Here is a 57,671-nt window from a genome sequence, read left to right as displayed (position 1 = left end):
TCGTAAATTTGGGGGCAAGCCGCGAGCAATATTATAAAGGACTTCATCTCGTCTTTGCCATCTGGGCAGCAGCCATCGCCCTGTTCAATTCTGTATGGCATGTCCTTGAAGGATATGTGTTTCAAAATCACTCGAACATCATTAGCCTTATAGGAGCGTTTCATTGGGATGACTTTGGCGCGGCTGGCTCTTTCCTTTACCAAACCGCCTTTTATTTGATGGCGATGGCGCTTCTAAGCATTCTCGTCTCCGGTTACTATCATCCTGTCGGTTGGTTGCTGTGGGCGCTTCTGATTGCGGCGATTCCGGTCGGAACGGCGATTCCTTCGCTGCGCGTTCATGTCGCCGATTTTTTCAAAACACTGTTATTCAATGAATCGCTGCTGATAGGCGTCGGATTTAATCTTCTCCTTTATCTCGTTTTCTTGGGTGGCGGCTGGCTGTTCACGAAGAGAAGGACGCATTGAAGAAAAATGAATAGATAAAGAAAGACCCCTAGGAAGGCGCTTTTGATGAAAGCGTCCATCTAGGGGTCTTAGTCGTTTCATTACTTTTTGAATATTTTGAAAGGAGCGCCTACGGGCAGAAATACACGTCCAAAGTGTGTATTCAACACGGCAGCGCCGCATCCGTAGAAAGAAGCAATGGCAATTGCCAGCTCGGCATAAGCCGCCAAGGAGTGAAAAGCACCATTCCCAACGCCAAAAGAGTCAAGGCATAATCCAATAAACAAGAGATCAATCAATATAAAAATGATGAATAGTACCTTATTGGTTTCCATTGCGCCAAGAGTCATGAAAAGCGTAAAGATCAGATAGCCAAGAAATACAAAGCCCAGCTGCTTCACGTCGAGTGCAGATGCAAGTTCTGGACCAAAAACACCCAATTTAATTAACCAGCTTGATGCCATACCGAACCAGAAGAAAGCATAAGCACCGAACGCTGTCATTCCAAATGTGTTGTTATGCTTAGCGTCTTGAATGCAGGCAAATAGCTGAGCGAATGCGCCAAGAAAAATAGCCCAAGGAATGACATAGCCCAATCCAGAAGTAATGTCCAGCTTTTGCGATGAAGCAACCAGCGTGACGATGGCCAGACCGAATAATCCAATTGCGCTAGGGTCTGCTGTTACAATTTTTACATTTTGTTGCGACGATGATGTCATAAACTAAGAAGCCTCCGATTTGAATAGAAACAATTTGAACGCCTATTCTATCACATATCTTACGGCCTGTCACATTGGTAAACATATTGTCACATTTGATGATAGTTTATGGAGAGGAAGCGCTTCGGGTCAGAGGGTTCTTCCGATCGCCATTAAAGCCTGATTCCTTTATTTTATAGATTTTTGCTGTCCGTCAACGTCTACCGCTGAACCGTTTGATCGCTTCCTCGGTCACCGGCTTGAAGAGGTTAACGAGGTTGCCGTCAGGATCGCGGAAAAGCATAGAACGGTTTCCCCACGGCATCGTGGTCGGTTCCTGTACCCAATCATCGACAATTGGCTTCAAGCGCGCGTATTCGGCTTCGACATCGTCAACGTGAAACTCAATGATGACGGAGTGATTGTTAGCCGCCACTACGGAACCAGCGCCAAATAGTTGCGCTGTCTGGGAATGGCCGATTGCCAGGGTGCATGATGGCACAACGAGTTCGGCAAAAACGGGCGCAGGGCGCTCCGCCGAAACACCCAAGACTTTCTCATAGAACTCGACGAGACGATCCATGTCGTCGGTAATGATGCGTACAGAAGCGAAATTCACAAGATATCATCCTTCCTATAATAAAAATAGATTTGCCACTCCTTTACGTTTACATACCTGATTATAAAAAAACGCTACTGACAACGTTATGTCAGTAGCGTTTTAATATTTTTTGCGCTTCTTCACGAATCGAATTTCGGAATGATTCAGGCTCCAATACGATCACACCCGCTCCCCAGCCAAGCACCCATTGCAGCAATTCATCCAGTTGACGAACTCGTAAGACCACATGCAGTCCATCTTGGTGCTCTTCCATTTCCTCGATGTAATGATAGTTCGATTCCTTCACCTTATCTGCGATGTCATGGTTAAATCGAAGGCAAACTCGCATGTGGCGATCATCCGGAGGGGTATACTCCCTTAAGTTAAAATGCGCCGGCAGTTCGAATCGTTCTTCCAGATCGGTAAGTTCGGTCATTCGGGATAAACGGAAATGGCGAATGTCTTGGCGTAGATCGCAACGGGCCACGAGCATCCAAGAGCCTTCAACGAGTACCAGGCCATAGGGAGCGACAGTACGATCACTATGGTGATTGCCTTTAGAATCCCCAATCCCTTTCGAATAATGAAATCTGATCTTTCGTTCATCTAATATCGCTCGACGGATCTTTTCGAAGTATTCCCTTTCTTGTGACAACGCGGCCCGCTTACCGGGAGTGAGCAAGCGCAGCGTCTTGCGCACACGAGAGGTCTCATTGCGAACGCTCTCCGGTAGAGTGGCCTCGATTTTCTTCCGAGCGGCCTGAGCCCTGACACGATACTCATCATCAAATCGTTGCTCGATAAAGTCCGTTCCGATAAGCAAGGTCACGGCTTCTTCTACCGTGAAACTGATCGGCGGCAGGAAATAGCCTTTCATTAAAGAATACCCTGTGCCTGGGGCACCTATAATCGGCACGCCCGCTTCACTAAGTGCTTGAATGTCACGATAGATGGTCCGCACGCTAGTTTCAAATAGGTCCGCCAAATCTTCGCCCCGTACCACTTCTTTGCTTTGCAGTTCCAGCACAATGGCTAATAAACGGTCTGTTTTGTTCATTGGCTGCCCCCTTGAAACGTTAATGCTGTTCATCAAAACCTTGCCAATCAAAGGGTTGTCATTTAAAGCAACTTAATCAGCGCTTCTAGCTCATCAACTAATCCTTTTGCCAGTTCGAAATTAGTATCTTTTAAAGCCAATTCAATTTCCGTTTCAACTGATTTTTTCTTTTGTTCCGTTTCTAAATAGTCTTTATCGAAATGGCTGGCATAAATCATCTTTCTGAACTTACGCATACTCATTTTTCTAATCGTCTTATCTTCAATGATTAGAACATAATCCATACCATTTACAACAGAATAAAAATCATGAGAAATCATGATAATTGCACCTTTATATTCTTGAATGGCTTTTTCCAATGCTATTTGTGTATAGGTATCTAAATGGCTTGTTGGTTCATCAAGAAGCAAGAGGTTAGCTTTACTGGCAGAAACTTTAGCCAATTGAAGTATATTTTTTTCTCCGCCAGATAAAGATCCTATCTTCTGATTTACGATTTCTCCTTCAAAACCATAGTTCGAAAGATACGCTCTAATCTCATCATAAGTTTCAAACCCAGCATCGATGAATTCTTCTAGTATGGTATTAGAATCATTGAGCACTTCGCCTTGAAGCTGAGATAAATAAGCCACTTTAACATCAGCATTTATTTCAATGGAATCATGCTTATTTTTAAAAATTTCTCGGAGTAACGTCGTTTTCCCAGTACCATTTGAACCGATAATAGCTACTTTATCTGTCGATTGTATCTCAAAGTTAACATTTTCTAAAAGCAGCTCACCAAAGGCAACACTATAATGATTAACATTTAAAATATTGCCTTCAATCTCATTATCAATACCGAAACGGATATCTGGTTGCTTAATATTTACAAATGGCGCTTTAATTCTACGTGCTTCCAATCGCTCTTGAAATCTAACTCTAGCCTTTAACGCTCTTCCTCTTGATGCTTCTGAATTATAAGTTGCGATTGCTCGAAGGTTATTGATGATTTCATCGTATCTCTCAATTTCTTCTTGTTCAGCGACTGCGATTTCTTGCAACTCAATTTTTGTCTGAAGTAATGAGAAGTTATACTCAATATATCGCCCATCAAACTCTTGGATCTCCATGTTTTCAAGATGTAGAATTTTGTTGAAACAATGATTCAATAGATATCGGTTGTGCGTAACGACTAGCAGCATTCCTTTGTGAGAATTAATAAGATTCTTAAGTGCATTTAGATTTTCAAAGTCTAAAAATACATCCGGTTCGTCCATAATCATGAAGTCTGGACCACTAAGCATTTCCTTCATCACTTGAATAAGTTTGAATTCCCCGCCACTCAGATCGGATACCCTAACGTCTTTTAACTTCATGAGGTTTGCTAAATTTAGTTTCTTATTAATGATGCTTTCAAAATCATCCCCGCCAATGGAGTCAAATGCATCTAAAGCTAATTGATACTTTTCTAGTAATGTATCAATGTCTGATGATGTTTCCATTTCAGCACAAATAGCTGTTATTTCATTTTGCAGCTTAATAAATGGTTCCCCGATATATTCAAAAACCGTTGTTTCTTTCGTTTTGTCTAGTTGTGAGAATTGACTCACATATCCAATTTTGCAAGTCGGGTCGACCTCTAACTTGCCCTCGAACGTATATTTTTCTGGATCCATCAATATATCTATCAATGTACTTTTACCACTGCCGCTTGTTCCTATAAAAGCGCAATGTTGTGCCTCTTCAAACGTAAATGAAATGTTGTTATAAAGCTCTTTTTGCGGAAATGAGAAGGATAAGTTATCAACTTTTATCATAGTACGACCTTTCTTTATAACTAAAATAGTGACTATTTTTTAGATGTATTCCCCATCATAAGGCTTGCTGCCAAATTCATCGAGCAACGCACGCACTTCATTTGTTGACTTTGCGTTCATTAAGTTATTTCGCAATTCGCTTGCCCCTCGGAATCCACGGACATAAATTTTAAAGAAACGAGGGATGTGCTTGAACGGACGTGGTTCCAGTGTTGAATAATGATCGTGGAGATCCAGATGCAGCCGCAGCAGAGCAAGTAATTCCTCACTGCTATGATCCCTTGGCTCATTCTCAAAGGCAAATGGATTATTAAAAATACCGCGTCCGATCATAATTCCATCTACACCGTATTGTTGTGCGAGCTTTAAGCCGACTTGACGGTCAGGTATATCTCCGTTAATGGTCAACAGCGTATCTGGTGCCACCTCATCACGAAGCTTCTTAATTTCCGGTATTAGATCCCAATGAGCGTCTACTTTACTCATTTCTTCTCTAGTCCGCAGATGAATGGATAGATTAACGATATCTTGTTTCAAAATATGTGTTAGCCAATCGCGCCATTCGTCAATAGCACTGTAACCAAGCCTTGTTTTTACACTTACAGGCAGTCCTCCGGCTTTTGCTGCTTGAATGATTTCTGCTGCAACCTCGGGACGACAGATCAGGCCGCTTCCTTTCCCATTCTCTGCAACGTTGGATACAGGACAGCCCATATTGATATCTATGCCTCTAAACCCTTGTTCCGCCATCCCTATACTCATCTGACGAAAGTATTCCGGCTTATCTCCCCATATGTGGGCTACAATGGGTTGTTCATCCTCTGTAAAAGTCAAACGCCCGCGCACGCTTTGGTACCCGTCTGGGTGGCAATAGCTCTCTGTGTTCGTAAACTCTGTAAAAAACACATCGGGTCTTGCCGCTTCACTCACGACATGGCGAAAAACAACATCCGTCACATCTTCCATAGGAGCCAGCACAAAAAAAGGGCGTGGTAAATCACGCCAAAAATTATTTATCATATCAAAAACCCCACTACGGATATCAGGACTACTCCTCATCCCAAAACTAGAAGAAATCCTGTTCATGTTCCTGCTTCCTCTACACTTATAACATGTTCAATAACCTTTAATCAAACGATATCCACAATAATCATCGATCCATCAATATTATCGACTCTACATGGGATGAGTGCTGACGGTAGATAAGTCTATTTTACATTAAGATGTGGCTGTTATTCACCTAAAATTACAAGATCCACCTTGCATTAAGCTTGGTAGATCTTGTTTGTCATTTGCTAAGTCTTGCTCTCGAAATCCCCGTCTCTTATACGGGTACTCATATCGGACCTTTCAATAACCCAAAAAAAAAAAAAGCAGATGGAGTTATCTCCACCTGCCTTTACTTTTTGTTACCTATTACAACAGATACTAACTATCATTAAGTATCCTGCTAATGGGGTATTTCAGAGCTATACAGGTCAAAAGATCAGGGATTAATTTGCTTCTTTAAAACTGTTGGTCAAATTCGTATATTCGTCTTTATATTCATCCCATTTGCTCTTAGTCGTCCAAGCCATCAATTGACCATAATGTGTAGGTGTTTCGATAACGGTGATTAAATAAACAGCATTCAAATTGTCTACCGTAGCTTCAAGCGTATATTGTAGCGCCTTATTGCCATTAACCGTAACTTCTTTTACTTCACCTTGTTTTGGATTGACTAATGAAGAATTGAATATTTCGGTAACTACATCATAATACTTTTGTAGTGTAAAATCGCTAAAATCCTCTTTAGGTTCTAGTAGTGTCATGAAATATTTTTCTTTTCGAAGATTATAGATTTGCAGGTCACTATCTGGATGAAGCTCGCCGTTCGCATCTTTCCAACTACTGGAGGCGCTTACCTCAAACTTGTTGTCTTTACTCTTAAAAACGGTTAAATTGTCTTTTCCGCCATTTCCGCCATTCCCAGCACATGCCCCAAGAATAGCAACCATAGAAATAGTTAATACAAATATGAATATCTTTTTCATTGTTAAATTAAGTCTCCCCTTTGATGTATTAAGTAAACCCATCCGCTGCTAATACCTAATATTCCCCCTGTAAATGAAAATTTCCCCAAAAATAGCCCCCTACTATATTACGGTATTTACTACTGAATTAGTTAGCTATTTGGATGAATATTTACAAATGGTTACAAAATAGCGTGCGATAGGGGGACTGTACTGTACTTTCTATATTCTCATAAGAAAGCCCCCTCCAAATGAGGGGGCTAGACGCCTTTGCATCTTGCAATGGCCTACTCGTCCCATTAGCCTGCGGGACTCCGGCTGATTGCTATTCAGGAGCGCGTGTTAATTGCGACGAGCCGTTCGCTCTATGCCATCAACGGTTACTTTGTACAGCTGGTGCGGCAAGTCGTGTCCCATGCCGTCAACCAACATTAGCTCGGCGCCCGGAATGGCAGAAGCCGTGTCCTCGCCACACGCCGGAACGAACAGAGGATCGTCCATCCCATGTATGACAAGTGCTGGTACTTTTATGGTAGCCAGCCGCGGACGACGGTCGCCGGAGACAGCAATCGCAGCAATTTGTCGTCCGACACTGCCTGGATCATAGGCTCGCTGCACTTCCTTCAGAATGAGCGCCCGATAAGCGTCCTCTTCAAATGGATAACCAGTGCCGGCGATACGTTTGGCAAAAGAGAGGCTGTGCGCCAAAAATTCTACTTCATCCTCAAAGGGATTCGGCGCCGGTCTAGTCATCATCCCCATGACCTCCGGGGAAGCTTGCGGAAGAGTAGGATTACCCGAACTAGACATAATAGAGGTGAGTGATAAAATCCGTTCAGGGTACTCACTGGCTGCAATCTGGGCGATCATTCCGCCCATCGATCTGCCAACGACATGTGCCCGGTCAATTGAAAGGGCGTCGAGCAGTCCAATAACGTCATTGGACATGTCATCGAGCGTGTAAGGGATGTCCGGTCGCTTTCCTGACATAAGAGCAGTCGCCAGTGCGTCAAAATCAAGCGTCGGATAATGGCTAAAGTGTGTCGAGCAACCTACGTCGCGATTGTCAAAGCGGATCACCCGAAAGCCCCGCTCCGCCAATAATTCACAAAACGGAACCGTCCAACGGATCATCTGGGTTCCAAGCCCGGCGATTAGGATAATAGCCTCGTCATTTTCGTTACCGAAACTATCATAGGCCAACTCAACACCGTTGACTTTCAGAATATTCATGATGATGTTCTCCTTTAATTCATTTGGTTTCACGTAATGCTCTCATTTATAAGTTCCCTTCAGGGAATGCATTAGCGGCTAATTTTTTGACATAGTTTTTGACATCAGGCGCCCAGTCATTAATGAAATGGTGGAACCGATCCAAATCACCAGCATACAGTGCCCGCAGAGCTTCTTCGTATTGATGGAAGTTCCCGGCCATAGCTGTCATAAAGTTATAGGTTGCTTCTTGCGACCCTCGGATATGGCTCTGTTCGTCTCCAGCACGGCGAGCCTCATCAATGAGTTTTCGTAAAGTTACCGACGCCCCTCCAGGTTGACTCTTGAGCCATTCCCATTGCCGTGGCAATAACGTAACCTCACCGGATACTACCCCCAGCTTGGGTCGGCCGACCCGCCGTGTAGGCTGGTGGTTCACTTCCGTACAGGGCAAGTCGCCAAACTGTTCTCCTAATCGTTGTAGCACATCATCTGTCTTCCCACGAAAATCAACATCTACTGGCTTCCCCGTGGAATCGTCAAATACAAGCAACTGTGCAAGGTCTCTGTCATCCAGAGCATCCTTCACTGTAGTAACAACGTGCTGTAACGAGCCGCTGGCGACGACTCCCACATCCAAAAATGCCGTGCAGTAAAAGCGCGTTAGTGCGTTACTCATGCTGGCCTCCTCTCTGACTGCATCACTAATTATACCCGGGTAAAAATAAAAAATCAATATTACCCGGGTATAATACATTTTCCATCGTTGGCTTAGAATAACGATCTTAATTTTGCCGATATCATCAGAGGATTTCCCGCATTTTGGAGCCGACTCATCCCGGTGTTGTCAACTATTTCACCCTACTTTGATTCGGCTCTTCGTGGTGTATGTAAATGAGATATAGGCTAAGATTTTTAATCTTTATGTGAAATACTCAATAGTTGATTGAGGGAAGAAATCGTTGATATATTTGCCAAGCGTTGCTTTAATAGCCTCCTGCTCTTGGTCTGTATAAACATATTTTCCAATTCCATATCTTCCCCATTTCCATTTCCTCTTATTTTCATCAAGTTCCAGCTTTGTCATGGGATAATTTTTTTCAATAACGTGCTTCGCTGGTTTAGTAAATCGATGTTGAATTAATTCGAAGGTCAGATCTTTCTTTGCGGAATCGGAAAGGACAGATTCTAATCTCTCGAACATTACCTTATAATCCTCTTTCCATCCTTCGTGCAAATAGATTGGAGCAATAATGAAACCTAATGGATATCCTGCCTCTCCGACTCTCCTAGCCGCTTCCATCCTCTCCGTTTGTCTGGATGTCCCCGGCTCAAAATTTTTTATTATATAGTCATCATTCATACTGAAGCGAAATCGAGTCCGACCATTATGTTTGGCATCAAGTAAATGATCCACATGAGCAAATTTGGTTACAAAACGTAATCTCCCCCATTGGGATTGGCCAAAAAATTCAATAGTCCTTTTTAGAGAATGTGTTAAGTGATCAATACCTACTATATCGGATGTACAAGATGCTTCAAACCTCGTTATCTCAGGAGCTCTTTCCTTCATATATTGATTGGCAGCATCAAAGATTTCATCAAGATTAACATATGTACGAATATACGGCTTACTGCCCATCGTAGTTTGTAAATAACAATAATGACAATGACCCATACACCCAGTCGCTAAAGGAATTGCATATTCTGCCGATGGTTTTGAAGTATCAAACTTGATAGTTTTCCTAACCCCAACGACTAGAGTTGACTTAGCATTTCTATATTTTTGAAAATCATTGTCTCCAGGCAGGTTACGTATTTGATTATGTGAAGTCGTCTCCCTAATTTCAACGCCCATATTCTCAAATTTGGCCATTAATTCTCTTCCTAGAGGATATTCCAGTGCTCTTGGTTCTACATAAACAAGTTGAGGTACGAAAGGCTTAACCATAAAAATCCTCCACATCCGAAAACCCAAAAGCTTCTCTGTATGCATCTTCAGCCTCACTTGCTGTTCCGTATATGGCAAATTCATCATTTAATGGATAATATGTTTCGTAAATAAATAGTGAAAGATTACCTTGAGAATTAGGATCCATCACAACTGCAGCCTCTTGAACATTAGCTACTCCTTGAACATGAGGGTTGCGAATAATCACATAAACGACTTGCCCCGGCTGAATTCCATCTAACATTTTACCCACTCCATCCTTATGTTTTCGTTAGTATTCGATGAAATCGCGTGGAATATCCTAACAGTTAAGGATAAATTCAAGGCAATAAAATGTAATAAGGAACAGCCATAATATTGCAATCCAATAACGTATTCAATGGCTACGCAGAGCCTGATCCGTCTTCAATATGAATGGCAGCGCCTGCCATTGAATAATTACGGAAGTCAAACCATGGATATTTATTTAAGATAATGTAACGGCAGGCAAAGATACTGGCGAGCGAAAGGAACAGAACCGCTGTACTTAAGGACAGGAAGGCACTATGAGCTCCCCAGTATGCAGCGAGATTCCGAAGCAGCATAACTGCTAGAAAGAGGACGATACCGAATTCGCGGCGATGCTTTAAATTATACTGCAGCCCGGTGAGCCTGAAGTCCATCCGTTGGTGGATGATCCGCCTCTACCTACGGATGGATATGAGCCGTTCGGCGAAGTTTCCATTCATGCGGCTATTGATCAGAATTGTCCACGCAGATAGTCAGCAATACTGCCTAAAGATGTAGTAAAAAAAGGGCTACCCTCGAGCAGTCGGTTTGAACTGCATTTGGATAACCCCGTTCAATATTCTACTTGTCCTTTTGCCCCAGTGATGATCTGCACCCCAATAGTTAGTCATCATCTAATGATTGGACTTAAGGTGGAGCGAGCCCCTTGACCACATCGCTGCAATGTGTTTCCTTAACTATGCTTCAAATAATAAATCGCCAGCTGAGTACGATCCCGTAGTTCGAGCTTCTCCAGCAAGCCGGTAACGTAGTTCCGAGTTGTGCCCTCGCTCAAGAAGATCTGCTGTGCGATTTCCTTGTTGGACAGCCCGTCAGCAACAAGCTTCATGATCTCAAGCTCCCTTTCAGTCAGATCAGCCGCCATCGGCATCCGCTTCTCTTCCTTCAGCATCGCCGTTAGCGAATTTGCAACCTCCCGCTCAAAAACCGCGTTGCCTTTGCCCACCGCCCGCAAGCTTTCAATAATGCTGTCGGATGATTGATTTTTTAAAATATAGCCTTCCGCTCCGCATTTCAACGCTTCTTTTATATACTCATCATCTTTGAAGGTTGTCAGTATGACAATCTTTATATGGCTAAAATGCTGCTTGATTAATCGGGTGCTTAATACACCGTCCATGACCGGCATCCGAATATCCATCAGCACCAAATCGGGCATGAGCTGTTTACAGTACTCAAACGCCTCCTCTCCATTAGAAGCGGTGCCGGCAATTTCAAAATCCTCTTCCATTCCTATGATGATGCTCAAGCCTTCTTGAATCAAAACGTCATCATCTACGAGCAGCACCCTCAAGCCAGCTCCTCCTTTTCTTCTCTCGGTATGACACAGACGATCAGAAACCCATTGTCTGAAAGGATAGATACCGTCCCTCCGAGATTCCTAACCCGCTCCTTCATTCCGCTCAGACCAAGCCCTTCCTTCATTACCGCACAACCTACACCGTTATCCTTCACATACAGCCTGGAGTACCGCTCATTGATGTCAATCGCAATGTCCATGCCCGTAGCGGCAGAATAACGTGAGGCGTTCGTCAGCGATTCCTTCAAATTGGCGATGAGCACCTCTAAATGGTTGACAGGAATCGCATTAAAATCACCGTTCAGCTTTAATTGCACCGGACAAAAACTGAAATTGTCGACAATATTTTTTACATATTCGATCCCGATATTTTCTCGCGGTTTGATGTTGTGGACCGTATCTCGCAGCAGCTCGATTGAACCCGACAAACGGACTATCGATTTGCTTACCATCTCCATCGACTTGGACTCATCTTTGGCATGAAGCTTATAGGCCGCTTGAAGCTGGATCAGAATGCCCGCAATGCTGTGTCCTACGCTATCATGAATGTCTCTCGCAATTCGGTTCCTTTCTTTCACTTCTGTTATACTGGCGATCTCTTTGGACGAGCGCAGCAGCTTCAGCTTGGTTTGCTCCAGCTCATACCTTAATCTACGCTCATTATCAAGCGAATTCATCAGCTGTTGCTGCTCCTTATGAGACGATTGCTGCGTAAACGCTAATATCCCGCATAATACAATTAACGCGAGCGAGTGGACTGCTTCATATTCGCCAATTGAAAAAAAGACGATAACCGCGCCTGCAACGATTAGCCCCCAATAAGAGCGCTTAATCATATAATCATAAACAGGCAGTCCAAATAAAGCTAGAAACTGCAAATCCATCGCAGCACCCGCTCCTAGGAGCAAAAGTACTGCGATGGTCAAATAGTTGGAGTCTATAAATTTTTCTTTTAAAATCGTTAACGCTATAACAGCCAGTAAAAGAATGAACGGCTCATACGCCAGCATCTGATCCATGATGATCTTGACGATAAAATAGATGATCAGGACTGATTTTACAATATAGTTCATCTCGATCCCCTATCGCTATGATTCTCTACATTATACAAATAGAGGAAACTATTTGGCTATATCCGCTTTCCGCATGATCCCAATTAGGAAGAAAATAGTTGCAAATAATAAGAGCACAATGCCCTCTTTTCCCAAATCAGCAAGCGTCGCACCGAGCAGCAGCTTCTCCGTCCCCTTTAGCACCCAAGATACAGGTGTGAAGTAGCTAAAGGTTATGAAAATATCCGGGGCAAAATCAAGCGGAAAATACGCTCCTCCAAGCACGGCCAGCGGTGAAATGAGACAAATGCCGATCAAGCAAGCTTGAATCATATTTTGAGAAATCGAGCTGACCGCAACTCCAAAGGAAACCGTCACGAGCGAGAACAGTATAAATAATAAATAGATACCGATCGCCGAGCCAGCCATATAAATGCCAAAAACCCATTTTAGCATCAGCATAACAAACGTAATCTGAACTATTGAAACAAACAGAAAGCCAACGATTGTCTGCAGCATATATCCGCGAATGGAGATAGGTGCAGTTAACGTGCGGTGGAAGGTGAAATTGCTTTTGTTCAGCAAAATATAGAGCCCTGCGATTAGCGATGTATACAGCATAGCGATAATGAAATAACCAAACACCGACAAGGAGCGAGCAACGCCTTCATTCACAACGCTGTGCTGCTCGATTTGAAACAGGCCTTGCTGATCATAGCGCATAAATGGTTCATAAAAGGCTTCCTCGTCATTATTCACCGCATCCGCGATGGTTCGAGCATGCTGCAGCCATTGCTCAAGAAACGTCCCGACAGGCTCTGAGAAATTGGATTCTTGGACGGTATACGCGGTGATGCCGCCTTCCTCGCCAGCTATCAGCCGATTCGTGAAGCCTTTATCAATGACCAGCACATAATCAACCTCGAGTGACATCAGCTTGCGCTCAATTTCGTCCTCCTCGAACGGGACGATGCTTGCATCATCCATCACATGTCTCTTCAACGTCTCGGTCAGAGCAGTTTGATCATGATCGAACACGACCGCTTTAATAACCGGCTTTTCTTCAATGTAACCGAGCATCATGAACGCTACCGGAAAGATGACGATAAAAAACAACTGGATTTTATTGCGAAAAATCCGTTTGACCGTGTTTAGAAAAATGGTCATGCCATCTTCCTCCTTCCAGCAACGATAGCGAGGCACACGGCTGCTCCTGTTAAGAGTACCAAGTTTATGAGCGATGAGAGCATCAGCTTGTCATCATAAATGTTGGAGAACAAGACATCCTGTGCATAGGTATTAGGAGAAATTTTGCTAAGCTGCTCGATTAGATTGCCCTTCATCGGAGAGTATCCACCCGCTACAAGGGTGAACAAGGTTGATAAAATAAACATAACGAGAGAGGAGAGCATCGTGCTTTGGGTCAAAAAGGCTAATAGCATCCCCATCGATGCCGCAAAAAAGCTGAACAAGAGCAATACTGCAATTATCAGCCACAGACTTCCATCCCAGTTCGTCTTAAATCCAAACCTCGTCACCATGAAAATAAAAACAGCGATGATAAACACTGTAAGCGTACTGCCAAGCAGCTTGCCAATCACAAATTCCGAGACTCGGACTGGTGTCGTTAATAGACGCCCATGCGTATGGTTTCCAAGATCCTTCGTAACGGCAAATACGCCGAACAAAGCACCAAAAAGCAAACATTGAAACATCGTCGTGACCGCATAATAATCGATGCCTCGCGGTATTTTACCTTCGGTTACGATCTTTACCTGCTTAATGATTGGCTGATCTGATCCAGGGTTTACCGTCTCTGCTCTTAGCGACAGCAAGCTGGAATTCAGATTATAGGTTCGAACGAAGCTCTCTAGCAGCGGCCCGGCAAAGGTGTTCCCCGAATGGTCATAGACGACAAGGGATGCTTTTTCACCTAGCCTCAGCGCTTCAGACGTTTGAGCTTCCATATAGACAAACGCATCCCATTCGTTGGATTTAACGCTAGCTATTCCTGCCTCAAGCGATGGTGCTTGCACTGTTTTGAGCTGTGCGGATAGCGCTTCAGAAGCGAAAAATTGATTAAGCGAATCATTTACAAAGCCTTGATCCTCACTATAAATCCCGACTTCCAGAGGATCGATCGTTTTTGGCGTATAAAGATTATCCAGCGCCGTACCGAGTACCAAAATCAACAGAACCGGTAAGATCATGAAGGCAGCCATCGCCTTATAGTCTCGAATTTGACGTAAAAAGGTGTAGGCTCCAATCGTCCCTATTTTCATTCTCTATGCCCCTCTCTCCGGCTTAATCGCGCAGCGATCTCCCGGTTAAGGTTAGAAACACGGATTCAAGGCTCGGCTTTTTGACGTTCAAGGAGATTATCTCGCAATCCTGCTCCGACAGTATTTGCACAATTTTATTTACATTGCGCTCGCCCTTTGTGCCGATGATCTCAAGCCTGCTCCCTGTAACGATGCAATCTCTTACCGTCTGAATCTCTTTAATTCGCTCCACAATCGTAAAGTTAACCGATGACAGCTCGATATCCAGCATTTCTTCTGCTGACACCAGGGAGGTAAGCTCCTCCTTCGTTCCATTTGCGATGACCCTGCCTCGGTCCACAATCGCTATTTTCGTACAAACCTCTTCTACCTCTTCCATATAATGCGACGTATAGATGATAGTAGAGCCCAAACGATTAAGCTCCTTGATCGACTGTAAAATATGATTGCGAGACTGGGGATCGATACCGACCGTAGGCTCATCCATAATAATGAGCTTTGGCCGGTGTACAATAGCGCAAGCGATGTTGAGTCGCCGCTTCATGCCGCCCGAGAAGCCCTTTGGCTTACTCTTCTGGCGATCGGTGAGGCCCGTAAAGGCCAGCGCTTCCTCAATCCGTTCTTTAAGAAACTTGCCCTTCAAACCGTACAATCTTCCGAAATAGTCCAGGTTTTCATATGCGCTTAAATCCTCAAACAGCGCAATCTCCTGAGGCACAACGCCTAACTGCCTTTTTATGTCCATCTCATTTCGTTTCAGCTCTTTGCCCTGGAACTTCACTTCACCGCCGTCATACGATCTCAGACCCGATAAAATGCTGATTGTCGTCGTCTTCCCTGCTCCGTTCGGTCCGAGAAGTCCGAACACCTCTCCTTCCTGTATACCGAAGCTAATATGATCTAGCGCCAAATCATCCCCATATCGTTTAATGACATTTTTCACTTCCAAAAGCATGGCCTTTCCTCCCCGCGCTTCCAAATTGTTTCTGATAATGTAAGTTTATACGGTTCGCTCCCATGCTCCAAGTGAACAAAAGAATAATCGAATGTGACATTTGTCATAAGAGGTCATGAATCATACAGGCAAACACATGACGCTGTTATATCAAATTTATGTTATATAAGATCACACACAAATCTGACATATCGCTGATTCACTTAAATTTTTATTGACCTTCTTAATTTTAATGTAATATTATATAACATAAAGTAAGGGACATCATGAGGGGGCACTTCTATGAACACATCCACACCATCCCGGCACCGGCGCGCGACGCGCCACATTCGAGCTGTTATTCAGATACTGTCGACTGCAATGCTCGGCATCTTGCTATTGCTTAACATTACTCCGCTACTGGCCTATGCACAATCGGAAACCGACGTAACTGAACTTGGTGTCGTAAAACTGGCTAATGCTCTTGAGGAAGGCAAAATTACTAGCGTAGAAGCTGTCCAAGAATATCTTGATCGGATTAAAGCTTATGATAAAAAAATCGGGGACAAGCCTGGCCTGAACGCGATCGTGACTCTTAACCAACATGCGCTCGAGGAAGCGGCAGAGCTTGACAAGGAACGGGCAAGCGGCCATATACGCGGTCCGCTCCATGGCATCCCCGTGCTGGTAAAGGACAACATCAATACGGCAGACATGCCCACCAGCCAAGGCAATCAGGCACTAGCTACCTACCAGCCTAAACAGGATGCTACCGCCGTCCAGAGATTAAAATATGCCGGAGCTATCGTATTAGGAAAGACAAACATGGCAGAGTTTGCTATGTTTTGGGATACGGTTAGCTCCGTTAACGGCAGAACCTATAATCCTTATGATCCAACGAAGAATATTAACGGCTCCAGCGGCGGAACAGGCGCAGCAATTGCCGCAAGCCTTGCTGCGATTGGTCTTGGAACCGAGTCCTGTGGCTCAATTACGGATGTTTCTTCCTTTACCAATCTAGTCGGATTCCGCCCTACAGTAGGCCTTGGTTCCATGGCGGGGGTCGATTACAATCCACTGGGTGATGCAATTGGTCCACTGGCACTGTCCGTTGAAGATGCCGCGATGCTGCTTGACGTTCTCGCAGGCACAGACCCCAAAGATCCCTGGACCTCAGAAGCAGACAGCCATAAATCTGATTCATACCTAGCCTCGCTTAAAGGTTCTACACTGAAGGGCGCCCGTATCGGTTACGTCATTGCTCCGTTTGGAGGTTATGATTATTCGCCGGGACCCGAATCTGATGGGATTTTTTCTACGACGGAGGACGCAATTTCAGTGCTGGAGGCGCAAGGTGCTACAGTCGTCAAAATTCCGCTTAACCGGAGCTGGTGGAATAAATACGCTCCGCAGAATGCTTCCTTCTGGGCGACAACCGGGCATGAGAATTTTTTTGTAAGAACTGAAGCAACATGGCCGAAAGGTCTAGCTGAACTAACCGAGCCAAAGGATGCGATTAATTTTGGCGACATCGTCAAAGGCAGCCCAAAAATGGAGAAGACTGCAGTAGAGTGGGTAATGGGGGACGATAAACAGCCGAGGGACGAGGCAGGATTCACAGCAGCAGTCAATGCCCGTCACACATTTGCCCAAGGCGTAGACGAACTATTCACCTCATATAAGCTAGATGCGCTCGCATACCCGACAGTCGCTGCTCCTCCTGCCAAGGTTCATGAGAATCCGGGTGAACTGCTCGATTCCGAGCAATTCGGTACACATTGCGGATGGGCCAATTTCACCGGACGTCCTGTAGTGAGTGTTCCCGTGGGTTTCGCAGACCATTTCCCTGTCGGACTCAGTATGCTCGGGTCCCAGTTCGGCGACGTCAAACTGCTGGGATTTGCTTATAATCTGGAACAGGCAGCACCCCATCGCAAAACGCCTGAATTGACTCCGTCGCTGCTGCACACCGCAGGAAGCACGGGCACAACGGCATCATCAGATCCTTCCACAGGATCTGATGAAGCATCTAGCGGAAACGCACCATTTACTAGCTCTTCAGGTATGTCACCTTCCGCCGTTGCACTGTCACTAGCTGCCGTATTAGCAGCAGCCATCGTCCTGATTAGTCTTTTCGTTCGGCGGCGCAAAAAATAACTTCCTCAAACCTAAATTCTTCACCACACAAAAATGAGGGGCAATCATGGATTGCCCCTCATTCCTTAACTTGGCTTATTTTTTCTGGCTTTTATTTATTTTTTCGGTTGAGGCATTAACCAGGCATGGTCCGGATCATTCCAAAACTTCCATATACGCGTTGGCCCTGCCATCACATTCAAGTAATAAACATCGTAACCAGGAGGCGCCGATACCGGATGGTACCCTTTTGGAACAAGGACAGCCTCGCCGTTACGAACAGCCAACGTTTCATTTAAGGAACGATCGTCCGTGTATACGCGCTGTACGGCAAAGCCTTGCTCGGGCTGAACCTGATAATAGTAGGTTTCTTCCAAGAAGGATTCTTCCGGCAGCGCATCACGGTCATGCTTATGCGGAGGATAGCTGGACCAGTGGCCGCCGGGCGTAAACACCTCGACGACAAGCAAACTTTCTGCCGGCTCAGATTCCGGCAAAATATTATGAATAAGGCGCTCTGTCGTACCTTCGCCTCGCACCTCTACCCCGACATGTTCAGGCGCGATTAGACGCGCAGCATGAATAGTACCGCCTGGTGCCCAGCATATAGCTAGCTGAAACTCGGTTGCTGCCGTTACTGTAAAGCGGTCCTTGCCAGGAACATATACCGAATAGGGCGGTATTTTTTCAAATACGCTCATCCGCTGGCCAATATTGTTCCAAGCTTCATGAACTGTGCTCACATCCGCTTTTCCGCTTAGCAATACGAGACAGGCTTCGCGATCAGCCGTCTCGCGGCTGAGGCTTTGCCCCGGTTTTAAGCTGTATACCTCGAAGCCGACATACGTCCATCCTGCCGATGCAGGCGTAATGTCAATCAGCTTTCCCTCATGATCCGGCGCCACAGCCGGTGTTACGATCAACGAACTCATAGCTATCGCCCCATTTTCCACTGTACTTCCTTGCTAGTTTACCAACGTGTCGTAATCATCTTTTTACGTGTGAAAAACTCTACGCCGTCTGTTCCGTTGGCATGAAGATCGCCGTAAAATGACTTTTTCCAGCCCGAGAACGGGAAGAAAGCCATCGGTGCAGGAACACCCAAGTTAACGCCAAGCATACCAGCATCGATATTTTCGCGGAACTGTCTTACGCTCGCACCGCTGCTTGTAAAGATGCAAGCGCCGTTCGCAAATTCGGAACGATTCGCCACTTCAATGGCCTCCTCCAAAGTTTCAGCACGCACAATGGACAGTACCGGCGCGAAAATTTCATCCTTCCAAATCGACATCTCGCTCGTAACCTTGTCAAAAATAGTTGGACCAACAAAGTAGCCCGCACCGCCTGCCGCTTCGTCTGTGCGGCCGTCGCGAAGCAGCTCGGCGCCTTCGCTCTCGCCTGCTGCGATGTAGCGAAGCGTACGATCTTTATGAGAGTCCCGAATGACCGGACCAAGGAATACCTTCTCATGCATGCCGTTGCCGATCGTAATGGCATTGGCAGCCTCAAGTAGTTTCTCAATCAGTACATCCGCAGCAGCTCCAACTGTGACTACTACCGAACAAGCCATGCAGCGCTCGCCGGCTGAGCCAAATGCGGCACTAATAATTTGCTTAACAGCTCCGTCCATATCCGCGTCAGGCATCACGATGGAATGGTTTTTGGCTCCTGCCAAAGCTTGTACTCGTTTTCCGTTGGCCGATGCTTTTGTATACACATACTCCGCTACCGGCTGCGAGCCGACAAAGGAAATCGCCTTAATGTCTTGATGCTCCAAGAGTCCGTTTACAACATCATGCGCGCCATGAACAAGGTTCAATACGCCGTCTGGAAGACCGGCTTCCTTGAACAGCTCAGCCAAGCGATTCGCAAGCAGCGGCGTACGCTCGGAAGGCTTTAATACAAATGTATTACCGCATGCTATCGCAAGCGGGAACATCCAGCATGGCACCATCATCGGGAAGTTAAACGGCGTGATGCCGCCAATAACGCCGATTGGATAACGATACATGCCAGACTCCAGATTAGTGGCGATATCCGGCAACTGCTTGCCCATCATCAAGGATGGCGCGCCCGCCGCAAATTCAACACACTCGATTCCGCGCTGTACTTCCCCGTAAGCTTCTTCATAGCTCTTGCCGTTTTCGAGCGTAATCAGCTTCGCAAGCTCGCTCCAGTTATCGACAAGAAGCTGCTGATATTTAAACAAAATGCGCGCTCTGCGGGGAACAGCTGTTTTGCTCCAAGAACCGAAGGCTGCTTTAGCGCTAGCTACTGCTGCATCAACATCCTCACGTACCGAAAGCGGCGTGTAAGCCAAAATTTCTTCTGTTGCCGGGTTGTATACAGGCTCGACAGCTTGCGTAGTCGAGGCTGTCCATACTCCGCCAATAAAATTACGAAGCGTTACCGGTTTGTTGTCCTGAGTCATTCACACATCTCTCCTCACATTTATGCTCTTCCTGCCGCTTCTATATACGCGTCCACCTGCTGGCGAGTCGGCATCGCGTCGGAGCAGCTATGGCTCGAAATAACAATTGACGCTGATGCGCTGCCAAATGACATGCTCCGGCTGATCGACCAGCCTTGCATTAAGCCGTAAATAAAGCCCGCAGCATACGAGTCGCCCGCTCCGAAGGTTTTTACAACTTTCGCCGGGAATATTTCGCTTGTATGGCTGCCGCCGTTCCTGTCATAAGCAATCGAGCCGTCCTTGCCGTGCTTAATAATGACGATTTCGGCATGGCAATCAAACCATTGCTTGGCCGTAACCTCATCGCTATGCTCTGGGTTATCGCTGAATTTCTCCAGCATATCGAACTCTTCTCGCGTCCCGATAATAATATCGCTTTTCTCGGCTGCAAGATTGTAGTAGACCGCCGTTTCATCTGTAGATGCCCACGTATAAGGGCGGTAGTCGATATCGAGAACCACTTTCGTGCCATGCTTGCGCGCATATTGCAAGGCAAGCAAGACTGCTTCGCGTGAAGGGCTTTTGGCGAGTGCTGTACCGGATACAAGCAATACCTTGCTGCTTGCAATAAGCGTCTCATTCACCTCGGCGGGAGCCAGCAACAGATCGGCCACATTATCGCGGTACATCAGTATGCTGCAATCCTCCGGGCTTTTGATTTCCGTGAAGGCAAGACCGGTTACAGCGCCGGTATGGTCCGTAACGACGTCTCTGGTATCGATACCAGAATTCTGCAAATAACGGTGAATGAAGCGGCCCATCTGATCATCCGCCAGCTTGCCGATGAAGCTCGTTTTCATACCAAGGCGAGCCATTCCGATACAAATATTAGCCGGAGATCCCCCTACATATTTCGTAAAGGTAACCGTATCTTCCATCGGACGGTTAATTTCGTTAGCATTTAAATCGATACACAAACGGCCAATAGCTGTAAAATCCAGCGGCCGGTCTGCTGCAAATGTAATAGACTCCATTACGGCATGTCCCTTCTTTCTTTAAAACAGTTAGGGGGACTTGGACTTTCCCCCTACTGATTTTAGTAAGGTCTAGCGGCCTTACGGTCTGTTTGCATCTGTTCATGAGCTTGCTTCACCTTATCGCTGGACGATACCTCCGGCACGCCGACATGCCACCACGACTCATAGCCAACCGTATTCGTACCCGGAAGCACTTTAATCTCGACAAGCACAGGCCCATTCTCTGCTTTGGCTGAGGCAAGCGCTTGTTCAAGCTCTTCCGCGTTCGTGGCCTTGTAAGCCGCAGCGCCCAAGCTTCGAGCATGCGCAGCAAAGTCAATTGGCATATAGCCTCCGCTTAACTTGCCTGTTGATGAAGAACGGTAACGGAACTCATTGCCGAAGCCTTCGCTGCCATGGCCTCGCTGAAGATTATGAATACACTGGAAGCCATGATTGTCGAACAAGACAACCGTCATTTTGACACCTTCCTGAATCGCTGTGACCAGCTCGGAATGAAGCATCAAATAGCTTCCGTCTCCGACCATCGCATAGACCTCGCGATCGGGCTCTGCCAGCGCTGCGCCGAAAGCGCCGCTTACTTCATAGCCCATGCAGGAGAAGCCATACTCCATATGATAAGTTTTAGGCTGAGTCACACGCCATACGCGGTGCAAATCACCCGGCAAGCTTCCTGCAGCCGCGACGATAACATCTTTCTCGCCAAGGAAGCTGTTGACGATCCCCAGCGCCTTCGTTTGAGTAAAGCCTTCCTCGCTCTCTAGAGCGTACAATCGGTCTACTTCGGCATCCCATTCCGACTTTAACGCCGCCAGCTCGCCATCCTTGTATGCTGGCTTGTATCCACTTTCCTGCAAGGCCGCTTGAAGGACGGGCAGCGCTAATTTGGCGTCGGCTATAACCCCCGTTCCCTCCAGCTTGACAGCGTCTAAGGAGTTAACGTTAATGTTAAGAAAAGAAACCGACGAATGGCGGAATGCCGACTTGGATGCTGTCGTGAAGTCCGACAAGCGCGTCCCGACAGCAATGATCAAATCCGCTTCGGCGGCCAGCCGGTTTGCGGCAAGCGTGCCTGTTGTTCCTACGCCGCCAACGGCTAACGGGTGATTCCAAGGCATGGCGCTTTTGCCAGCCTGCGTTTCCGCCACCGGAATTTGAAGCGCTTCGGCAAAGGCATGCAGCTCACTCACTGCCTCCGCATAATGAACGCCGCCTCCCGCGATTATAAGCGGCCGCTTCTTGCCTGCCGCTAGCGCGGCTGCGCGAGCAATCGCTTCCGCTGCTGCCGGTCTACGGTCTATATAATGAACACGCTTGTCAAAGAAAGATACCGGATAATCATACGCTTCCGCCTGTACATCCTGCGGCAGCGCCAGCGTCACAGCTCCCGTATCGGCAGGATCGGTTAATACCCGCATCGCTTGCAGAAGTGATGTCATGAGCTGTTCTGGACGAACAATGCGATCCCAATAGCGGCTTACCGCTCTAAACGGATCGTTGGCCGAAATCGTATAATCGCTTGGATTTTCCAGCTGCTGAAGAACCGGATCAGGCTGACGCGATGCAAAATTATCTCCTGGCAGCAGCAAAACCGGGATACGGTTAACCGTAGCGGTAGCCGCTCCAGTCACCATGTTCAGCGCACCCGGGCCGATTGATGTCGTACAAGCGTAAATTTGCTTGCGGTTTTTTTGCTTGGCGAAGGCAGCGGCGGCATGCACCATCCCCTGCTCATTTTTCCCTTGAATAAACGCAAGCTCACCCGGCTGGCGCTCCAGCGCTTCTCCGATACCCGTTACGTTACCGTGACCAAAAATGCCCATGACGCCGGCCACAAACTTAGTTTCGATGCCATCCACAGATAAATATTGCCGGTCCAAAAATTTCAACAGCGCTTGCGCCATCGTTAAACGAATCGTTTCCATTAGCAAGACCTCGTTACTTTGTAGATTGGTCGACCAAGGCGGGCTGTTCCATCGAACAGCCCGCCGGTCGCCTCGCCTCTTTTTCCCCGATTAGCCTTCTAGTTTGACCAGGAACGTTTTGATTTCATAAGGCTTAAGCTCAAAGGCAGGAGCGGATAACACACCGTTCGCCAGCGGCTTCTCCATCAGATCGACTTCCTGAATGGACGAGATGCCATAATCGCTTCCGAGTTCTACCTGCGTTCTCACACCGGCAAATTCATGTACGCGCAGAATCAACATATCGCTGTCTTCCGCTTTTTTAACCGCGTCCACCATTACATTCGAAGCAGAGAGATTGAACAAGGAAACTGGCGCTTGCGCAAATTCCGCTTTGCTGATTGTCAAAGGATTGTTAAGCGCCCATGCTTCTTGTACGGTTCCGCCTGCATACCAGTCGCCGCTATGCGGGAACAAGGAGTAGGTGAACGAATGCTCGCCGATATCTGCATTTGGATCAGGATCGATAGCGGATTTAATTAAGGACAAGCGAATAACGTTATCCTTAATGTCGTAACCGTATTTGCAATCATTCAACAGACTGACGCCGTAGCCGCGTTCCGACAGATCCGCCCATTGGTGACCTACCGTTTCGAAGCGCGCCCAATCCCAGCTTGTGTTCCAATGCGTCGGACGCTTCACGTTGCCGTATTGAATGTCATAAGTCGCTTCCGTCGAACGAACGTCCACAGGGAACGCAACCTTAAGCAGCTGCTGATGCTCCTGCCAATCGATATCAGTTTTAAAGTCAATTCTGCGGCTGTCCGCATAAACGGTCATAGATTGCGTAATCGATGACTTAGCATAACGCCATTTGAAGACGACCGTTGCAGCCAGAGGCCCGTTCTCCACCAGTTCGACAGAGACCAGATCGGTAATTTCGCGCATTTTTTCCTGATAGAAAATATCTACATCCCATGCATCGAAATGAAGCGGCTTATCTTCAAATACTTGAAGCACGTTGCCACGAGCTTTTTCAGCCAATACAGTACGGTTGTTGTCTAAGTCAAAAATACGAATGAGCTGACCGTTCTCGTTCCATTCCAGCTCGTAGTGAGGCGTTACCAATTGACTTCCGTTCAAGCGGAACGGAGACTCTGCTGCTGCTTTCGAATCGCCGGCAGTTGACTGGAAGCGAATACCCGCCATCCCAAGCGAAGGCACCGACGGAGCTTTCACGAGCCAGCGTCCCTCCTGGTATTGAGCTGCCAGCTCTTGGCCGTTTGCATCGTACCAGACGCCATCGGCATCGCCTTCAATGGCAATAAGATCTTCGCGCTGCCAAGGCGAGCTGTTCAGAACCGTCATTTGTCCTTCGTTCGCTTTCGTTACGCCTAGTGCGCTCGCCGCATTCGTCCAAGCTTGATCGGCTAGCTGCTGCGCCTCTGCATATTCAAGACGGCTATCCTCATAAACCTCGGCAATGGATGTTCCTGGAATAATGTCGTGGAACTGGTTGCGAAGAATAATCACCCAGCCGCGATTAATGTCTTCCTGCGGGTAGCTGCTCCAATCCTTGCGGGCTGTCGCCGAGAAAGCATGCAGCCACTCGGTTTCACGGTACAGCAGCTCCAGCTTGCGGTTCATCTTTTTATTGTACGCTTGGCTGGTGTACGTTCCGCGATGATACTCCAAATAGAGCTCGCCGTCCCATACATGCACATAACGATCACTTTCTTCCACCGTTTTCACCAGACGCTTGAAGTAGTCGTCCGCTCTGCCCGTCTTCACATTCGGAAGTCCTGGCATATCCTCCAGACGGCGGCGCATTTCCAGCATCTCGCGGTTAACCCCGCCTCCGCCGTCACCGTAGCCGTAGGACAACAGCAATTCCTGGTTGACCTCTTTGTCTTGATAGGCATCCCAGGTTCCTTTTACCGTCTGCGGAGTAATCAAACCGTTATACGTATAGAAGAATGAATTTGCTTCCTCCCAGTCATCCGGCGTTGTAATAAAATGCGTAACGATTTCGGAGCCGTCAATACCGCGCCACTTAAACGTATCATGCGGCATGCGGTTGATTTGGTTCCAGCTAATCTTCGTCGTCATAAACGCATCAAAACCCGATTTGCGCAGTATTTGCGGAAGCGCCCAGCTGTAGCCAAATACATCCGGCAGCCACAAATAGGTACTTTCTACACCAAATTCATCACGCATAAAACGTGTTCCGAACAGGAATTGACGTACAAGCGATTCGCCGGAGGTTAAGTTGCAATCCGCCTCCAGCCACATGCCCCCGCCGATCTCCCAACGGCCCTCGCGAACGCGTTCACGAATTTGCTCGTAAAGCTCAGGATAATCCTCTTTAATGTAAGCATAGAGCTGAGGCTGCGTTTGCAGGAAAACATAATCCGGGAAACGTTCCATTAAGCGCAATACGGTCGAGAAGGAGCGTGCGCACTTCTCTCTTGTATGCTTCAGACGCCACAGCCACGCCACGTCAATATGGGTATGTCCGATTGCCGTTACGGTAACGGGATGAGTTTTCTCCATTTCATTCAGTTCCGCAAGCAGCTGCTCGCGGGCTGTATATACAGACTCGCAGTACGCCTCGGATCCTGGCACTGCCCAATCAATCAGCAAAAATGCACGGTCGAGCGCTTTGAGCAAACTTACGCGGTCAGGGCTGTTCGAATCCAGCGTTTCGATTGTTTCCAGCACGGCACGGCCTGTGTAATACAGATCGTCTATTTTTTCATCCAGCCAGCAAAGCTCGGCCACATTGATCGTATGCTTCTGATCGCGCGGCACTCCGCCGCCTTCGAGACCGGACCATAGGCGAATATCCATTTGACCTGTTGTTCCTGCAGCATTCTCTGGAAGGAAAACCTCTTGGTGGTTGGAATCCACGCCTTGATACGGCGTTCCATTCCAATAAAACAACGATTCAAAGCCGCTGTTATTGCCTCCGCCCGTTTCGCCAAAATCAAAATGGCCCATAATCGCTTTGCCCGCCCATGCAGCAGGGATTTCTGCGTTAGCTGTCAGCCACAAATAACGGTCCCGGCCAACCCAGCTTTCGCCTGTCATCAGCTTTGTGGAAGAAGCTGCCGCTGGCGGTCTTGTGCCGATCGCTCCCGCTTCGTCTTCCGTAGCCCAGAAGCCTTCCAGCTTGATAACGTCTCTATAGCGAGTTTTGCTCAGCTCTTTAAGTCTTGCGCCCAGCTTTTTCTCTGTAAATAACATTGGCTCTCGCCCTCCTAAAATAACATTATGCTTACAGCTGCTCTTCGAGCTTTAGCAGATTCTCTAGACTAAGCGCTAAACTGTCCAGCGGGCTGCCCGGGCAATAGTCCTGCTCGACCGCGAACCATTCGACGCCATTGGCCAGTCCCCAGCGCAGGATAGGTACAAAATCGATAAGACCCGTTCCGATTTCTGCAAAATACTCTTTTCCATCGCTAGTCATATCTTTTAAATGCAAAATAGGCATACGCCCTGCATAATTGCTAATGAAGGTTAGAGGATCAAGACCGCCCTTGCGGACCCAATACGTATCGATTTCCGGATAAATAGCGGGGTCTTCCAGCAAATATTCAAGCGCGTATTTGCCTTCAAGCTTCGTGTGAAACTCAAAATCATGATTGTGATAGCCAGGACGGAAGCCCGTTCCTTTTACCTTTTCCGCTACGCTTAATAGATCGCTGCGCACGCTTGCGTAGCCTTCAGGCGTTTGCAAGCCGTCCGGAAGCGAGTGGCAAATAAAATCCCTGGTTTGAAAAAGACGGCCTTCCTCCAAAACGGCGTCCAAATCATGTTTCATTCGTTCAAGGCCGACATGCATGCCTGCTGTTTTGAGTCCCAGCTCGTTCATAATGGCGGCAATATCCTTTGCCGGATTGCCGTGCAAACCGTCGATCTGAACAGCTGTCCAGCCCATTTTGTGCAGCTCGCGCAGTACCCCTTCGAAGTCCACCTTCAGTTCCTTGCGAACAGTGGACAGCTGCGCCGCCAATTGATGTCTGATCTTCATATTTAAATCTCCTCCCGGATCAAATCAAGCCACTCAACTTCTTGAGGCGTCAATTCCAAGTTCATCGCCTCAATCGAAGATTGCATCTCTTCTTGACTGCGAGGACCAATGATTGCACACGTAGGAAACGGCTGATTCAATACGTAGGACAAGGCAACCTGAATTGGCGTAACCCCTTTTGCCTTCGCGATTTGAACGGAACGGTTATATCGTTCCCAGTTATTGTCGTTGTAATAAACACGTACCATTTCCTCATCGGACCGATTGTCCGGCGTGAAGTGGCCGGAGAAGAAGCCGCCTGCCTGCGCCGACCAGGATAGCAGCGGCAATTGATTTGCAGTATGCCACTGGCAAGTGCTCCAATCTGCGGATACGCATCCTTCCCAGCGAGGCTCGTTCGGTTTTGCCAGACTCAGATTCGGGCTGTTAAAGGTAAAACCGATTAAGCCGTGAGCGGCGGCATAATCATTCGCTTCCTGAACACGCTGATGGCTCCAGTTCGACGCGCCAATTACGCGAATGCGCCCCGCTGCCAGATGCTCGTTAAGCTCCTCGATAACCGGGCCGACTGGTGCTGCCGGATCATCACGGTGCAACGCATACAGATCCACATAGGAAGTGCCTAGACGCTCCAGACTTTCCATCAGATCTTTGCGGATCGCTTCCGGGTTCACGCGTGCGCCCGGGCTCCCGTCATCGTGATGGGCGCCCTTAGACAAAATAACGACCTTTTCCCGCAAGTTATTTTCGGCAAGCCATTGTCCAAGCACCTGCTCTCTTCCGCGATATTGATGAGCTGTATCAAATACGTTGCCGCCCGCTTCAATATAGGCAGCCAGCATCTGGCGCTGCGGCTCCTCCAGCTTTCTTAAATCGCCTGTGCCCATTACTAATCGGGAGAGAGGCTTGTCTACACCCGGAATATGCAATTGCTTCATTATGAACTCCTCCTTTGATGTCTCGCCAATCGCAATGCCGCTCTTTATTCCTCATCCTCGCTGAAAATCGGACGGATATTCAGCTCGAATGCAAATGTCTGATCATTTAATTGGTATTCGGGAAGCAGCTCAGGACCGCAAGCGTTCGACCCTGCTCCGCTCATCTTGTAATCCAAATGAACGATAGTTTCTCTGCGCGCCTTCAGCTCATAGGTGTGCATCGCTGAAGTCAAATCCTCCGGCATGAAATGGGAAGCGTTAAACGAAAACGGCTCAGCAGCCGCAAAGCGCAATCCCATGCCTTGCTTATTCGCTACTACCGCCCACTCTGTTCCATAACGAGATCCGTTCTCTTGCGGCATGACATAGTTTTCGAACATTCCCTTTACTGTAGAGCTGAACCGGCCTTTCCGTACATATTGGCGCTTATCGATATAGCTCTCGTCCGGACCAAGCCCCTCGTATTCGACTTGTTCCATTTCTTGCGGCAAGATGAGCTGAAGCCCAAAGCGCGGAAGAAATGGATGTCCCTCGGCAACGTTGATGTCCGTCTTGACCGTCACTTCGCCGCTGTCGGCAATCTTCCATACCGATATGCCGCAAAGAAGAACAAACTTGCCGACCGCTCCCATCGAGAAAGAACTTTCCAGTCGAATAGAACCGTCAGTCTCCTGACTCCATTGCGTATGATAAGTTTTCATGACAGCCCGGTCATAGCCGGCATCCTGCCACTTTTCTTTAATTTGCGAATCGTTGTCGATAGGCGCACGCCAGATGTTGTATTGCGTCGGAGCCGCCAGCATAGCAACGCCATTGCGCTCCATCGACTGCAGCATACCGGTTGTAAGATTAAACGCATAACGGAAATCAAAGCCTTCCACTTGCAAAAGCGGCCCCTGCCCGGTGACTTGCAGCTGGTGTTTCGGACGGAATACGGCTTTCGATTCCGACTGCTGTACAGGAAGCTCAAATTGAGCGAAGGCTAGCTCGTAGCCGCTGTCTGCCCAACTTGTCTCCTGTTTAAGCTTGAAGGATACCGTCAGCATATGTTCGCCAGTATCCGCTTGTTGCAGCTGGTATGGAATCGTTACCTTACCGGAGCGATGGGGTGCGATAGCTGGCGCTGCCAACCGGCCTTGTTGAACCGTGCTTCCACGCGATTCGATTTTCCAATAAACATCCAAATGAGACAAATCAACAAAATCATAGCGGTTTTCCAGTTCAAGGACGCCTTCTTGCAGATCGACAGCTTTCACGCCAACCGGAGCCATGACATACTTCAACTCCAGCAAGCCGGTATGCGGCACGCGATCAGGCGCTACAAGTCCATCGATACAGAAATGCTTGTCGTTAGGCGTGTCTCCGAAATCCCCGCCGTAAGCGTAGTACGGCGCACCGTCATCTGTATGCTGCAATATGCCGTGGTCAGCCCATTCCCATACGCAGCCGCCGATGAGCTTCGGATGCTGATAGAAGGCATCCCAATACTCGCGGAGATCGCCTGGTCCTTGTCCCATTGCATGGCTGTACTCGCACATGAATAAAGGCTTCGTATTGTTCTCGTCTGTAGCATAAGCCACTATTTCCGGGACGGAGGTATACATGCGGCTTTCGACATCCAGACATGCCGTGTCGGTCAATCCTTTATTAATAGGCGCTGCGCCTTCATAATGAATCGGAATCGAGCGATCGCGCTCTCTCGTCCATTCCGCCATGGCAATATGGTTGGCATCATAGCCGGACTCATTCCCCAGCGACCACATCACTACGCATGGATGGTTTTTGTCCCGCTCCACAACCCGCACAATGCGATCAAGGAACGCTTCGCGCCACTCTGGGTTAGCGGATAACCGGTGAATGCTCTCCTGGCTCCACTCCAGACCGGCAATTCCCATTCCGTGCGTCTCCAGATCCGCCTCATCGATCACATAAAATCCGTATTCATCGCACAGCTCCATAAAACGAGAATCGTTCGGATAATGCGCTGTCCGAATCGTATTGACGTTGTGCTGCTTCATTAATACAAGATCTTGAATCATATGCTTAACCGGAATCGTCTGCCCAAGCTCAGGATGCGAATCATGACGATTCACGCCCTTTAACTTGATCGATTGACCGTTTATGAAAAACTGTCCGTCCGCCACCTTAATCTCACGGAAGCCGACGGGAAATCTCATTACCTCTTCCCCGCTCGTAATAAACAGCCGGTACAAATACGGTTGCTCGGCATTCCACAGCTTCGGCTGCTGCACTTCAAAGGTAAGAGCTCCTTTGCCGTCAATAACGGCAATGGCAGAAGCAATCGTTTGACCTTCAGCATCTTTAAGCTCGCCTGCGACAGCCGTTAATCCTGTCGTCTCAATCTCCGTGGTCATCACCGCTTTGGCAAAGCCCTCCTCGAAAGATTGACGATTGAATACGTCTCTGACATGAACAGTATCGCGAGCTAGCAAATAGACATCGCGAAAAATGCCCGTATAGCGCCATGCATCCTGATCCTCAAGATAAGAACCGTCGCACCATTTCAAGACGAGTACCGCCAGCCGATTTTTTCCCGGGCGAAGCTGGGACGATATATTGAATTCCGCAGGCACGCGGCTTCCTTGGCTGTAACCGACAAATTCGCCGTTTACCCACAAATAGAAGCAAGAGTTTACACCTTCGAATACGATGTACTTCTCTTTCGCTTCCCAATCGTCAGCAATATTAAATTCGCGCACATAGGTGCCCGCCGGATTGTTGGTCGGTACGAATGGCGGATCCACGTTAAACGGATAGTTCAAATTGGTATAATGACGCTGGTCGTAGCCCTGCATCTGCCAACAGGAAGGAACGATCAGATCGTCCCACTGCTGCGCATCGGTATGCTCCTCATAGAAACCAGCCGGCACGTCCGCAACGCTGCCGTAATATTGGAATTTCCATATCCCGTTCAAAAGCTGATAATAGGGCGAATAGCCGCGTTTGCCCGTGCTTGCGCCTTCCTTATCGCCGTAAGGAATATAATGAGCTCTAGCTGCCTCTCGATTAACTTGCATAACGTTTAAGTCTTCCCAATAACGATTTATTTTCAGCACCAATTATCCGCTCCTTTCAGGTACAGAAAGCTAGTTAAAATGCCCTTTCATCATCAGCTTGTGAATCATTTCTGCAAACAAGCTGTTCGCCCACGCAAACCATGGTCTTGTGTAGTTCGCAGGATCGTCGGGATCGAAGCCCTCATGCATAAAGCCTGTCCCCGCATCCGTCCGCTTGAAGGTCTCCAGCAATTCATTGATTTCCGCATCGTCCACGGAGGTGAGTCCCTGCATAGCCAGACTGATATGCCATATGAAGCCTTTTGGCGTATGCGGACTGCCGATTCCCCGCGCATATTTGCCCACATGATAGTACGGATTATCCGTGCTGAGCAAAAATTGACGCGTATTTTTATAGATCGGATCGTTAGCATCTGTATAACCGAGATAAGGGATCGACAGCAGGCTTGGCACGTTGGCATCATCCATCAGATTGTAGTTGCCGAAGCCGTCCGTCTCGTAAGCGTAAATGCGCCCATACTTCGGATGCAGCACCGTGCCGTAATTTTGAATGCCGAAGTCGATCTCCTCGCGAAGCTCCTCGGCAAGTGCAGCCAATGCTTTATCTTTCCACACATCATTGGCGATTTCCGCAATATAACGAAGCACGACCACGGCAAACATATTAGACGGAATCAAGTATCCAAAGGTGCACGCGTCATCGCTAGGTCGGAATCCGGACCAGGTCATCCCTGTATAATTAACCGGCATCCCCATCCGATTATTGCGCAGCGTATCGCTAGGCGGGCAATTCTCGCGGGCAAACCGGTAAGGCGAATCCTCGAAGTGGTGTTGCTCGACCTTCCATAGCTTCATGATGATACTGGCGGCTGCGCGGAATTGCTCCGTAAATACTTCCTTGCGTCCTGTCGCCTTCCAATAAAGGTAAGCCAGCTGAATCGGGTAGCAAAGCGAATCAATCTCATATTTCCGTTCCCAGATCCAAGGCGTCAGCTCCGTCAAATCCTCATCATAGCGATTGCTGTTCGGCTCGGCGTTAAACGCATTGGCATAAGGATCGATATGAATGTAGTTGATTTGCCTTTCGATCAAGCCCTCGATGATTTGCTGAAGCTCCTTGTCCTCTGCGGCAAGCGGCAAGTAATGTCTCACCTGCGCTACTGAATCACGCAGCCACATGGCCGGAATATCGCCGGTAATGACGAAGGTCGTGCCGTCCGACAATGCCGTCGTAGTCGTCTTCAGCGTATTCGGATAACAGTTTTTAAACAGCTCAAGCAGCTTTGGCTCATTGGCCAGCTTCTCATTCGCTTCTTCTAACAAGGCGATTACTGAGCTTGGGAGTTGCATACTTGATCCGCTCCTTTATCCGCTTGCTGCCGGGCAATAAATTGCTGCAAATCCGCGCCGTCAATTAAGCCTGTGCTTCCGCCATACGCGGACACCGATTTCGCGCCGCAGGCATTTCCGAGAATGAGACTGTTCTGCACATCCTGTTCGGTTAGAAAACCCGATAAATAGCCGGCATTAAAGCAATCTCCTGCTCCAGTGGTATCAATGGACTCTACCCGGAACGCCGCTTGATGCGTAATTACGCCGTCTTTAATGGCTGCGGAGCCTTGCGCTCCCAGCTTAATGACAACATTGCCGCAATACTGGGACATGAAGCGCAAGCTTTCATTTATATCTTCAAGACCTGTGTAATGCAAAGCCTCCGTTTCGTTCATTAGAAAGACATCAACATGGCTCATAAACTCAAAGATGCCTTTATACCATTCTCCCGTATCATCCCAACCTACATCACAGGAGATGGTCATCCCTCTCGCTTTCAGTTCCTTCGCCATTTGAATATAAGCTTCATGATTACTTTTTCCTTTATATCCCGTAATATGAGCATGTCTGCCTTGCGCGATTTGCTCATAATCAAGCTCATTCATGCGCAGCTCCGTATTCGTGCCGGCATAGGTAATAAAGGAACGATCTTGATCCGGATTGAAAGCAATCGAAATGCCCGTTTGATGAATTTTGCTTGTTTTTATCATTCTGGTATCGATACCATATTTGGCGAAATGCTCCCGGACATAACGTCCATATAGATCATCTCCCAAAACGCCGTTGAATGCCACGCGTTGGCCAAGTTTAGCGAGCGCCAAAGAAAAGATAGCCGCTCCTCCTCCAACATTGAGCATGACCTCATCCACATAAACTTCCTGACCTGGCAGCGGTATTTCATTTGCTCCTACTACCGCCAGATCGACATTGGCGTCGCCAATGACTACCGCATCGAAATGTTTTACCATCCTGTCTCCCTCTTCCAGTCCGCAATTATATCTGTGATTGCTCTCCATTCGGCTTGCAGCTTTCACGCACGACCAGCTTATGCTTCAGAATCACATCAGAATTGGCGACGCTCTGCTCGCCTGAAATGAGCTTTAATAGAACATTGACCGTTTCTTTGCCCATTTCCTGAATCGGCTGCTCCATCGACGTCAATCGCGGACGAACCAATTCGGTCAATTGGCTGCCGTCAAAGCCCATTACCGATAGATCATCCGGTACGCTTAAACCGTGGTCATGAATACAGTTCATCGCTCCGACCGCCATATCGTCGCTGACCGCGAACACAGCGGTTGGCCGTTCTGCGCATGCAAGCAGCTGCTTCATAATCTCATAGCCGCTAGGCGTTTTATAATCCCCAAAGTGAATATATTCCTTGGCAACCTCGATGCCATGATCCTTTAGAGCTTGAATATAACCGATATAACGGTTTTGACCCGAAGTTACGTCCCTCATATCGCCGCCTATAAAGGCAATCCGCTTATGCCCCAGCTCAATCAAATGACAGGCCGCATCATAAGCCGCATGAAAGTCATCGATAATGACGGAAATAAAGGGCTGCTCAACCGGCTTTACGCTAGAAAAGATAACGGGAACTCCCAGCTTGCCAATCAGCTCGCGCGTCTCATCATTCAGCTTTTCGTGCATAATAATGATACCTTCTACGCGCATTTCCTTGAATACTTGCAAATACTTATATTCCTTGTCTTCATCCTCTGCGATATTGCCCACGATAAGGTTGTAATCATTTAAATTCGTAGACTGTTCAATGCTCCCCAGAATGGAAGAATAAAAGCTTGACGTTATATCCGGTACGATAACCCCGATCAAATTGGTTTTGTTGCGAACTAAGCTGCGAGCGATATGGCTAGGCGAATAGCCAAGCTCATCTATCGCCTTTTTAACTCTCGCCTTCAAGTCGTCCTTCACATACTTTTCACCGTTCAGCACTCTTGAAACCGTCGTAACAGAAACACCTGCATGTTTAGCAACATCCTTAATTTTCGGCGCCATCTCAATATCCTACCTTCCGCATAACGTTTTTAGCTTTTAACCGCCCCTTCCATAACTCCTGCAATGAACTGACGGCTTACGATTAAGAAAAATGCAATCAATGGAATGGTAGCAAGCATTGTACCTGTCATTACCATTGAGTAATCCGATGTATGAGCAGCCTTCAGCTGCTGAAGAGCAAGCACCATGGTAAATTTCGATGAATCCGTCAATACGATCAGAGGCCATAAATAATCTTCCCATACCCCTACGAAGGTCGTAATCGCCAAGAAGGCTAGTGCAGGACGCAGTACCGGCAACGCTACGTGCCAATATAGTCGGAACTTATTGCATCCATCAATTCTAGCAGCCTCAAGCAAGTCATCGTAGATCGCTAATGCGTATTGTCTAATCCAGAAAATACCGAACGCTGTTGCGATGCTCGGGATAATCAAGGCTACATAGCTTCCAAGCCAGCCCAAATTTCTCATAATAATGAATTGCGGCACTAAAAGCATTTGACTCGGAAGAATCATTGTACCAATCATAATATAAAACAGAATCTTTGAACCAGGAAATTTGAATTTAGCAAAAGTAAAACCCGTAAGCGAGTTGAAAAACAATTGAAGGGTCGTGCTCACAACTGCCACAAATACGGTATTCAAAAAAGCCCTGTAAAAATCCATGTTCTGCATAACGTTGTTGTAGTTATCCCAAAAGTAACTGCCGAAGGTCAGCTTGGGAGGGAAGGCGAACATTGCACTGGTTTCGTTCGTCGACATGACGATAAGCCAATAAAACGGAAACACAGAAATAATAACACCAACTAGCAGCAGCGCATAAAAAAATATTTTCTTCGATAAAATTTCAACACTCATGTGCTGTTCACCTCTTTTTACTAATCCTCCGACTTGTTAAAGAACTTCCAGTTAATCAACGACAAGAGACCGATAATGATAAACAAAATCCACGACACGGATGCGGCATAACCGAAATGCTGATATTTAAAGCCTTCGCGGAACAAGTACAGAACAACGGTGTCTGAGCCTGGATACGGCGCTTGATTGCCCGCCAATACTTGAGGCTCCGTGAAGATTTGGAATCCGCCGATGGTCGACATCATGATCGTAAACAAAATGATCGGCCTAAGAACAGGAAGCGTAATTTTCGTGAATTGCTGGAACAGGCTTGCGCCATCGAGCTCCGCTGCCTCGTAATAATCCTTAGGAATTTTCTGCAAGCCGGACAAATAAATAATGGCGTTGTAGCCCATGTACCGCCAGCCGATCATAAGGGCGATAACCGTTTGTACACCCAGCTCCGAGTTAAACCAAGCGATCTTATTCAGACCGAGCTCTGTCAGCAAAAAGTTCATCAAACCAAATTCATTGCCGAAAAACGATTGAAAAATGATAACGACCGCTACCATTGCCGTAATGTTGGGCAAGAAAAAGGCGATCCGGAAAAAGCTTTTGTATTTCACGATTTGCAAATTGATAATAAAGGCGATTGCCAATGAAATGATTAGCATTGGACCGTTACTGAGCAGCCATAGCACGACATTGTTTTGGAGCGCCTTCCAGAAAACCGGGTCGTTAAACATATAAACGAAATTCGATAAACCGACATACTTCATTTCCCCGATTCCATCCCAGCTATGGACAGCCAAGTACATGGAAAAGAAAATCGGGAATACGGAAAAGCATAAAAACAAGATGTAAAACGGAGAAATAAACAGATACAACGTTCTGCTTTTATAGATCTCCTTTAAGAGTGCTCCCATGTTTACTCCTCCACTAGTAGGATGTACAGGGAAAGCTGCGACGCTTTCCCTGTGTTTGATTAAGCCATGCGATGCGATTAACGCGAAAGCTGACGATTCACTTTAGTTTGAGCTTCATCCCAAGCTACCTTAGGATCTTTTTTCATGGTGTCGACGTTCGTCAAGCTTTCAACAATCGTATTCAAAACCATAATGTCTTGCGGATGGGCAGGAGCAATTTTTACATCCTTAGCCGCTTCGCTAAATACTTCATTCAAGTCTTGTCCGCCGAAAAATTCATGCTTGCTTGCCATTTCCGGCTTGCTGTAAGTCTCTGGAGTAGATGGGTAGTTGCCAAACTCTTTATAAGCTTGAACCAGATTATCAGGGCTTACCAAAAACTTGATGACTTCATAAGCTTCTTTCGGATGCTTCGTATGCTTCAATGCGCCCAAGAAGGAACCGCCTTGGTTGCCAACTCCGCCCGGCGGGTAAGCAATTCCCCATTTGCCTTTCGTATCTGGAGCTGCGCTGATCAAATCTCCTACGACCCAGGAAGCGCCGTTCAGGGAGTTGATTTTGTTTGCATTCATCGCTGCATTTTTCTCTGTATCGCTTGTGAACGGGAAGGTCAGTCCTTCTTGATAAGCTTTCACGGAAAGATCCCAAGCGCGTTTTACATTTCCTTGATCGCCGATGTATTTTCCGTCTTTCGTAAAGAAGGTTTCTTCGCCTTGACCGATAATCGATCTGAAAATGTCCGCAATGTTGCCTGTTTGGCTGCCCGTTGCGTCTTTTACTTTTTTCAGCAGCGCAAAGTAGTCATCCCAGTCTTTCACTTGGTCATGAATTTCTTGCGGTGTGCTTGGCACACCTGCTTGCTTGAACAAATCGGTACGGTAGAACAGAACGACCGGCGCTACGTCAAGCGGAAGCCCAATTAAATAGTTGTTCTCCTGATCTGCGCCCATCTTCCATTTCCAATCCAAGTATTGGGATTCAATATCGTGAGCCCCTTGGTCATACAAGTTCACGAATTGATCCTTGTACTGAAGCATGGAGGAGATCCAGCTGTCCATCGCTACGATATCTGGGCCAGAGCCGCCGCCGGCAAGCGTCGTTCTCAGCTTTGTCAGATAGTCATCGCCGGATGGAAGCTTTTCCGCTTCAATATTGATATTTGGGAACTTTTCTTTTGCCGCTTGCAGCGAGGCATCAGAGAAAGCGCCGTTCCAGTACCAAAGCTTCAGCGTAATTTTTTCATTCCCGCCTTTATTTTCGTTATCTGTTTTAGGAGTGCTTTGACCGCAAGCGGAAATGACAAGTGCGAGGCAGAGTGCCACCAAAATACTGGAGTAGCTTTTGATTTTCATTGAGAATTTCCCCCTATTCGTAAACGATCATTGGCTTACCTTGTTGATTTCCCATTCCATCAATTGCTTCGCGTACATTTATTTATCTTTTGCATCACCTCCTATTGCCATACAGCATTCATCGAGCGGTTATCTGGTATCGATACCATATTTGAATTTACTTATATGGTATCGATACCAGAAATGGTTGTCGGATCGATCTGAAATCGGTACCATATTCGTGACTGACTTATCCCTTTCATAGTTACATACGAGAAGCAGAACTTGTTGTGTGAAACTTGTATGCACTATTCGGGGATGTCTGGAATCGTTACCATATTGGCTGCAAACGCTGCCATGTAAACCGCTTTCATCTTGTGATCATTATATACGCCCCCATTTGCTTTTGACAAGAGGCTTTTTATTAAAAAATTTTTGCCTGTTGATGATCTCCATGTAGCACCAAAAAAACACGCCATGATTTGGCATGTTAAATAGATGTGTCTGGTGGATATATTGGGATTAAACTCAAAATCAGAGCTTGAATGAAAAGGAGAGGAGCGAATGGGCAGAAGAATTCTGGAGAAACGATAGTGGTCGCTCTTTTAGGCTTTAATGACGATCGGAAGAACCCTCTGACCCGCAGCGCTTCCCCTCCCTTCAAGTCAAGCACTGATTTCATCTCGTATTTTGTTGATGTTTCATTTCTGCCTGGGCTGCCATTACTCCCCTGACGATGGCCTGCTCGAGTACTACCGCTGCTACGGTGCCGACTGCGGTCACAGCAGTGTTGCCGATAAGTCCGCTATTATCGGTTCCGGTGGCTAAGCAGAAGATAGTGTCTCCGTCACTTTGAATATGCACCGGGGAAATCGCCCGGGCCATTCCGTCATGAGCAAGTGTCGCCACCCTCCCTGCCTCAGCTTTGTCTAGCTTGGCAGTGGTTGCGATAACAGCGATGGTTGTGCTTGGGCTCCGGCTCGAGACCGGCATTGGCGGGATTCCTTCAAGAATGGCCCTCGTTTGATTAACGAATTTACCATCCGGACCAAGCGCCCCGGCTATAATACGATCATAATCCCAAATATCCCCAAGGGCATTGACGACTACAAGAGCCGCTACTATTGGCCCGCCTGGAATTTTCCAAGAGGCGGTGCCAACTCCGCCCTTCATCGGCGTACCATAGATTTTCCCTACCGTGGCGCCCGCTCCAGCACCAACACTGCCTTGCGCTACGGGACCAGCTTTCGCAGCTTGTGCTGCCTTGTAGCCCAGCTGTGCATCAGGTCTGCGGGAGTCTTTTGCATAGTAGAGATCAAAAATAACAGCCGCTGGCACGGTAGGGAGCGGTCCAACATCTGTCGGGGTGCCATACCCATGCTCTGCAAGCCAGTTCACGACCCCTGCTGTTGCCGCAAGACCGAAGTTGCTGCCGCCTGTAAGAAGAACTCCCTGTATGAGGTCCGTTGATGTTCCGGGCTTAATAGCATCCGTCTGCTCCGTACCTGGATAACCGCCTCTGACATCTACGCCAGGAACAGCGCCTTTAGGATACAAAATAACCGTACAACCGGTACGACCGCTTTTATCCTCTGCGTGCCCCACTAAGACACCCGGAACATCGGTAATACTCCCTTTGGCATGTACCTTTGTTCCCTGCCCAATCAAACGGTTGGCACTTGGCCCAATGGGATGATTAAGTATGCTGTAATCGTCTCGATCTATTGTCTTCTCGGGATGCTTCTCATTATTGATAAAAATATTATTGTATTTTTTAGGTACTCCATTTCCTCGGTAAATCGCTGAATTCGTTTTTTTTCTATCCATGATTTCAACTCCGATTTCATCGAGAATTGTACAGCTTGCTTCAATCCCCGTCTAATGACGTTCACCTATAAATAGTATGTTTGGGATGGCAATTATGCTCTGATAAAATCAGTGCATTCATGTCGTGCCACAAAAAAAGGTACTCAGCTCCTTCGATGTGAAGGGGCCGAGTACCTTGTTAACTACCTATGATTAGTTCGAAGCTTGAGGAATTGTTCCGTGAGGGATGTTAAGCAGCTCTTCCGTTTGTTCCCACAGCGACTCTGCAAGCGCTGGATCAATTGCCCAACTGCGAACGCCTCTACGCTCACTGTAATCATCAGGAACCAACTCCGCTATATCACCGTCTTCGCAGTATACGCCGCCTTTTCCTTCTAGCATTGGATTCGCTGCGCACAAGATCGTTGTCGCTGCACCTTCTTCAACGGTTTTAAAGCCTTCAGGCGTAATGAAATTGCCTGCAGCATCACGATGAACGCCCCAAAGTGCGAGTACTTCATCCGATAAATGGCGGGTCAAGCCTGTCAGTATGCCTCCAGGATGGACAGCAAACGCCCGGATGCCATGCTCCTTGCCCCGTTTATCCAGTTCAATCGCAAACAGCGAGCATGCCGTTTTCGATTGTCCGTATGAAATGTCTGTGTTATAAGGCCTTGTATTAAAGTTAAGATCGCTCAAATCGACCTGACCATCCATATGACCGATGGAGGAAAGCGATACTACTCGAGCGTTACCCGACTTTTTCAATGCATCCCAAAGTTTGACGGTCAATTGGAAGTGACCCAAATAATTGGTTGCCAGCTGAGTGTCATAACCGCGGAAATCTTTAATTTCAGGCGGTGCTGTAACACCGGCATTGTTAATGAGAATATCAAGCTGACGATCGGACTTTAGAAATTCAGCAGCAAACGCATCAATGGATAATGGATCAGAAAGATCTAATGGAATAACTTCTACGTTATTAAACTGACTTACATTCTGCTGTGCCTGCTCCACATTACGGGCTCCCACAATAACTGTAGCTCCGGCTTTCGAGAGTACTCTTGTCGTTTCAAGTCCTATCCCGCCGTGGCCGCCTGTTACAATGGCAATTTTCCCGTGGAGATCGCGTCCAGCTAAAGCTTCCTGTGCAGTAGTATGAAATCCGAAACCTGTATGCAGCGGTTTTTGCTCTGTAGTCATGGTTGTAGTGTTCTCCTTTTATGTTCAAATATGACGCATTTGGATTGTTAGACAAAATATGATTTATGTCTATCTGTATATAATACTATACGAGTGGACAGTTATTGTAAAGTGTCTATATAATAAAATGACAAACAATCACGACTGGAGCAGTGTTGGATGGATGACCAAAAGAGGCTTCACATTATCTCGACCGCGCTAGAGGTGTTTTACAAGTACGGATATAAGCGTGTTTCGATGAATGATATTTCTCAGGCTGCTGGAATTTCACGGGCTGGTCTTTACTTGTTTTTCAAAAGCAAAGAGGAGATTTTTAACTCAGCGATACTTTTCAATGGGGACAACCTTATAGAGGAAATACAAAAAGGGCTGCCGCAGAGCGGCACACCTAAGGAAAAAATCTTTTATGCTTTTGAGGTTTGGGCGATCAATATTTTCGACCAGGCGCTGTATTCAGCGGAAATTAGGGAAATTACGGACAGCTCCTATGAATTTGCCCGCGAAGCGTTAGACTTGAGCTATCAGAAATTCGAACTGATATTGGCTGCACTCATTCAAGAACACTTCGAGCGTCATGAAAAACGTGAAGGGCTCGATCCGCATCAGTTGGCTTACCTCCTAACAAGCGCATTGCGCGGGTTCAAAATCGTAGCGAAAAATTCGAGTGAGCTGCAGCAATTAATTGAGCAATTAGTAGAAGTCATCCTGGCGCCGTAACGAAGGATTCCGAGTCAGGGTGACGAATCGCGCCATATTAACGTATTGAATTATTTTACGAAATGCATTATAGTACGTTTAAACAATTAAACATTTTAACGGAGTGAGCCATGAGCGAATTTGCTGGCAATCAGAAGGCTATTCATATTTTTGAGCAGCTAAGCCCCTATTTTCAAGGCTTGGGAGACCCTATTCGTCAGCAGATCATCTCGCTGTTGATCGATAAAGAGAATATGAATGTGACGCAGATCGCAGAGCATATTCCCATGTCCCGGCCTACCGTCTCTCATCATCTGAAAATTTTACGGCAAGCAGGACTAATAAAGGTTCAGAAGAAGGGTACGGAAATGTTCTACAGTCTTGAGTTTAACGAAGTGATAGCGCTTATGAAAAAGCTTGTCCATTTCGTTGAAGAGGAATGCCAGTACTAGTGCCATCAAATTGGCCAGCACATGTCATTCCTATTTTTATCAGCTTTATGTCGAAAAACTTAAACATTTAAACATTTAGACGGAGGTTTATTTTTATGAGCAGAAAAAAGGTTCTTATTGTAGGGGGATACGGCGAAGTAGGCAGACAGATCGCTCAAATCTTACACGATCGGTATGCCGATCTGGATATTGCACTAGGAGGAAGGTCACCTGGAAAAGCAGTACCCTTCGAGTCTAAACGGGTCCAAACTGTTGTTGTTGATAATAATGCGGAAGATCCGCTGCTTTATGCAGGCGACCACGTGTCACTGATTATTAACGCCGTCAACGATCTACAGGATCGGCTGCTTCAGTCTGCCGTTAGAAGAAGAATTCCACTCATCGACCTCACGCGCTGGACAGAAGTGTTCGAACAATCAATCGCCAAATTAAAGAACACGAAGCTTCACGCTCCTGTCGTTCTGTCATCTGGATGGATGGCAGGAACTGCTTCCCTATTCGCGATGCTGAATTCAACCAACCTTCAGAATGTCTCCGTCGATATTCATGCACTTTACTCTCTGCGGGATAAAGCAGGACCGGATTCCGCAGCGTACATGGATCGTATGTCCATCCCATTCCATATAACGGAACCGACAGGAAGTCGCCTTGTATTTCCGATGACCGATCCGGTAAAAGTGCAATTCCCAAACGGATACGCAACAAAATGCTATCGGCTTGATACCCCGGATCATATGACCCTGCTCAAGCCAGGCCATATCGACACAGCCAGTTTCCGCATTTCCTTCGACAATAAAGCTTCCACCTACGCGCTTGTTGGACTGGTCAAGAGCGGAATATGGAAGATGATCAGCGGGGATCGATTCCGTTCCCTTAGACGAAGCCTGCTCTACAATCCGGGCACTGGCAGCGCCCATCACTTGCTTATTCATCTAAAAGGCCGTGACTCTAATGGACGCTGGATTGAACGGAGAATGGGGATTTCTGATCCGCTTGGCCAGACCCATCTCACCGCCTTGGGAGCTGCTGTCCAAGCTGAAAAGCTACTGCGAATGCCAGAGGACGAGCCGTTGGCCCCGGGTATTTATTATCCGGAAGACCTGCCCAATGCAAGGATGGACAGATCTGAAATCTTCAACTTTTTTAAACAATACGGGGTTCTTATATCTCAGTAAGATTTAAAACCTGAGTCACAAAATCAACAAAAAAACGGCATTTCTGCCGTTTTGGTTGAAGGTGTTGGTCGAGCCAATGAGATTAGGCACGCTCTGACTCGCTTATTGATGTTATTTGAATGCATAAAAGGCTCGCAGCCGGAGCTCCTGTCAGAAATGCAGGAGCTTTTTGGCCCTTCATTGTCCTTATTTCCATCAAACCCTGAGGAAAGCCGGTTCTACATCAAAATCAGTACTTGACGGAAAAGGTGAGTAAGCGGAGGGGCAGAGGGATTCTGGAGAAACGACAGTGCTCGCTTCTAAAGCCAGATTCCTACTGCAAACCTCAATAAAATAAAGGAATCAGGCTTTAATGGCGATCGGAAGAACCCTCTGACCCGCAGCGCTTCCACTCACTTATAGTCATGCACTGATTTTAAGGTTGATCCGGAAAGCCTCCCCTCTATTCTGCCGCAATAAATGCCTCAACGTCGCCAGCAGCATAATTGAAAAAGGCTTTAACCAAATGTTCAGTGCCGTTGCTTCTAGAAATCCGATTAATTTGCATTGCACCTACAGGACTGTTTGTTAATGTTACATATTTCTTTGGTTTTCTATCTTTAACTTCCGCAAATACGTCATCCCAAATCTTGTTAACCTCTTGCGTCCAAACTCCATTGGCTTCGCGATTGTCTATTACAATTGCCTCTGTATCTTCATCCCTCACAGATAGTTTCAGCAATTCCGCAATGGCGTTGGCTTCCTCCATTGTCACCCGAAAGCTTGTATGTTTAACATAAAAAATCTCTTTTTCTTTCCAGTAGGTAGTTGTTACCGGTAATTTATCATCAAATTCATTCATGCTGCTCATCCTTCCTGTTACGTCGCAAAAGTGTTGTATTGGTTAAATCTGTATGGCTAATTATAGCAACAGAAAAATAAAAGTCAAATAAACTATACTGATTTTGTATTTTTAGTTTACTTCGTGTTTAAAGTTAATAGAGTATTTTTTGCATATTTCGTCTCCGTGTGGTACGCTGTACCCACTAAAGTACAAAGGAAGTTTTAAATGAAAAGAGAAGAAAATATAAAACGATATGTGCAATTAATCATTCCGGTCATTAAGAAAACAGGAATTAGTCAATTGAAAATGGATAATGTAGCCGCCTATATGGAAATTAGCAAGGCTACTTTATACAAATATTTTTCAACCAAAGACGAACTAATTGGCACTATTGTTGATGAGTATATTAGTTATTTTGATGAGGGAGATAAAATCGTCCTGGATCATGAGTTAGATTATCCAAGCCGTTTTATTAAAATCTTTGAGGCATCACTAACAGCAGCCATATACATTTCCGACATTTTCATAAACGATTTGAAAAAACTGCATCCTGAATTGTATGAACGGATTTTAGAAATTTATCGTAATCGAGCCAATAAGCTGGAAGCCTTTATTCATTCTGGAATCAAGGATGGAGTATTCAATGAAATAGATGCTACGCTGTTTATGATGCAAGATGAAGTCATGCTGCGTCGCATTATTGATCCTGCTTTCTCTGTCCAATACGATATGACTTTGAAGCAGGCGTTATTTAATTACTACAATTTAAAGAAACATCAGTTGTTTAAAGGACATTTGTTAGACACCATCGATGAAACTGAAATACAGAGGCTAATCCCCTATTATGTTCAGAAGATATCACAGCAAATTTAAAATATAGGCAGGAGATAAATGAAATGAGACCATACAAAGTACTATGTCACATGGCAACTTCATTGGATGGAAAAGTAAATGGAAAAAACTTCGACACGCCAACTACGCACTTTTTTGGAGAAGAGTATGAAAACCTTCACCAGAAATTCAACTATAAAGCATGGATTTGCGGTCGTGTTACCTTTGAAGAACAAGTCACATACGGTAACCAAGTCGATTTGTCTAAGTATCCGGATACGGATATCCCCCGTGAGGATTTTATTGCAGACACCGAGGCCGGTGCCTATGCGATAGCCATCGATCCGTCTGGCAAGCTAGGCTGGGAACAAGCAACAATTGGGGACGATTATGAAGATCGCAGCGGAGAACATATCATCACTGTGTTAAGCGAAGAGGTAAGCAACCGTTATTTAGCACATCTTCGGGCCATCGGTGTTTCTTATATTTTTGCAGGGAAAAGCAAGCAGTTGGATTTGAAGTTAGCGCTTGATAAAATCAGTCAGCATTTTAGAATAACCGAATTTTTACTCGAAGGCGGCGGGTATATCAACGGTTCATTTTTAAGTGCCGGCTTGGTGGATGAATTAAGCTTGATACTCATGCCGTTGGTAGAAGGCACGCAGCAATCTGTTCCGTTATTTGCTTATGGCGACAATCCTTTTCAGCCTGGAGTCGAGTTTACTTTAGAAAAAGCAGAACCCCTTGCAAATAGCGGGCTGTTGCTGCACTATCGGTTGAAGCAGTAAAACGCTCTAGTGAGTTTGTTAGTCTCGACACTCCTAATCAAAATGCAAAAGGAGTACATCCCCCCATGGCGATGTACTCCTTTTGTTTGCTGTATAGCTGCGTAAGCTATTGCTTCATTCCCTACCGCTAACGGATTCTCCCCGTAGCACTTCTTTACTTAATTCGTTATATGATCTGGTTCTTCATTTTTATACTCTTCAATCACAGCATCAACGTTCTTTTCAAAAGTCTTAAGAAGTTCACGCACTTCAGCCGTTGACTTCGTGCTCATCAATAGATTTCGCAGTTCACTTGCCCCGCGAAATCCTTTGACATATATCTTGAAAAATCGTAACAGCGCTTTGAAAGGCCGCTGCGTTAATTCTGCTGCATATTTATCATGAAGATCAAGATGCAATCTTAATAGATCAAGTAATTCGTCACTGCTATGCTCCCTCGGCTCTTGTTCAAAGGCAAAAGGATTGTGGAAAATGCCTCTCCCAATCATGATCCCGTCCACACCATATTGCTCAGCAAGCTTTAAGCCCGTTTGTCGATCAGGAATATCTCCATTGATTGTCAAAAGGGTATCTGGCGCTATTCGATCACGCAGCTCCTTAATTTCCGGAATGAGCTCCCAGTGTGCATCAACCAGGCTCATTTCCTTTCTTGTACGGAGATGAATAGACAGGTTAGCAATATTTTGCTGCAAAATATGCGTTAACCAATCCCGCCATTCCTCAATATTGTTGTAGCCAAGCCTAGTTTTCACACTGACCGGCAATCCTCCCGCTTTTGCTGCTTGAATAATATCTGCTGCAAGATCTGGATGCAGAATAAGGCCGCTTCCCTTGCCTTTCGTAGCAACATTGTGCACAGGGCAACCCATATTGATATCCACGCCTTTGAAGCCAAGCTTAGCCATTCCAATGCTCATTTCCTTAAAATATTGAGGCTTATCCCCCCAAATATGTGCAACGATTGGTTGTTCGTCTTCGGTGAATGTTAAGCGTCCCCGTACACCATAAGTCCCCTCAGGATGGCAATAGCTCTCCGTGTTCGTAAACTCCGTAAAAAATACATCGGGTTTACCTGCTTGGCTTACTACATGACGAAAAACAACATCCGTCACATCCTCCATTGGTGCAAGTATAAAAAATGGTCGAGGTAAATCACGCCAAAAATTGTTAATCACTACTTACTCAAATCCTCTCGATATAAATACAGCGCTATTTATATTTTAATCTATTTTTTCAATTCAACAACCCAAGCTCAAATCCAAAATTGTGCATCGACACTTCTACTATATAATTTAAATTAAAACATTTTCAACTACTCAATCGTGTTCAATATATATATTCAATCTTGGAGGTGAAAAAATTCGCATGTCTTTAAATAGTAAGGATGATGAGCTAGCTGAGGTTTTCAACAAATATGCATCAATGGTGTATCGAATCGCATTTATGTTTTTAAAAAATGTCGTTGAAGCCGAGGATGCTACCCAAACTGTCTTTTTCAAGCTGCTAAAATATCAAGGCAGGTTTGAGGACGATGAGCATATTAAAGCGTGGTTAATTATTACGACGAAAAATACTTGCAAAGATGCATTAAAGAGTTGGTGGCGTTGGTTACAAAGAGATAACCTGAAACAGGTTGAACAGCATGGGTACATACAAAAGTTCTCCAATAGCGATGTGTGGGAGAAGGTTATGAGCTTGAATAGTAAGTATAAGCTGCCTATCTATTTATACTATTATGAAGGTTATTCCACTCTGGAAATCTCCGATATCCTTTGTCTTAATCACGCAACTGTTCGTACGCATATGCGTACAGCCCGCAAGAAATTGAGAATCTTGTTGGAGGAGGAAAAATTAAATGAATCTAAACGAACTAACCTCTTTTTTCAATGAAATCACTCCAACCGAGAAGCAGATGCGAAACATGTATACTAGAATAAAAACCTATCAAGCAGAAGAAGTTCACATGAAAAAAACGACTAAAAAAGTTTCCGTGCTTGCTGCGGTCGTGGCTGCTTTTCTTCTTTTCAGTACAGCCGCATTTGCGTCAACATTGAATTGGAACGAACTATTCATTCAGTATTTCAAGCCATCGGAAGATCAAATGAAAGCAATGAACGGTATTGTAAGCACACCTGAAGCAACTGTGACAAAAAACGGTGTAACCGTAACGGTAAAACAAACGATTGTGGATTCTCAAAATGTTTACGTGCTGTATGAAATGACTGTGCCCGAAACCATTGATCTGAATGACGACATCGGCTGGGAAGGAGAATATTTTGCTCTGATGCCTGAAGCTAAAAAACTGGTCATGGGAGGCGGATCAACCATTTTGAAGCAGGATAAACATACACGCACAGGATTATTTCATAAGCGTCAAACCGTCCTGAACGGCAATAGCACCGCTACCTTGCAATTTGAAAATTTGACTCTGCATCAGAAGATTTATGATAAAAAAGGGGAGTATATAGATCTAAAAAGAGTTCCGCTTATAGAAGGGGAATGGAGTTTAACGTGGGATTTGATGATTGATGATACGCAAAGCATTAAGCTTGAACCCAACACACCCGTTAGTATAAATAAAAGAAGTAAAAACAGTGTTACAAAGATTGAAGTATCTGCACTATCCATTTATATTCTCGTAGAGGGCAGCGATGTATTGACCAGACTCGCGCCGATCGTGAAATTCAAAGACGGCAGTCAACTGAGCTTTAATTATATGAGCCGAGGCCAATCATTTTCTTACGTTAATGTCGCAAGTCCCACCGAAGCCCGAGGCAATCACCTCTATTACAAATTTGACCAAATCATAAGTCCTGAAGATGTGGAAAGCATCTCGATTGGGAATGTAACGATACCTGTATCGAAGTAATTAGAACGGCCGAAAGCCCTCTTTCGAGCAGCTTTCGGCCATTTTTTTCAAAGCGCATCTCTTATTTAAGCTCTGCCCCCGCTACCTCTTTTTCTTAATAGCCACAAAGCGATGACTATGAATACCGCTCCTACAACATAAAATGAAACGTTGCTTCCCTCACCGGTTTTAGGAAGTGTTGGTACTGACGTTGTTGTCGGCGTTGACGTCGGTGTCGGCGTTGGTGTTGCCGTCGGCGTCGGTGTTGTCGTCGGTGTTGGTGTTGCCGTCGGCGTCGGTGTTGTCGTCGGTGTTGATGTTGCCGTCGGCGTCGGTGTTGTCGTCGGTGTCGGTGTTGCCGTCGGCGTCGGCGTTGTCGGTGTTGCCGTCGGCGTCGGTGTTGCCGTCGGCGTCGGTGTTGCCGTCGGCGCTGGTGTTGTCGGCGACGTCGGTGTTGTCGGCGTCGGCGTTGTCGGCGTCGGCGTTGTCGGCGTCGGCGTTGTCGGCGTCGGCGTTGTCGGCGTCGGCGTTGTCGGCACGGAAATATTAAAGTTCAATTGTACATTTCTTTGCACATCCAATACTTTGACTGCGACCGCACCTAAATCTTGAGTGTCGTTGACATATCTCACTGACGAAGTGATGAACACGTCGTTGACAGATTGACGCAGCATAAATTGGAGTCCAATTTCTACATCCGAAGCCGTATCATCATAATCACCGTTAGCGACTGTAATCGTGATCGTCTTTGCATTGGTGTATGTTGATTCAACTACAGTCGCATTTGGATATCTAGCCTCCGTAGCACTATCAAGCTGGACTGATGGTAGAATGACAGTTCCATCATAGTTCTTTTCTGTTGCTTTATAAGATGCCGATACAACAAGGTTATCATTTGCATCAAATGATAATTGCTGATCAAATACCTCCACATCCGTTTCTGTATACGTTGGCCCTATAGGATCTAAATTGATGTAGTAATTAAACAGATCCTCTCCCGCTGGTGTTGGCGGATAATGCTGGTTGTGCCAGTCAGCCAAGCTGGCTCCATTCGTGTAATGCCAAATGGCATATTGTGTAGCCCAAAGAGCCATGTCTTCGTCCAAACCTGTAATACCAGTGGCCGTTTGTAAGTCTGCCACACTTTTTGTCGGAAAACCATTGAGCAGTACCGCTCTTAACATATCCCCATTAATCACCTTTCCTTTAATAGGGTAGTTGTTCATTTCTTTAAGCGGTGAATAGAACTCTTCACCGGTACGATAACCGGAAAGATATTGCGTAAGTGGAAATTCTCTCGACCTATCAAAGCAATAAGCTAAAATGCCGTCAGGAAGACCTGCTCCGTTCGGCCTACGTTCATAAACTCCGTTATTATATTCAGCTAAAACCATAATAGGGTACATTCGCACATTAGGAAACCAATGATCTACGACCTCAAACTTTTCATCAACTGGAGGGGCTGCTTGGACAAACTGAAATGAGGTAGAACTTAGCAGGAGGAGCAGTAATGCGACTAATATCACTTGTGTCTTTTTCATCTGAAATCTTACCCTTCTGTCATCTTAGTTGTTCTAAGAACATTTCTTGGAAGTGTTCTGCTCTTACTTATATCGGTTTTTGATTTCATTTTTCGAATGATTTTATTAGGAATCTGGTGAATTTGGGAATGAAGTAGGAGTTGTTCCGGACAAGCAAAATGGTTATACAAAAATAAAGCTATACCGCAGCAGCTTTCTCTACTGTTGCAGTATAGCCTTTTACTCTTGTCGCAGGACGTAAAACGGAATTATATCAATTCCGATTTTTGCAGCAGTCTTTGTACAATTGCTGCTACTTCGGCTCTCGTAATAAGCTCTTTTGGAGCCAATTCAGCGCCGTTTCTTCCCGATACGATACCCGCTTGAATACAGTCTGCCATGCTGCTTAGCGCCCAAGTGGATGCATCCACCGCATCTGTGTACGGTTGTAAGATTTCACCTGTCAGTTGATTAGAAAGCTTCGCTTTCAACCCGGTGATCGTCATCGCTTTGGCGATCATGACCATGGCCTGTTCTCTCGTCACGTTATCGTTCGGACGGAACGTTCCGTCTTCAAACCCGTTGATCAGATGGTAGGCATAGGCTGTATTAATCGAGCTGCTGTACCAATCTGATGAGTTGACGTCCGAGAACGGTGACGTTCCGTTTTCCGGCTTAAGTCCTAATCCGCGAACGATAATCCCTGCAAGCTCAGCGCGAGTCATGTCTCGGTCAGGGCTAAACATGCCGTTTCCCGTACCATTGATGACCATCCGCGATCCCATGTCGTTCACCGCTGCTTTCGCCCAATGATGGGTCATATCCTTAAACTCAAGCGGGTGCCAAACAACCGAGTACGTACTGTTGGTCAGGCTGTTGATTTTTGCGTAATGCTTGCCATCGATTACAACCACCTTGGTTGGAACGTGGCGAATCGATCCGTCAGATTCAACAACAACACCTGTTGTAATCTTGTTCGGATCGGCGCCATCTGGAATCGCAATGGTTCGTTCTACATAAGTGTTGAACTTCGATACGTGGACCGTTGCACCTTCGTAAGTGGCTTTGACCGTAAAATCGATTGCCGGCGCGACCAGTGTAAATGTTCCTTTGGCTGCCTCGTTTTCAATAACTTTCAATGTATTCGCTGCAGGTGTCGCGATTTCGATCTGTACCCTAATGTCCTTCAGGGCTGCAGATCTGCCGATTTGATTGGCAATGGCATCAATGTTGATCTGATGCGCCGGCAGCGTATATGTTGCCTGGTCGGTTTTGATCTCTAAGACCGACTGCTTGTTCTCCATGTTTTTAATCATTTGACCGTTCAATTCACTTACGACTACATCAGACTTCCTATTAACCTGAATCGCCACGACCGAGTGTTGTCCTTCCAGCGCGAGCATGTCATCCAGTTTTGTTTGGTCAACTGTAATGGTGATTACGGTTTTATCGTTTTGTTTAGTTGTCGTTGCTGTTGCCGCATTCTTCACTTTATCGTTGACGCGAACATCCACTCCGGTATCTACTGCTTCCCCGGTGTCCGGTCTAGCAGGAGCTGCTGGTTCGGCGCCGCTGGATGGCGCTGCAGGGGTGATAGCATTAGACGGGACAGAAGAGACGCTGCTTCCCGCACCATTGATCGCCTTCACTGTAAAGGTATAGCTCCTACCGTTGGTTAAGCCAGTAATGGTAATCGGGCTCGCCATGCCGATTACGACCGTATTTCCTGGTGAAATCGTTACCTCATACTCCATAACCGCACTTCCGCCGTTATCAGTTGGAGCTGTAAAAGAAATGGTCGCTTGTCCGTTTCCAGCAACCGCCGTCACATTCGTTGGCGCTGCCGGAATAGTTGCAGGAGTTGCGCTGACCTGGTTGGATTCCGCACTCAAACCTCCCGGGTTGCCTGCTTTCACTATAAAGTAGTAGGCCGTTCCGTTCGTTAGATTTTGAACATTGTAAGTGGAATTACTCACTGTCGCAACTGAATCGTTGCTAAATTGGCCCGAAGTCGTTGACATATACAGGTTGTAGTAGGACGCTCCAGGCACCGTATTCCAGTTAAGTGTAACCTGACGATCTCCTCCGGCAGCTACAAGGTTTTGCGGATTCGCAGGCACATTAGGCAAGTTTACCGCCTGCGTTACGGTAAAGGTTACAGCCGTCATGTGGTCTGCCGTAACTGTGACTGTTGCCGTATAAGTGCCTGCTGGCAAGCCGTCCTTTACTTTCACCGTAAACGTCGTCGACGGGATTCCGCTGTCCAGAGTCGTCGCTTCCGGCTGCGTCACGACAAAATCATTTGTCTGGCTCCCGCTCAAAGCTATAGCGAGATTCGTCAAATTGCCGGTGCCGGTTTTCGTTATATGAATTGTTTTCGTTTCTTGCGTACCCGAGGCGTAACCTTGAGTAAGCGGCGACGCTATTTGATTGGCTATTGCAGCAATTGTATACGTAGGCGTAACGTTCACCGCCACCTTGGCTGCGCTGCTAACAACCGTAGCCGTCTTCGCTCCATTTACGCTGGTGTTTGTGTTCGTTACCACAACATAGTAGTACGTCGTTCCTGCCATAGTTGTCGGTACGTTATACGTCGCGGTTGTGGCACCGTTGATCAGCGTTCCACCGCTGTTGCTATGGATTGTATTGCTGTACCATTGGTAGCTCACCGTTCCACCGTCACTCACCGATGCCGTTACGCTCAAAGGCGCGCTTCCACCGACATTCACCGTTTGGTCCGCTGGCTGTGTGCCGATGCTCGGCGTTGCCGCATTGGTCAGCGTATTCACCGTTAGGGTGGCCGCATTGCTTGTCACGTCCCCTGCCGCATTGGTGATCACGACGGTATAGTTGCCCGCATCGCTCGGTTGCGCATTAGTTATGCCTAGCGTCGCCGTTGTTGCTCCACTGATGTTACCGCCGTCTATCAGTGCATTACCGTCTTTCTTCCATTGGTAGTTAAGCGGCGCGTCGCCGCTGGCGGTTACACTGAACGTTGCAGTCTGCCCCACTGTCACTGTCTTGTTGTCCGGCTGACTTGTGATCGACGGTGCCACGGGCGCCGGATTGACCGTCAAGGCTGCGGCGTTGCTTGTTGCATTTCCTGCTGTATTGGTGACCACGACGGTATAGCTGCCCGCATCGCTGGATTGCGCGTTAGTGATGCTCAAGGTCGCCGTTGTTGCTCCGCTTATGTTACCGCCGTCTAACAGCGCATTACCGTCTTTCTTCCACTGGTAGCTAAGCGGCGCGTCGCCGCTGGCAGTTACACTGAACGTTGCAGTCTGACCCGCTGTCACTGTCTTGTTGTCCGGCTGACTTGTGATCGACGGTGCCACGGGCGCCGGATTAACCGTCTGTGTAACCGTAAATGTCACGTTCGTCATGTTGTCCGCCGATACCGTCACAGATGCGATGTACGTTCCTGCTGCCAGACCATCCTTTGCTTTCACCGTAAACGTCGTCGAGGTGATCGCGCTGTTCAGTGTCGTCGCTCCCGGCTGTGTGATGACAAAGTCAGACGCATTTGTTCCGCTTAACGCTGCGGCTACTTGGGTCAAATCTCCAGTGCCGGTTTTCGTAATCGTGACCGTTTTCGTTTCCTGAGTGCCCGATCCGTAACCTGCCGTCAATGCCGTTGCCGTCTGATCCGCAATGTCTGCAATCGTGTACGTTTGTGCGGCATCGGTCGTGACGCTTATCGTGTTCGAGTTGCCTGCGTTCGCCCCACCGGTAACCACTAACCGGAAATCATACGCAGTGGTCGGGCTCAATCCCATTACCAAAGCGGTCGTCGCATTGGTCGCAATCACGCCGGTCGTCGCCGTTGTCCACGTGTTCGTTCCCGCTGGGGACTGTTCGATGATCATCCCCGTCGCTCCACTTGCTGCTGTCCAGTTGAACGTTGCCATTGTACTCGACTTCGCTGTGCTTGCAAAGTCAGTGATCGAAGATGCAGCTATTTCCAGCTTCTGTATGCGATGGTTGGAAGAGTCGGCTACATACACGTTTCCGCTATTATCTACTGCCACTTTATATGGACTGCTAAACTCACCCAACCCGTTTCCTAATCCGCCGCCGCTCTTTTTCCACTCGCTCCATGTATTCGTGGATAGGGTCAGCTTCTGTATGCGATGGTTGGAAGTATCGGCCACATACACGTTCCCGCTGCCGTCTACCGCCACTCCATATGGATTACTAAACTCGCCCAAGCCGCTTCCTAATCCGCCGCCGCTCTTCTTCCATTCGCTCCATGTATTCGTTGATAGGGTCAGCTTCTGTATGCGATGATTTCCAGTATCTGCCACATACACGTTCCCGCTGCTGTCTACCGCCACTCCATTTGGACTGCTAAACTCGCCCAAGTTGCTTCCTATTCCACCGCCACTCTTTTTCCACTCGCTCCATGTATTCGTTGATAGGGTTAGCTTCTGTATGCGATGGTTGCCGGCATCAGCCACATACACGTTCCCGCTGCTGTCTACCGCCACTCCATACGGAGCGCTAAACTCGCCCAAGCCGTTCCCTGCACCGCCGCCGGCCTTTTTCCACTCGCTCCATGTATTCGTCGATATGTCCAGCTTCTGTATGCGGTGATTGCCAGTATCGGCCACATACACGTTTCCGTTGCTGTCTACCGCCACTCCATATGGACTACTAAACTCGCCCAAACCGTTTCCTGCACCGCCGCCGGCCTTTTTCCACTCGCTCCATGTATTCGTCGATAGGGTCAGCTTCTGTATGCGATGGTTGTTAGTATCAGCCACGTACACGTTCCCGCTGCTATCTGCCGCCACTGCTCTTGGAAAAGTAAACTCGCCCGGATTACTCCCGTTAACAGGCCCTGTTACACCCAACTGAATCCATGAATTGTTGGCTGCACTCCGCTTCTGAATGCGATGAATGTCATCGACCGCATACACATTCCCACTGCTGTCTACTGCCACTCCATTAGGACTAGTAAACTCGCCCAAGCCGTTTCCTGCGCTGCCGCCGATCTTCACCCACTCGCTCCATGTATTCGTCGATACTGTCAGCTTCTGAACGCGATTGTTGGAAGTATCGGCCACATACACATTCCCGCTGCCGTCTACCGCCATTCCTCTTGGATTGTTAAATTCACCCAAGCTGGTTCCTGCGCCAGTTCCGCTCTTTATCCACTCGCTCCATGTATTCGTCGATTTGTTCAGCTTCTGTATGCGATGGTTGTTAGTGTCTCCGACATACACGTTCCCGCTGCTGTCTACCGCCACGCCATTTGGAAAATTAAACTCGCCCAAGCCATTTCCGGGAACTGCTCCGGCACTGCTCTTTTTCCACTCGCTCCATGTATTCGTCGATAGGGTCAGCTTCTGTATGCGATGGTTGTTACTGTCGGCCACGTACACATTCCCGCTATTGTCTACCGCCACTCCTCGTGGATTATTAAACTCGCCCAAACCGAGCCCATTGGCTGCGCCGGGGCTGGTCTTTTTCCACTCGCTCCATGTATTCGTCGATAGGGTTAGCTTCTGTATGCGATGGTTGCCAGAATCGGCCACGTACACATTCCCGCTGCTGTCTACCGCCACTGCACTTGGACCATTAAACTCACCCAAGCCGTTCCCAGTGCTGCCGCCGATCTTTTTCCACTCGCTCCATGTATTCGTCGATAGGGTCAGCTTCTGTATGCGATGGTTGGAAGTATCGGCCACATACACATTCCCGCTGCTGTCTACCGCCACTCCTTTAGGAGTGGAAAACCCTCCCAGGTTTGAGTTGACGACCGGCCCAGTCCGGCCAAATTGACTCCATGTCTCAGCAGCATATACTGGGGTTACTGCAATACACGTACAAGCAATAAAAAACGCCATGCTCAATATGTACAGTTTTCTTAACCATGTTTTTGCTTTACTTCGATGCTTCACAGCTCTCGTCCCCTTTTCGACAAAATCAGGTTAATTATGCAAAACGGCAATAAACAAATGGTAAACATAGAAGAGCCCTGGAATCGTGGTCGATTCCGAGGGCTCTTCGTTTAGTTTGTATTTCCTGCCTGTTGCATACTTGTCGATCAAGGAAGAACCAGAGGTTATCAAGCAAATGCTTTGTCCTTTATTGGTGTATGTCAACAAATCATGCGCTCAGCTGGATTGAAGCATTGGCTCCAAGGTTTGCGCGTGATGTCATTCGACCTTTTTTCACCGATGAACTTGCCTTGCACCTAAATCAATGCACTAGACAGGCTAGACGTATTTTAAGGCAAGCGTGTGAAAAAGAGTGTTGTAATTGTTTACAATGGCCAGCAGCGTTATCGCACCTATCAAGTGGTCAAACATGACCGTTAGAAGAAAATTTCACGCTTTTCTTTGATAATTCACAAGCTTATGGACACTAATGTCTGTAAGAATGCCAGAACTTCGAATAAATGACGCTAATGGTCACTATTGTCCAAATGATCAGGTCCCTCAATCAAAATGTAAATGAAACTGATTCCTAGGATTCGGAAAAAGTCGATTTAAAAAATCGACTTTCTTTTCTGGAGTCTAGGGGATGTCCGTATCTTGATTATAGCTGACAAAGCCAACTCAACAAGGACTTTTAGCGGTTGATTCAGACGCTGTGCTCCTTCGTTCGAAGTCGTTCATGTTGTATTTCATCCACTCCGTCCGGGCGGACTGAACCCCTGACCTCATCGCTGAAAGTGTTGTTAGCACGGTTTCCTACTGTGTACCGAAGTGTCCAAAGGCTTACTCCCATTTAGGTTTTCGGACTTCGGTATGTTTTTCTGTGTCCTTGAATTTCCGCTGATAATCTATGGTTCGTGATAATGAATGTGATCACCACATTCCCATTAGATGTACCCTTAATCTTGCTTGGAGACCTCAACCCAGCGCTTGACAATCTTTAATGAGTCAAATACATTTGCAGAGTATAAATCTGATTGAACAACAGGTGCATTTAGGTTGGCACGTTTACAGTAACATTCAACCATTTCTACAAACCACTTACTAGCTCTGGGATCAATTGTTACACTTTCTATGAAATCATTTAGTTCTACACTGATATTGACGTAATTGATGTTAGCGAATTCTGGTTCTTGAAAGACCGTCACTAAGCGATACTCATTTTCATGTTCATACGCTTTTCTTTTAACTAAAGCTTGATCTAGCATTCCTTGGGGAAATTCCGTAATCTCTTTAAAATCGCTATAAGCAACCTTCCCAAAGAGTCCATTATGAATGCCTTTTAAATCCAAAAACTTCTTCGCTGTTGTCCCTATCATAACTCCCTCTTTATTGGGCGAGTATATTCTCCAAAGAGCATCTGATTCTCCATTACTAGTCCAGCATTGACCAAAGAGATCTTGTCTTGAATTATAACTTGCGTATCTGAATGTGCCATCATCATTTACGGTTGGTAATTGATCAAACGGAGCTTCCCATTTATCATCCCATGTTGTTATTCTTGAAAGATACATCTCACTTTTTTCAATTAAAGTCATGAATTGTGATAGTGTCTGATAACGAAAGACAGGTAAGTCACCTTCAACTTCATTCCCTAGTCTTATAGCCTGTCGCATAAACGTCCTCCTACACTTCATTCTTCGCAAGCCCTTCTCTTCATAAAACTTTCAAACTTATTCCTTAGAACGTACACATAATCACAAATTGCTATTGCAAAATCTAGAAGATCAGAAGCATCGACTTTGTTAAGTGTCACATCGGAAGCATGTGCTCCGATATTCCGATGAATTCGAAGGGCATTTCCCCATTCGTAAATTCTCTTATCGATAATCTCACGCTCTAACAATTCTCTAAGTCCGCCAGAAATATTTTTACTAGTGGTACCAAAATCCTTACAGATACCCTCAACCGCTCTGGATCGGCTACACTTAGTTGGACAATAAAAATAAGGGCTTGTAGAATAGACCTATTATGCCAAGGAGCGGATCTCTACAATGCCAAAACAACAA

At 46.7% G+C, this 57,671-nt stretch carries 45 protein-coding genes and 1 pseudogene (1 of these 46 running past the window's edge); 9 read left to right on the top strand and 37 right to left on the bottom strand.

The features are described from left to right. Positions 1-467, top strand: the 3' portion of a protein-coding gene (locus ACFVTB_RS10030) for a hypothetical protein (RefSeq protein WP_387748028.1). Its footprint begins 217 nt before the window's first position; 467 of the gene's 684 nt are visible here — the last part of the coding sequence; its start codon lies beyond the left edge, outside the window; it ends in the stop codon at positions 465-467. Between the two features lie 80 nt (positions 468-547). Here the strand turns inward: ACFVTB_RS10030 and ACFVTB_RS10025 are convergent, their stop codons facing one another. From ACFVTB_RS10025 to ACFVTB_RS09955, 15 genes are all read right to left on the bottom strand, one after another. Further along, positions 548-1,165: an acetate uptake transporter gene (locus tag ACFVTB_RS10025; RefSeq protein WP_387748026.1), complete on the bottom strand. Its 618-nt coding sequence runs from the start codon at positions 1,163-1,165 to the stop codon at positions 548-550. 193 nt (positions 1,166-1,358) lie between these two features. Next, positions 1,359-1,763: a VOC family protein gene (locus ACFVTB_RS10020; RefSeq protein WP_387748024.1), complete on the bottom strand. Its 405-nt coding sequence runs from the start codon at positions 1,761-1,763 to the stop codon at positions 1,359-1,361. A gap of 91 nt (positions 1,764-1,854) precedes the next feature. Further along, entirely contained in the window at positions 1,855-2,802 is a 948-nt protein-coding gene (locus ACFVTB_RS10015; protein WP_387748022.1) for a helix-turn-helix transcriptional regulator, read from the bottom strand. 62 nt (positions 2,803-2,864) lie between these two features. Beyond that, positions 2,865-4,601, bottom strand: a complete 1,737-nt coding sequence (locus tag ACFVTB_RS10010; protein ID WP_387748020.1) for an ABC-F family ATP-binding cassette domain-containing protein — start codon at positions 4,599-4,601, stop codon at positions 2,865-2,867. Positions 4,602-4,640: 39 nt separating this feature from the next. Then, entirely contained in the window at positions 4,641-5,621 is a 981-nt protein-coding gene (locus ACFVTB_RS10005) for a tRNA dihydrouridine synthase (RefSeq protein ID WP_387748575.1), read from the bottom strand. A 473-nt stretch (positions 5,622-6,094) separates the two neighbouring features. Next, entirely contained in the window at positions 6,095-6,634 is a 540-nt protein-coding gene (locus ACFVTB_RS10000) for a hypothetical protein (RefSeq protein ID WP_387748018.1), read from the bottom strand. Between the two features lie 321 nt (positions 6,635-6,955). Beyond that, complete coding sequence (locus ACFVTB_RS09995; RefSeq protein ID WP_387748573.1) at positions 6,956-7,846, bottom strand: alpha/beta fold hydrolase; 891 nt, start codon at positions 7,844-7,846, stop codon at positions 6,956-6,958. A 46-nt stretch (positions 7,847-7,892) separates the two neighbouring features. Further along, positions 7,893-8,504, bottom strand: coding sequence for a DUF2239 family protein (locus ACFVTB_RS09990; RefSeq protein WP_387748016.1), 612 nt, complete (start codon positions 8,502-8,504; stop codon positions 7,893-7,895). A 243-nt stretch (positions 8,505-8,747) separates the two neighbouring features. Next, positions 8,748-9,776 carry a spore photoproduct lyase gene (splB, locus tag ACFVTB_RS09985; RefSeq protein ID WP_387748014.1) on the bottom strand — a complete coding sequence of 343 codons (1,029 nt, stop codon included), beginning with the start codon at positions 9,774-9,776 and terminating at the stop codon, positions 8,748-8,750. Next, positions 9,769-10,020, bottom strand: coding sequence for a transcriptional regulator SplA domain-containing protein (locus tag ACFVTB_RS09980; RefSeq protein WP_387748012.1), 252 nt, complete (start codon positions 10,018-10,020; stop codon positions 9,769-9,771). The genes splB and ACFVTB_RS09980 overlap by 8 nt, the downstream gene beginning before the upstream one ends. A 717-nt stretch (positions 10,021-10,737) precedes the next feature. Then, the gene (locus ACFVTB_RS09975; protein ID WP_387748571.1) at positions 10,738-11,352 is read right to left on the bottom strand and encodes a response regulator; all 615 of its coding nucleotides are present in this window, start codon (positions 11,350-11,352) and stop codon (positions 10,738-10,740) included. Between the two features lie 2 nt (positions 11,353-11,354). Next, the gene (locus ACFVTB_RS09970) at positions 11,355-12,437 is read right to left on the bottom strand and encodes a sensor histidine kinase (protein ID WP_387748010.1); all 1,083 of its coding nucleotides are present in this window, start codon (positions 12,435-12,437) and stop codon (positions 11,355-11,357) included. Positions 12,438-12,485: 48 nt separating this feature from the next. Next, a complete protein-coding gene (locus ACFVTB_RS09965; RefSeq protein ID WP_387748008.1) occupies positions 12,486-13,583 on the bottom strand; it encodes an ABC transporter permease in 1,098 nt (365 codons plus the stop codon). Further along, complete coding sequence (locus tag ACFVTB_RS09960; protein WP_387748006.1) at positions 13,580-14,698, bottom strand: ABC transporter permease; 1,119 nt, start codon at positions 14,696-14,698, stop codon at positions 13,580-13,582. Before ACFVTB_RS09960 ends, ACFVTB_RS09965 begins: the two co-directional genes overlap by 4 nt. A 22-nt stretch (positions 14,699-14,720) precedes the next feature. Then, a complete protein-coding gene (locus ACFVTB_RS09955) occupies positions 14,721-15,653 on the bottom strand; it encodes an ABC transporter ATP-binding protein (protein WP_387748004.1) in 933 nt (310 codons plus the stop codon). A 282-nt stretch (positions 15,654-15,935) separates the two neighbouring features. Here ACFVTB_RS09955 and ACFVTB_RS09950 point away from each other — a divergent pair, with 282 nt between their 5' ends. Then, positions 15,936-17,789, top strand: coding sequence for an amidase (locus ACFVTB_RS09950; protein WP_387748002.1), 1,854 nt, complete (start codon positions 15,936-15,938; stop codon positions 17,787-17,789). Between the two features lie 95 nt (positions 17,790-17,884). On the opposite strand, the gene iolB is transcribed toward ACFVTB_RS09950, so the two are convergent. The 16 genes from iolB to ACFVTB_RS09870 form a co-directional block, all read right to left on the bottom strand. Continuing rightward, positions 17,885-18,700 carry a 5-deoxy-glucuronate isomerase gene (gene iolB / locus ACFVTB_RS09945; protein ID WP_387748000.1) on the bottom strand — a complete coding sequence of 272 codons (816 nt, stop codon included), beginning with the start codon at positions 18,698-18,700 and terminating at the stop codon, positions 17,885-17,887. A gap of 38 nt (positions 18,701-18,738) precedes the next feature. After that, positions 18,739-20,199 carry a CoA-acylating methylmalonate-semialdehyde dehydrogenase gene (locus tag ACFVTB_RS09940; protein ID WP_387747998.1) on the bottom strand — a complete coding sequence of 487 codons (1,461 nt, stop codon included), beginning with the start codon at positions 20,197-20,199 and terminating at the stop codon, positions 18,739-18,741. A gap of 20 nt (positions 20,200-20,219) precedes the next feature. Continuing rightward, entirely contained in the window at positions 20,220-21,215 is a 996-nt protein-coding gene (iolC, locus tag ACFVTB_RS09935; RefSeq protein ID WP_387747996.1) for a 5-dehydro-2-deoxygluconokinase, read from the bottom strand. A gap of 62 nt (positions 21,216-21,277) precedes the next feature. After that, positions 21,278-23,143, bottom strand: a complete 1,866-nt coding sequence (gene iolD / locus ACFVTB_RS09930) for a 3D-(3,5/4)-trihydroxycyclohexane-1,2-dione acylhydrolase (decyclizing) (RefSeq protein ID WP_387747994.1) — start codon at positions 23,141-23,143, stop codon at positions 21,278-21,280. A gap of 90 nt (positions 23,144-23,233) precedes the next feature. Then, positions 23,234-26,368 carry an alpha-mannosidase gene (locus tag ACFVTB_RS09925; RefSeq protein ID WP_387747992.1) on the bottom strand — a complete coding sequence of 1,045 codons (3,135 nt, stop codon included), beginning with the start codon at positions 26,366-26,368 and terminating at the stop codon, positions 23,234-23,236. Between the two features lie 31 nt (positions 26,369-26,399). Beyond that, positions 26,400-27,155: a sugar phosphate isomerase/epimerase family protein gene (locus tag ACFVTB_RS09920; protein WP_387747990.1), complete on the bottom strand. Its 756-nt coding sequence runs from the start codon at positions 27,153-27,155 to the stop codon at positions 26,400-26,402. A gap of 2 nt (positions 27,156-27,157) precedes the next feature. After that, positions 27,158-28,093 (bottom strand): aldo/keto reductase, encoded by a 936-nt coding sequence (locus ACFVTB_RS09915; RefSeq protein ID WP_387747988.1) that lies wholly within the window; start codon positions 28,091-28,093, stop codon positions 27,158-27,160. A gap of 44 nt (positions 28,094-28,137) precedes the next feature. Next, positions 28,138-31,170, bottom strand: a complete 3,033-nt coding sequence (locus ACFVTB_RS09910) for a glycoside hydrolase family 2 TIM barrel-domain containing protein (protein ID WP_387747986.1) — start codon at positions 31,168-31,170, stop codon at positions 28,138-28,140. 30 nt (positions 31,171-31,200) lie between these two features. Continuing rightward, the gene (locus ACFVTB_RS09905; protein WP_387747984.1) at positions 31,201-32,481 is read right to left on the bottom strand and encodes a glycoside hydrolase family 125 protein; all 1,281 of its coding nucleotides are present in this window, start codon (positions 32,479-32,481) and stop codon (positions 31,201-31,203) included. After that, entirely contained in the window at positions 32,460-33,431 is a 972-nt protein-coding gene (locus tag ACFVTB_RS09900; RefSeq protein WP_387747982.1) for a carbohydrate kinase family protein, read from the bottom strand. The genes ACFVTB_RS09905 and ACFVTB_RS09900 overlap by 22 nt, the downstream gene beginning before the upstream one ends. 25 nt (positions 33,432-33,456) lie before the next feature. Continuing rightward, the gene (locus ACFVTB_RS09895) at positions 33,457-34,482 is read right to left on the bottom strand and encodes a LacI family DNA-binding transcriptional regulator (protein WP_387747980.1); all 1,026 of its coding nucleotides are present in this window, start codon (positions 34,480-34,482) and stop codon (positions 33,457-33,459) included. Between the two features lie 29 nt (positions 34,483-34,511). Continuing rightward, positions 34,512-35,339 carry a carbohydrate ABC transporter permease gene (locus ACFVTB_RS09890; RefSeq protein ID WP_387747978.1) on the bottom strand — a complete coding sequence of 276 codons (828 nt, stop codon included), beginning with the start codon at positions 35,337-35,339 and terminating at the stop codon, positions 34,512-34,514. Between the two features lie 20 nt (positions 35,340-35,359). After that, entirely contained in the window at positions 35,360-36,244 is an 885-nt protein-coding gene (locus ACFVTB_RS09885) for a carbohydrate ABC transporter permease (protein WP_387747976.1), read from the bottom strand. A 77-nt stretch (positions 36,245-36,321) separates the two neighbouring features. Beyond that, positions 36,322-37,596, bottom strand: a complete 1,275-nt coding sequence (locus ACFVTB_RS09880) for an ABC transporter substrate-binding protein (RefSeq protein WP_387747974.1) — start codon at positions 37,594-37,596, stop codon at positions 36,322-36,324. Positions 37,597-38,253: 657 nt separating this feature from the next. Then, positions 38,254-39,402, bottom strand: a complete 1,149-nt coding sequence (locus ACFVTB_RS09875; RefSeq protein ID WP_387747972.1) for a P1 family peptidase — start codon at positions 39,400-39,402, stop codon at positions 38,254-38,256. Positions 39,403-39,594: 192 nt separating this feature from the next. Further along, the gene (locus ACFVTB_RS09870; RefSeq protein WP_387747970.1) at positions 39,595-40,584 is read right to left on the bottom strand and encodes an SDR family NAD(P)-dependent oxidoreductase; all 990 of its coding nucleotides are present in this window, start codon (positions 40,582-40,584) and stop codon (positions 39,595-39,597) included. A gap of 159 nt (positions 40,585-40,743) precedes the next feature. Between ACFVTB_RS09870 and ACFVTB_RS09865 the strand changes: the two genes are divergently transcribed. From ACFVTB_RS09865 to ACFVTB_RS09855, 3 genes are all read left to right on the top strand, one after another. Then, positions 40,744-41,301 (top strand): TetR/AcrR family transcriptional regulator, encoded by a 558-nt coding sequence (locus tag ACFVTB_RS09865; RefSeq protein WP_387747968.1) that lies wholly within the window; start codon positions 40,744-40,746, stop codon positions 41,299-41,301. A gap of 110 nt (positions 41,302-41,411) precedes the next feature. Next, entirely contained in the window at positions 41,412-41,732 is a 321-nt protein-coding gene (locus ACFVTB_RS09860; RefSeq protein WP_387747966.1) for an ArsR/SmtB family transcription factor, read from the top strand. A gap of 95 nt (positions 41,733-41,827) precedes the next feature. Beyond that, complete coding sequence (locus ACFVTB_RS09855; RefSeq protein WP_387747964.1) at positions 41,828-42,907, top strand: saccharopine dehydrogenase; 1,080 nt, start codon at positions 41,828-41,830, stop codon at positions 42,905-42,907. Between the two features lie 442 nt (positions 42,908-43,349). Here the strand turns inward: ACFVTB_RS09855 and ACFVTB_RS09850 are convergent, their stop codons facing one another. Next, entirely contained in the window at positions 43,350-43,748 is a 399-nt protein-coding gene (locus tag ACFVTB_RS09850) for a hypothetical protein (protein WP_387747962.1), read from the bottom strand. A 207-nt stretch (positions 43,749-43,955) separates the two neighbouring features. Here ACFVTB_RS09850 and ACFVTB_RS09845 point away from each other — a divergent pair, with 207 nt between their 5' ends. Continuing rightward, the gene (locus ACFVTB_RS09845; protein WP_387747960.1) at positions 43,956-44,603 is read left to right on the top strand and encodes a TetR/AcrR family transcriptional regulator; all 648 of its coding nucleotides are present in this window, start codon (positions 43,956-43,958) and stop codon (positions 44,601-44,603) included. Positions 44,604-44,626: 23 nt separating this feature from the next. Then, positions 44,627-45,349 (top strand): RibD family protein, encoded by a 723-nt coding sequence (locus tag ACFVTB_RS09840; protein ID WP_387747958.1) that lies wholly within the window; start codon positions 44,627-44,629, stop codon positions 45,347-45,349. A 158-nt stretch (positions 45,350-45,507) separates the two neighbouring features. On the opposite strand, the gene ACFVTB_RS09835 is transcribed toward ACFVTB_RS09840, so the two are convergent. Then, positions 45,508-46,470, bottom strand: coding sequence for a tRNA dihydrouridine synthase (locus ACFVTB_RS09835; RefSeq protein WP_387748569.1), 963 nt, complete (start codon positions 46,468-46,470; stop codon positions 45,508-45,510). Between the two features lie 244 nt (positions 46,471-46,714). On the opposite strand from ACFVTB_RS09835, the gene ACFVTB_RS09830 reads away from it, so the two are divergent. Both ACFVTB_RS09830 and ACFVTB_RS09825 read left to right on the top strand, forming a co-directional pair. Beyond that, complete coding sequence (locus tag ACFVTB_RS09830; RefSeq protein ID WP_387747956.1) at positions 46,715-47,239, top strand: RNA polymerase sigma factor; 525 nt, start codon at positions 46,715-46,717, stop codon at positions 47,237-47,239. After that, positions 47,205-48,218, top strand: a complete 1,014-nt coding sequence (locus ACFVTB_RS09825) for a DUF4179 domain-containing protein (protein ID WP_387747954.1) — start codon at positions 47,205-47,207, stop codon at positions 48,216-48,218. The genes ACFVTB_RS09830 and ACFVTB_RS09825 overlap by 35 nt, the downstream gene beginning before the upstream one ends. Before the next feature lie 65 nt (positions 48,219-48,283). Here ACFVTB_RS09825 and ACFVTB_RS09820 read toward each other — a convergent pair whose 3' ends face one another. The 4 genes and pseudogenes from ACFVTB_RS09820 to ACFVTB_RS09805 form a co-directional block, all read right to left on the bottom strand. After that, positions 48,284-49,591 (bottom strand): TQXA domain-containing protein, encoded by a 1,308-nt coding sequence (locus ACFVTB_RS09820; protein WP_387747952.1) that lies wholly within the window; start codon positions 49,589-49,591, stop codon positions 48,284-48,286. 395 nt (positions 49,592-49,986) lie between these two features. Beyond that, on the bottom strand, positions 49,987-55,623 hold the full coding sequence (locus tag ACFVTB_RS09815) for an S-layer homology domain-containing protein (RefSeq protein WP_387747950.1): 5,637 nt from the start codon (positions 55,621-55,623) through the stop codon (positions 49,987-49,989). Positions 55,624-56,561: 938 nt separating this feature from the next. Next, positions 56,562-57,278, bottom strand: coding sequence for a DUF2971 domain-containing protein (locus tag ACFVTB_RS09810; RefSeq protein ID WP_387747948.1), 717 nt, complete (start codon positions 57,276-57,278; stop codon positions 56,562-56,564). Between the two features lie 17 nt (positions 57,279-57,295). Continuing rightward, positions 57,296-57,565 (bottom strand): annotated as a pseudogene (locus ACFVTB_RS09805) (DUF4145 domain-containing protein); the annotation flags it as partial. Between the last annotated feature and the right edge of the window lie 106 nt (positions 57,566-57,671).

It is taken from the genome of Paenibacillus sp. NPDC058071, from assembly GCF_042885235.1.
Lineage (GTDB): Bacteria > Bacillota > Bacilli > Paenibacillales > Paenibacillaceae > Pristimantibacillus.
This window is presented reverse-complemented; position numbering and strand designations above follow the sequence as displayed.

What these genes read in the sequence shown, in the direction of transcription:
- ACFVTB_RS09835 (WP_387748569.1), bottom strand. Translation starts at nt 46,470, where the DNA reads ATGGAGGATGTGACGGATGTTGTTTTTCGTCATGTAGTAAGCCAAGCA.
- splB (WP_387748014.1), bottom strand. Translation starts at nt 9,776, where the DNA reads ATGGTTAAGCCTTTCGTACCTCAACTTGTTTATGTAGAACCAAGAGCA.
- ACFVTB_RS09905 (WP_387747984.1), bottom strand. Translation starts at nt 32,481, where the DNA reads ATGCAACTCCCAAGCTCAGTAATCGCCTTGTTAGAAGAAGCGAATGAG.
- ACFVTB_RS09915 (WP_387747988.1), bottom strand. Translation starts at nt 28,093, where the DNA reads ATGAAGCAATTGCATATTCCGGGTGTAGACAAGCCTCTCTCCCGATTA.
- ACFVTB_RS09955 (WP_387748004.1), bottom strand. Translation starts at nt 15,653, where the DNA reads ATGCTTTTGGAAGTGAAAAATGTCATTAAACGATATGGGGATGATTTG.
- iolB (WP_387748000.1), bottom strand. Translation starts at nt 18,700, where the DNA reads ATGAGTTCGTTGATCGTAACACCGGCTGTGGCGCCGGATCATGAGGGA.
- ACFVTB_RS09895 (WP_387747980.1), bottom strand. Translation starts at nt 34,482, where the DNA reads ATGGCGCCGAAAATTAAGGATGTTGCTAAACATGCAGGTGTTTCTGTT.
- ACFVTB_RS10025 (WP_387748026.1), bottom strand. Translation starts at nt 1,165, where the DNA reads ATGACATCATCGTCGCAACAAAATGTAAAAATTGTAACAGCAGACCCT.
- ACFVTB_RS09900 (WP_387747982.1), bottom strand. Translation starts at nt 33,431, where the DNA reads ATGGTAAAACATTTCGATGCGGTAGTCATTGGCGACGCCAATGTCGAT.
- ACFVTB_RS09850 (WP_387747962.1), bottom strand. Translation starts at nt 43,748, where the DNA reads ATGAATGAATTTGATGATAAATTACCGGTAACAACTACCTACTGGAAA.
- ACFVTB_RS09990 (WP_387748016.1), bottom strand. Translation starts at nt 8,504, where the DNA reads ATGAGTAACGCACTAACGCGCTTTTACTGCACGGCATTTTTGGATGTG.
- ACFVTB_RS09830 (WP_387747956.1), top strand. Translation starts at nt 46,715, where the DNA reads ATGTCTTTAAATAGTAAGGATGATGAGCTAGCTGAGGTTTTCAACAAA.
- ACFVTB_RS09840 (WP_387747958.1), top strand. Translation starts at nt 44,627, where the DNA reads ATGAGACCATACAAAGTACTATGTCACATGGCAACTTCATTGGATGGA.
- ACFVTB_RS10005 (WP_387748575.1), bottom strand. Translation starts at nt 5,621, where the DNA reads ATGATAAATAATTTTTGGCGTGATTTACCACGCCCTTTTTTTGTGCTG.
- ACFVTB_RS10015 (WP_387748022.1), bottom strand. Translation starts at nt 2,802, where the DNA reads ATGAACAAAACAGACCGTTTATTAGCCATTGTGCTGGAACTGCAAAGC.
- ACFVTB_RS09885 (WP_387747976.1), bottom strand. Translation starts at nt 36,244, where the DNA reads ATGGGAGCACTCTTAAAGGAGATCTATAAAAGCAGAACGTTGTATCTG.
- ACFVTB_RS10010 (WP_387748020.1), bottom strand. Translation starts at nt 4,601, where the DNA reads ATGATAAAAGTTGATAACTTATCCTTCTCATTTCCGCAAAAAGAGCTT.
- ACFVTB_RS09970 (WP_387748010.1), bottom strand. Translation starts at nt 12,437, where the DNA reads ATGAACTATATTGTAAAATCAGTCCTGATCATCTATTTTATCGTCAAG.
- iolD (WP_387747994.1), bottom strand. Translation starts at nt 23,143, where the DNA reads ATGGAAACGATTCGTTTAACGATGGCGCAAGCGCTGTTGAAATTTTTG.
- iolC (WP_387747996.1), bottom strand. Translation starts at nt 21,215, where the DNA reads ATGGAGTCTATTACATTTGCAGCAGACCGGCCGCTGGATTTTACAGCT.
- ACFVTB_RS09880 (WP_387747974.1), bottom strand. Translation starts at nt 37,596, where the DNA reads ATGAAAATCAAAAGCTACTCCAGTATTTTGGTGGCACTCTGCCTCGCA.
- ACFVTB_RS09995 (WP_387748573.1), bottom strand. Translation starts at nt 7,846, where the DNA reads ATGAATATTCTGAAAGTCAACGGTGTTGAGTTGGCCTATGATAGTTTC.
- ACFVTB_RS09870 (WP_387747970.1), bottom strand. Translation starts at nt 40,584, where the DNA reads ATGACTACAGAGCAAAAACCGCTGCATACAGGTTTCGGATTTCATACT.
- ACFVTB_RS09825 (WP_387747954.1), top strand. Translation starts at nt 47,205, where the DNA reads ATGAATCTAAACGAACTAACCTCTTTTTTCAATGAAATCACTCCAACC.
- ACFVTB_RS09960 (WP_387748006.1), bottom strand. Translation starts at nt 14,698, where the DNA reads ATGAAAATAGGGACGATTGGAGCCTACACCTTTTTACGTCAAATTCGA.
- ACFVTB_RS09810 (WP_387747948.1), bottom strand. Translation starts at nt 57,278, where the DNA reads ATGCGACAGGCTATAAGACTAGGGAATGAAGTTGAAGGTGACTTACCT.
- ACFVTB_RS09820 (WP_387747952.1), bottom strand. Translation starts at nt 49,591, where the DNA reads ATGGTTTTAGCTGAATATAATAACGGAGTTTATGAACGTAGGCCGAAC.
- ACFVTB_RS09980 (WP_387748012.1), bottom strand. Translation starts at nt 10,020, where the DNA reads ATGTTAGATGGAATTCAGCCGGGGCAAGTCGTTTATGTGATTATTCGC.
- ACFVTB_RS09925 (WP_387747992.1), bottom strand. Translation starts at nt 26,368, where the DNA reads ATGTTATTTACAGAGAAAAAGCTGGGCGCAAGACTTAAAGAGCTGAGC.
- ACFVTB_RS09950 (WP_387748002.1), top strand. Translation starts at nt 15,936, where the DNA reads ATGAACACATCCACACCATCCCGGCACCGGCGCGCGACGCGCCACATT.
- ACFVTB_RS09860 (WP_387747966.1), top strand. Translation starts at nt 41,412, where the DNA reads ATGAGCGAATTTGCTGGCAATCAGAAGGCTATTCATATTTTTGAGCAG.
- ACFVTB_RS09890 (WP_387747978.1), bottom strand. Translation starts at nt 35,339, where the DNA reads ATGAGTGTTGAAATTTTATCGAAGAAAATATTTTTTTATGCGCTGCTG.
- ACFVTB_RS09875 (WP_387747972.1), bottom strand. Translation starts at nt 39,402, where the DNA reads ATGGATAGAAAAAAAACGAATTCAGCGATTTACCGAGGAAATGGAGTA.
- ACFVTB_RS10000 (WP_387748018.1), bottom strand. Translation starts at nt 6,634, where the DNA reads ATGAAAAAGATATTCATATTTGTATTAACTATTTCTATGGTTGCTATT.
- ACFVTB_RS09940 (WP_387747998.1), bottom strand. Translation starts at nt 20,199, where the DNA reads ATGACTCAGGACAACAAACCGGTAACGCTTCGTAATTTTATTGGCGGA.
- ACFVTB_RS09855 (WP_387747964.1), top strand. Translation starts at nt 41,828, where the DNA reads ATGAGCAGAAAAAAGGTTCTTATTGTAGGGGGATACGGCGAAGTAGGC.
- ACFVTB_RS09865 (WP_387747968.1), top strand. Translation starts at nt 40,744, where the DNA reads ATGGATGACCAAAAGAGGCTTCACATTATCTCGACCGCGCTAGAGGTG.
- ACFVTB_RS09845 (WP_387747960.1), top strand. Translation starts at nt 43,956, where the DNA reads ATGAAAAGAGAAGAAAATATAAAACGATATGTGCAATTAATCATTCCG.
- ACFVTB_RS09920 (WP_387747990.1), bottom strand. Translation starts at nt 27,155, where the DNA reads ATGAAGATCAGACATCAATTGGCGGCGCAGCTGTCCACTGTTCGCAAG.
- ACFVTB_RS09965 (WP_387748008.1), bottom strand. Translation starts at nt 13,583, where the DNA reads ATGACCATTTTTCTAAACACGGTCAAACGGATTTTTCGCAATAAAATC.